Origin of the sequence: Specibacter sp. NPDC078709 (genome assembly GCF_040686795.1) — a bacterium.
Classification (GTDB): domain Bacteria; phylum Actinomycetota; class Actinomycetes; order Actinomycetales; family Micrococcaceae; genus Specibacter.
Map to the genome: position 1 here is coordinate 1 of NZ_JBFBLU010000014.1, position 50,485 is coordinate 50,485.

Consider the following 50,485-nt stretch of genomic DNA (forward strand, 5'->3'; position numbering starts at 1 on the left):
AGTATTGTGGCCACCAACGCTGATCGTGTTTTGGCCATTACGGGTCAAGTTCGGGCAGAACTCATAAATCGTGGCGTTTTGTTCAAAGGTGACCGGCCGCCGTCGTGCTTAAGGCGATTCGAGAAAGTGACAACGGTTACTGGACCGTCCTGTGACTGGAACGGTATTCCAAACTGCGGATAAGGCGAAAAACATCGCCGAAAAGTCGCCTTACCTGCAGTTTCAAACTGAGAGTACGGACTTGAACTGCGCCATGGCCTCTGCTGAGCCGTAGTTTTCTTCGATGAATTCGGATTCGGTGCCACTGCGCAGCACCCAATCGCCGGATTCCACGGCTGTCAGCTGGGCTACAACGGCTTCACCGTCAACGCGCAGGCGGCGCACCACTGCGGTAGCGGGCAGTCCTTCGGCAGCGCCGGTGAGGTATTCATTGCTCAGGTGGAGGGCCAAATCGAGCATGGCTGCGCCGGATTCAATGGGCTGGATCTCGTGAACGCCGTAGGGGCTGATGCTCAGCAAGACGGCTCCCACGTTGGAGCCAACGGCGAAGAGTACGTGGCTGCTGGTGGGGGTGGTCAGCTTGATTTCCAACCATTCCTGGGCCTGGGAAAGCACGGTGCCCACCACGGCGCACCTGTCCACGGGAACAATCTTTTCACCTTGGGGGGAGGCCAGTCCGCGCACCATGAGCGTGGTCAGGCCGGCGTTGTGCAGCAGTTCATTGTCGCCGTGTTGGTCGAGGCGAAGCAGCCCTAAAGTGACGGCAGCAGATTCCGTCGGAGTCATCGACAGCAGTACTAGGAGCTCATGGTCGGTCATGCGAAGTTCAGTGTCAGTCATGTCCCCAGCCTACGTTGTGGGACGCAACCGGGGCTAAGTGGTGGCAGACAGAGCGGCCAAGCGGGCTATCGAAGCTAGAGCGGGCCGAACGGCCTGTCGGCATGCGGATCCCGCCAATTCAGGGACATGGCCTCCAGTTCGTGGCGAAGAGCAGGGGTGTTTTCAATGTAGCGTCTGAAATCGCGGCGGGCGTTTTGAGCAAAATATGGGGGCACAACAAAGGTGCTGACCATACCGAGCACAAACAGGGCCATGACGGCAAAGAAGGCAAAGGCCGGGCCGGGCCCTTGAGAGAGCCACCCGGATAGGGCCAAAACCAGGGGCGCGCCTGTTGCCACGCCAAGAAATATGGCCAGTCCCAACCCGGAGGAAACCCGTTCGGGGCCCCTGGATATCCCCGGCGGTGGAACGTGCGCAATTTGGGGAAGTTTTAGCCGACGGACCAGAACACCCACAGCAGCCAGGGCCAGTCCGCCTGCCAACAGCGTGATCCATAGGGCGGGGACGCCGGTCATCAGCGTCGCCGCCAGGATGCCCCCGCCCAACAAACAAGCGGCAACGCCGGTGCAGGCACCAGCCAATCCGCGGTACTGTCCGTAAGTCCACGCCATGTCGCGTAACGCCGAAGGTGTGGTGGGCGGTGCCATGCGTGCCATGTCCGAACTCAGCCAATAGTCCAGGGGCTGGCCCGGGGTGGCTGGATACGGGGTGTAGTAGTTCATGTGCCGGGCTCCTCAAGGCGCTTTGCGGATTGCGGTGGCCTGGAAAAAAATGTCAGAAACGGGTAGATGGTCAGGGGAACCGCCAACAGGATGGGGTCAACGCTCCACCGGGCGTCGACGCCGGCAACGGTCAAATACCAGAACAGGGCCGCCATGGCCCACAGGACCGCGGCCACCAGGGCCAAGGCTGCTGGCCGGCGTCGATTGCCCTCGGCGCCCTCTCGCCCCGCAGGAATTCGGCGGATGGCGAGCCAAAGAAACACGAACGGAACAGCAAAAAGAACCGCGCCCAACACCGCTATGCCGCCGCGGGACTTCCCTCCCCAGACCGGATCAGCCAGGGCCAATACTGCGAAACAAGCCACCACGGTCCCCGTGAAGAGCAACAGCGTCACGGCACGTCCACGGGAGGTAGCGCTGAGCGGCGAAGAGAAAGAAGGGCCCTGCCGACCGGAAGGCTCAGTGGGAGGGATCGGCATTAACTTGACAGGGCCGCGTGCAGGTCTTGGAAGGCGGACTCAGCCGTCACTTTCTTCTTCTGCTCGGCATCACCACTACCAGTCAACAACGTCCACCCCTCGGCCTCCCGTTTCAGGTTCGCGGTGCGTGAACTGCCAACGGCAGGGTGGTGGGTGAGCATTGCTGCAGCGGGAAGACCATCCGTGGCGTCTTCTAGATATGCTCGCGCCAGCAAGGTGCCCAATTGGGGCAGGCCTGCTGAGGCATCCACCGGGCGCACTTGATGAGCCCCCAGCCGGTCGAGGGAAAACAAGAGGGCGCCGTGTTCGGAGACGGCCACAAACATGACATGGTCTGCTCCAGGGGTCACAAAGGCTACCTCTAACCATTCGGTGGCCGTGGTCAACACGGCAGCCACCATGGCGCCACGCTCCACGGGAACGATGTCCTCGCCGCTGGGTTCCGCCATGCCGCGGGCCAGCAGAGTGGTGACGCCAACGCGCTCCAGAACGTCGCGGTGGGCAACATTGCTAAGCCGAAAAACGTCACGAGTTGCTGCTGCAGCCTCGGTGGGGTTCATGGCCAAAAGGGCTAGGAGCTCGTGGTCAGTGAGCAGCAGTTCTGATTCGTCAGTCATGTTTTCCTCTGCGATGGACTGTGGGTGCAATGCGGGACAGGGCTTGCAATAGACTCTATCCGCCGGTTAGCCAGCCCCAGGCCTTCTTGGCAACGTTGGCGGTTTCCTTGCCTATCCACTGGGCACCCTCGACGATTTTTGTCCCGGTCCACTGCACACCGGCGCCAACCATTTCGCTGGTTGAGTCATAGCCCAGGGATGATGAGAGTATGCCTAAACCTGCCCAGGCAACACCGGCAATCGCAAATGCCGGCCCCACTACGGGAATGAACGAGCCTACGCCTAGAACTGCTGAGATTCCGCCATCCAGCATCTGGTTGCCGTCGCCATTGATGAATCCTTCGGCGAACTGCATGCCGCCACCAATGACACTGAGTGCACCGGAAGCACGCCCCAGCATGGAAAGCCCGTTGAGTAGCTGGGTGCCCTTGAAATACTGGCCCAACTGTCCCGCCCTGGCACCAAACACGGTCCACGGCAATTTTTGCAGTAGCCCGCCCTTGACCATTTTGCCCAGGAGGTTATCGGCGAAGACGCCGGCTGTGCTGGCCAGCATGTTGACGCCTTGGTAAATGGGGTTACCGTTGGCGTCAACCACCTCACCCAGCCACTCATGGTCGCCGCCACCGCCTCCGCCACCGCCTCCGTCGCCGCCACCTGCGTTGCCGCCGCCGCCAGCAGCGGATGGGGCAGCGCCGCCGCCGGATGCACTGGCGGTGGTTTGCTCATCCGCCTGTGACTTCAGGAGCGTGGCATTTGTAGAGAGCAGGGTTGCCGTGTTGTTCAGTTTGGCCCTCATACCGTTGTTCCACTGGACACGGAACCGATCGCTGTCCGGGCCGGTCCAGCGGGCATGGGCCACGGCGCCGCCGAGGGTCATGGCGGCCTGTTTCAGGGCACTGCCCGAGCTCTCCATGGTCTTGGCGAGGGCAAGTAGTTGTTCTGGGTCTGCCCCGATCATGCCATCTGCCATGCTCGCCGCCTGCCTTTCATATTATTCGAGTCCGTGGCTTGGATACCGCGATTCTTCCACTCACCGTAGTTGAACTTTTGATTCTGCACGATGGGGAGTTCTCACTATGTGAGCCCCTGCTCCCGATAGAATCAACGCATGCTTTCCTCCTATGACCACACCACCGAATATTCGCATTGGGATTCTGGGCTCTGGACCCGCGTCCTTGCTGCATCCGGAGTGAGCAACCCTCTCACCGGCGCCGCGTTTACCGAAGCCATGCTGTCCGGGCTGGCGGGCGGCATCGGCTTCATGATCTTCACGTTTGAATACAAGAACATCACCACGGCGTCGGCTGTCACCCGCTTCCACCCCGGCCCGTACACGGAAAATCTGCTGCGCCGCAGCGGTGCCGCCGTCAACATCCAGCAAACCGGCAGCGCCTCCTTGGCCCAGAGCCGCTTGAATGCTGCGCTGGACACGGGAGTGCCCGCCGTGGTGCGTGTTGTCCGCGGCAAGCTGCCGTGGGTGGCCGAAGACCCGTTGGCCGACATGGAATCCGTGGACGTGGCCGTGGTGGGCCGAGACGGCGAGGATTACCTGATGGACGACGGCGGCGGGAGACTGGAGCGAATCAGTCCTCTCGCGCTGGCGCAGGCGCGTAATTCCCGTAAGGCGGACAAGCATTGGCAGGCCCATGTGGTCACGGGCGCCCGCTCCGCGATGGAGGAACTGGAAGGTGAAGCCCTGACCACCGATGTGGTGCGGCAGGCGATGGCGGACACGGCGCAGGAGCTGCTCTCAGAGCAGGCGCCACCGGGCGTGCCGCCGGGTTACGCCAGGAACTTTGGCATTTTGGGGATGATGACGTGGGCGCAGCGGCTGAGCGATTCCACCTCCAAGCACGGCTGGATGCGGATCTTTGCAGACCCGAAACGCTCGGTGACAGGCCTGGGCATGCTCCACGCACTGCTCACGGGCCGGCGATTCAGTGGCCCCGGAGCCTTGCGCCCGTTGTATGGGCAATTCCTCCGCGAGGTGGCGGCCGACGGGGCGGCGGTGTCCGGCGTCGAACGTGGAAGTTTGTTGGAGGCGGCGGCGCAATATGAATCGCTGGGCGCGCACTGGGACGCGCTGACGGAGCTGGTGGGTGCGCCGGGGGAGCCGGACTTCGCCGCGATGGCTGCGCAGGTTGAGGCGATTGCCGTGCTGGAAAACGCGGCAGCGCAGGAGCTACAAGCGGCGGCGGGCGTCATTTAATGCCTCTGGCCCCGCCTGAGATAGGCTAGGGGCGTGACTTATGAGATTGAGATTGGCCGTGGAAAGCGCGGACGCCGCGCATATTCGTTGGATGAGATTTCGATTGTGCCTGCTCGGCGCACCCGCGATCCCCAAGATGTTTCGGTGAAATGGCAGATCGATGCCTACCAGTTCGAGGTGCCCGTCATTGGCGCGCCCATGGACTCCGTCATGTCCCCAGAGACCGCCATTGCCCTGGGCAAGCTGGGTGGACTCGGTGTGCTGGACCTGGAAGGGCTGTGGACTCGCTACGAGGATCCGCAGAAGGTGCTGGATGAGATTGCCACGCTGGAGGGCTCGGTCATTGAACCCGCCACCACCCGCCGTCTGCAGGAAATCTACAGCGCTCCCATTCAGGCCGAACTCATCACGGCCCGCTTGGCGGAGATCCGTGCAGCTGGTGTGACGGTGGCCGGGTCCTTGACCCCGCAGCGCACCCAAGAGTTCTACAAGACCGTGGTGGCCGCCGGCGTGGACATCTTTGTTATCCGTGGCACCACCGTGTCGGCCGAACACGTCTCCAAGACCACCGAGCCGTTGAACCTCAAACAGTTCATTTACGAGCTGGATGTCCCCGTTATTGTGGGCGGTGCAGCCGGCTACACCTCCGCACTGCACCTCATGCGGACTGGCGCAGCAGGCGTCCTGGTCGGCTTCGGCGGCGGCGCCTCCACCACCACCAGCCGCGCATTGGGCATCCGTTCGCCCATGGCCAGCGCCATCTCCGACGTCGCAGCAGCACGCCGCGATTACATGGATGAGTCCGGCGGCCGGTACGTGCATGTCATTGCCGACGGCGGTATGGGTTCCAGTGGCGACATCGTCAAAGCCATCGCCATGGGCGCCGACGCCGTCATGCTCGGCGCAGCGCTATCCCGCGCATCAGAGGCTCCCGGACAGGGCTGGCACTGGGGTGCCGAGGCACACCACCAGGAACTGCCGCGCGGGCACCGCGTGAAGATGGACACCGTAGGGACTCTGACGGAAGTGCTGTACGGCCCGGCTCACCGTTCCGATGGATCCTCCAACTTGATCGGTGCGCTGCGCCGCTCAATGGCCACCACCGGTTATTCCGATTTGAAGGAATTCCAGCGGATTGACGTGATCGTCAACCCCCGGTAATCCTCAAACGATCACCAATTTGCAGGTTTTATATGGAAGTGCCCTGATCCACTGGACCGGGGCACTTCTTTTTTCTTCAGGGTGGTGCCACAGGCGGCTCCCGTGGTTTGTCTCCCTCTCGACTCTCGCTCTGAGCTGAGCGCACCCCTGCAACAAGCCTCAGCGCATAGACTGGTGCGAAGGTTCACCCTCACCACCAGCCATTGAAAGGTACTGATGACTCCGGGCTCGCTGGAACGCTATGAAACAGAACTGACCAACTCCGGGCTGGTCATTTTGGAAATGGTGGCAGAGACCAAAGAAGATGCCGCGGCGCAATTGGCGGCAAAACTCTTTGAACAGGAACGGATTTCGGATCTTTCCGGATTCCTCAAGGACGTCAATGCCCGCGAACACCAGATGGCCACGGGCCTTCCGGGCGGGATCGGCCTGCCGCACGCCAGAAGTGAATTCGTCCAGCAAATATCTATCGCCGTGGGGATCACCAAATTTGGACACAGTCTAGATTTCGGGGCTGTTGACGGTCCGGCCACCGTGATTTTGCTGATTGCCACTCCGGACAGCTCGTTCTCCGCACACCTTGAAGTGTTGGCCACCCTGGCCAGATCCCTGTTCAAGGAAAACTTCCGCGAATCACTGCGCCGGGCGCACGACGCTGAGGTTATTGCCGAACTCATCAACTCCACCCTGGTGTTCTTCGACCACTGATCCCTCGGCCACTGATCACTCGACCACTGTCCCCGAGTTCCGCTAAGGGCGTTGGTGCCTGCATTCGTTGTTCTACACAGATACGAAGTACCGTTGTAGTGTGTTAAAAACTGCCCTCAAACCCAAATGGATTGCCGCACTGGTGTTTGCGCTGGCCGTCGCCGCTGTTCTTGTCCTGTTGAGCCAATGGCAACTTGCCAGTTCGCTCGAGAAGGATGTGGCTCCGCCGTCGGTCACCGAAAAAGTGCAACCGCTCTTAGATACCGTCGTCCCTGGAAAGGCTATGACGGGGAACTTTGAGGGCCAGCTGGTGACCGCCACCGGCCACTTCGACGCCGGCAAACAAGTCTTGGTGTCTTCCCGCCTCGAGGGAGAAAAAGCTGGTTACTGGGTTGTCACGGCTTTCGTCGTCGATGGCGCACCCACAGTGGTGGGCGTCGCCGCCACAAAGGAAGTAGTCATTCCTGTGGCCCGCGGCTGGATTGCCGAGCCCGGCGACGCCACAACTGCGCCCGAAGGCGCCGTGCAGCTCGAGGGTCGGTTGCTAAATGCCGAAGGCCCTGAAGTTTCCCCCAACGTGCCAGATGGGCAGATTACAGCACTGGCCACCGCCGAGCTGACAAACCTTTGGGATGTCACCACCTATTCGGCCTTCATCGTTTCGCACCATGAAGTGGTGGACGGAAAAGACGTGGGCGCTTCGGCCATGACCGGGAAGATGATTCCCATTACTGTCACCGCCACCGATCAGAACAACAAGGTCCACTGGCTCAACATCTTCTACGCCATTGAGTGGGTGGTTTTTGCCGGATTCGCGCTCTTCCTTTGGTGGCGGCTCGTGGCAGATGACTACCGCCGTGATCAAGATGAACTCTTTGATATTGACTCAGATATGTACTTGGGGAACGACGACGACGGCGACCACGTTGAACCTGATGCCGGCCCCGGACGGGGTAGCGGCAGTGGAAACCAGCTTCCAGCGCCCTAACCAGCGCCCTAAACCACAGAGCTGGCGCACCAGCCCATGCATGAACCATGATTTTTTGGCTTTAGAACAGAATGAGGAGCACCGGCAGTGACCGAGCCCAGGAACACCGAATCAGCCCCAGCTGCACAGACTGCACAGCCCGCGCAGGATGCCGCATCCCGGCCCGCAGCGAAGGCGGCGCCCAAGCGACGATTTGGCGGTACGCCGGCCCAGATCCTGACGGCGTTGAAGTTCTACAAGTACCTGGCCTACGCCACCGGTGCCATGCTGCTGCTGCTGACCGTGGAGCTGATTCTCCGGTACGCATTCACCAGTGTTCTGGTTGCTGGTGGCACTGACACCACAGGGGCACCCCACGGTTTCGGATTGGTTAGCATCGACGGTGGAGTCATGCCCATCACCGGTGGCGTGAACCTGTCCACCATGGTGTTGATCGTGCACGGCTGGATGTACGTGGTCTACCTCATCGCAGACTTCCGCCTCTGGACCCTCATGCGTTGGCCGTTCAGTAAATTGATACTGATCGCCTTGGGCGGTGTGATTCCGTTCCTGTCCTTCTTCGTTGAAACGAAAGTTCACAAGGAAGTGTTGGCTGAGCTTGCCGCCAATCCCCAAGCAGGCAAACGCTACTAAAGCGCTTGCGAGTTACACCAAAAGGCCCGTCCACGACGGGCCTTTTGGTGTAACTGGTCACTGAAATGAGCGCACTGGGGCCAGTGCACTGTGCCGTGGGTTAAGATCATAGGGTGACTAATCCCGCTACGGCCCAGACTTCCCAGAAGCCCGTCCTGGTTGTGGACTACGGTGCCCAGTACGCCCAGTTGATTGCGCGCCGCGTGCGTGAGGCCAATGTGTACTCGGAAATCGTGCCGCATACCTATACAACTGAGCAGCTGCTGGCTAAAAACCCAGCTGCCATCATCCTCTCCGGTGGACCTTCAAGCGTCTACGCGGAAGGTGCCCCAAGCGTTGGTGCTGACCTGTTTGAAGCAGGCATCCCCGTTTTGGGCATCTGCTATGGCTTCCAGGCCATGGCCGCCGCCCTCGGCGGAACCGTCGCCCAGACCGGTCTGCGTGAATACGGTTCCACCCAGGTTCAGATCCTGGGCGAAAGCCGCTCCATCCTCAGTTCCACCAATGCTGACCAGACCACGTGGATGAGCCACGGTGACAGCGTTCAGGAAGCCCCTGAGGGCTTCGATGTGCTCGCTTCCTCCGCTGGTGCCCCCGTTGCCGCCTTCGCTAACGAAGAAAAGTGCCTCTTCGGTGTCCAGTGGCACCCCGAGGTCAAGCACTCCGAGTTCGGCCAGAAGGTGCTGGAGAACTTCTTGTTCAACGGCGCCAAGTTGGAAAAGAACTGGACTGCCACCAGTATTTTGGATGAGCAAGTTGAACTCATCCGCAACCAGATCGGCACTGCCAGGGTCCTGTGTGGCCTCTCTGGCGGCGTTGACTCGGCTGTCGCCGCTGCCTTGGTGCAGCGTGCCGTGGGCGATCAGCTCACCTGCGTGTTCGTCAACCACGGGCTGCTGCGTCAAGGCGAAGCAGAGCAGGTGGAGCTGGACTTTGTGGCTTCCACCGGTGCCAAGCTGTATGTCGCCAACGAGCAGGACCGCTTCCTGAACGCACTGGCCGGGGTTTCTGACCCCGAAACCAAGCGCAAGATCATTGGTCGCGAATTCATTCGTGCCTTCGAAGAAGCTGAGCGTGCCATCATGGCCGAGGCAGCTTTGGAAGGCGAAGAGATCAAGTTCCTGGTCCAAGGCACGCTGTACCCCGATGTGGTTGAATCTGGTGGCGGCGAAGGTGCTGCCAACATCAAGAGCCACCACAATGTCGGTGGCCTGCCTGAAGATCTGCGCTTTGAGCTCGTTGAGCCCTTGCGTGCACTGTTCAAGGATGAGGTACGTGCAGTTGGCGCCGAGCTGGGATTGCCGCCAGAGATCGTCGGCCGCCAGCCGTTCCCCGGCCCAGGTCTGGGCATCCGCATCGTGGGCGAAATCACCGGCGAACGCCTGGAACTGCTGCGCAACGCAGACGCGATTGCCCGCGCCGAGCTCACCGCAGCGGGTCTGGACAACGAAGTGTGGCAGATGCCGGTTGTCCTGCTGGCAGATGTCCGCAGCGTCGGTGTCATGGGCGACGGCCGCACCTACGGTCACCCGATCGTGCTGCGCCCCGTGTCCTCCGAGGACGCAATGACAGCTGACTGGTCGCGCTTGCCGTACGATCTGCTGGCGAAGATCTCCAACCGAATCACCAATGAGGTGGAAGGTGTCAACCGAGTTGTTTTGGACGTCACGTCCAAGCCGCCGGGAACCATTGAGTGGGAGTAATCCCCTAGGTATCGCTGGAGAGCATCAATAGGGCCTATATTTCGGGTCTAATTTGCTGCTCTCCAGTGTGCCGAGCAGGCAATGGAGGGCTAGGAGCGATAGCCTGAATTACATGTCAGTATGGTCAAGACCGTTCCGCTCAAGTGCAGAGAAGAAGGCACCCGTGTCCGAAGTTGCAGGGCCCAAGGAGAGCTCGTTGGAGCTCCAAGCCTGGCTTGCGGGATTGGACTCATATTCTGGTTCCGACACCTCGCTTGCCTTCGCAATCACCGAGCACGGCAGCATCTCCCTCACGCACGCCCACCCATCGGGCCTAGCCCAGCTGCTGGCCGGCCGTAAAACCCGGCTGTCAACGCTGATCCGCGAACCGGAACACTACGGTGCCGCCAAGAAAGCCGCAGCCGCGCTGCGCGCTAAAATCTTTGAGCTGAGTACCGATCGCGGGATCGATGTCGGGTATCTCGGCGCCGGGATGGCCCGCTGGCCTGCCGATGACCACAGCGGCACCGATGTGTGCGCGCCTGTGCTGCTGGCCGCCGTCGCACTTACCGTACGTCCCGGGCAGGACGACTACGAACTCCAGCTCATGGAGCAGGCACAAATCAACCCTGCTCTGGTCAAGCACCTTGCGCACAACACCAGCATTCGTTTGGACGCTCCGGCACTGGGACGGTTGGCCTACAGCACCGCACGCTTTGATCCGGCCCCCGTGCTGGACCGGATCCGCTCCCTTTTGTCGCCCATTCCAGGATCCAGCGTCGATCATGAACTAGTGGTCTCCACCTTCGCTTTCTTGGCCGATAACCTCAACGACCCCGCACTGCTTGAGGGCACCGAACTGGTCGAAACACTGCAGCAACACAGCGGTGACGATGTCCTCCCGGTGGAGCTAGAACCAGATTTCTCGCGCTTCACCTCACTGGATGAGCGCAATCCCGACGATGAACTGCTGGTGCTCGACGCCGATCCGCAGCAGCAATACGTGCTGGATATGATCCGCGCGGGAGAGTCTGTGCTGGTTTCCACTCCTCCCGGAACCGGCCAAACCCAGACCGCCATCAATGCGATCGCGCAGTTGGTCCATGACGGCAAGAGCGTCCTTGTTGTGGGCGAAAGGCGTGGCACGCTCAATGAGCTGGCCCAGATCCTGAGCGAACATGATCTTGACTCCCTGTTGCTGCAGCTCAGTGCCCAAAGCGGTCCGCAGCAAATCAAATCACAGCTGATCCGTGCCATTACACGCAACGAAAAAGCCGTAGAACCGAAGCTAGGCAGCTTGCATGAAACCCTGGTGGATCACCGTCACCAGCTGATGGACCATGTGGCAAGCCTGCACAATGTTCGTGAACGCTGGGGCTGCTCGCCCTATCAGGCCATGCAGTCGCTGGCTGAACTGACCTCAATCCATCCGGCGCCTTCCACCACTGTGCGCCTGAAGCGCAGCGTACTGGACAGCATCCGCGACCGCAAGGATCTTAGCGCCAGACTACGTCGGGCCGCGGAACTGGGCGCCTTCAGTCAGGTTGCTGTCAGCAGCGCTTGGCACGGTGCCCGCATGGTCACCCGCAAGGAAACTGAAGCCGCTTATTCGCTGGCGGAGCAACTGCACAGTCAGGTTCCTGAATTCTCCAAGAAGATGCAGGAAGTGGCTGAATTTGGCCAGATCCGCCAAGGGAATTCCTTTGCAGAATGGGGCCGCCAGCTGAACATGCTGGTGGCTATCCGGGAAAGCTTGGACAAGTTCAGTGCAGACATTTTTGACTGGTCCACGGATGACATGATTGCCGCCACGGCAACAGCTGCATGGCGTCGTGAACGCGGCATTGAGATGCCGGCTCTGCAACGGGCCAGGTTCCGCCGCAACGCCAGGGATCTGGTGCGCCCCGGTGTGCACATTGCCGATCTGCACGCGTCACTAGTTCTGGTCAACGAACAAAGCGCGCTGTGGGCGGAAGCCGCTACCAGCAAACGCCATCCCACGGTGCCATCCGGGCTGGCGGAGTTGAGTCGCACTTTTGTCGCGCTGCGCGAGAAGCTGCTCAAGCTCGGAGCCGTCCTGGAACGCACCGTCGACGGCGGAGACCTGCTGAACTTCAACGCCGGGGAGTTGATTGGTCGCCTCGAGGCGCTCGTTGAATCGCAGGACACTCTGGAGACGTTGCCAGAACGCACCCTGTTGCTAGAAGGCATGCGCGAACAAGGTCTGGGTGAATTGCTGGACGATCTGGCCCGGCGTGAGGTGCCGGCTGTGCAAACCGGTTCGGAACTCGAACTGGCGTGGTGGCAGTCAGCCCTGGAAGCCATGATCAGCGGTGATGAGTATCTTGCCATGTCCGACGGCGAGAACCTCCGCCGCTTGGAAGCCGAGTTCCGCCTCGCGGACCAAGCCCATGTTGCATCGGGTCCCGGGCGCATCCGCTGGGGCTTGGCACAAGACTGGGCACAAGTGTTAGCTGGCCGCAACCGCCAAGGTGAAATGCTCCGAAACGTCCTCAAGGACGGCCGTGTTTCTTTGGCTGCGCTGAGCGCTCAGGCGCCGGATTTGCTGCGCAACCTAGCGCCCGTGTTCGTCTTGAGTCCATTGGTGGTGCCATCAGCGCTTCCCGCCGGGTACCGCTTCGACACGGTTGTCATTCTCGATGCCGAATCCACGTCGCTGCAATCTGCGTTGCCCTCGTTGGCACGTGCCGATCAAGTGGTGGCCTTTGGTGATGAGCAAACAGCTTGCCCCAAGAGTTTCACGGTTGCCGTCAGTGCCCCCGAGAAACGCCAGCAGGAACAACACCCGCTGGAAAGCATTTTTGGTGCGTTGTCGCGCATTCTGCCGCGTCACCGGCTCACTGTTTCCTACCGCGCCGTGGACGAAGAGCTGGTCCGTCAGCTCAGCACCGGCTTCTATGACTCTCAGCTGGAACGGCTGCCTGACGGACGCGCTGTCACAGGGCTTGAACGCGCCCTGACCGTTGACTACTTGCCCGATGGTAAGGGCCTGCCCGGAACTGACAGCGGTGGGGTCGAGTCGGTGGTGGCCGAGGTCAACCGCGTCGTAGACCTCGTCTTCGAACACGCCAGGGTGCGCCCTCGCGAGTCATTGGCCATCATTACCGCCAGTGATAGGCACGCCGTCCGGGTGGCCCAGGCCATCCGTCTGCAAATGGCTAACCACCCCCTCTTGGCTGATTTCTTTGCTTCAGGTCCCGAGTCCTTCCGCGTGGTTACCGTGGACAGGGCTGCCGGTTTGGTGAGGGACAGGGTCATCTTCTCCTTGGGCTACGGCCGCACCCCGCACGGCCGGGCACTGCACGGCTTCGGGCCGCTGTCAGAACCCGACGGACGCGCCAAATTCGCTTTGGCCATGACAAGGGCGCGCTCCCACATTCACATCGTCACGTGCTTCCGGCCCGAAGACCTGGATGCAGGCCGCCTGAGTTTTGGTGCAGTCGATTTTTTTGAGCTCCTTGACCGTGAGATGGCAGGCAACTCCCTTCTGGGAAGCCCTGCTAGCCGCGCCTTGGACAGCGAAAAAGAAACTGGCGAAGACCCGCTCGTTGCCGATCTTGCCGACAGACTCCGCGCCCGCGGGGCTCGCGTATGGCACCACTATGACGGCGCTCTGGACATGGCGGCAGCGCCGGATCCCATCCAATTGCTGGGCCGTGCCGATCACGAAGTCCCTGTGCCCGTTGCCGTCGAATCGGATGGTACCGCCAAGTACCAGAAGATGAGTGTGCGTGAACGCAGCAGGCTCCGCCCGCAGATGCTGGAGCGGCTTGGCTGGCGGTACGTTCCGCTGTGGACGATCGAGGTCTTCACCGACCCGTCAAGCTGCGCGGACCAGATTGCCCGGTACCTGGGTATGGGTTCAACCGCAGGCGATGCTGATCTTTCCTCCCTCATGGGGACTTCATTGGACACGTCCATGACGGCTGTCATTGATTCGCCGCGTTCACGCCGCCGTCAAGGGGCTGATTCTGAACAAGGTGCTCAGTCTGAACAGGGTGGGGACGCAGAAACGCTTCCGGCCCAGTCCAGTAGTCAGGACGCCCCGAAAGAAAATAAATCTGAAGAAGGAGCGCCGCTGATGGGCGAGCAAGCGGAGAGTCTCAAGGGCGAAAAGGACGTTGCTACTGCTGCTGCAGCAGAGTCAATGTCAGAGGCCGCCGCGGAGGAAGATAGTAAGACTGCGCCAGCAGAGTCCGATTCCGCACTGTTGCCCAAAATTGCCCCGCACGATGCAGACCACACATGGGGCGATTCCGCCTCGGACCGTGGACACGATGCATGGTTGCGCGAAAATAAACCCCCGCATTGGGGATAAAGAACGTAAGGACCGCCATGGCCACTGCGCCAAAAATCCCGGGGCTGAGTGCCTTCGCAGACCATAAATCCGGAGCTCCCAGACCAGCAACCCCCCGGTTCGTGACTGCGGCGGCATGGTTTCTGTGCCTTGCCGCCGTCATGCAGTTGATTGCATCGGTCTTCGCCATCATCCATTCAGTCTCGCCCGAGAGGCGGGCTGTTCTGGAAGCCCAGCATGCCGCGATGACCGGTAATACGCCTAGCTTGGAGGCACTCCAAAACATTGACGTCATCACTGTGGTCTTGTCGGCATTGGTCACTGCTGGTGCTTACGCGCTGTTCAGTATCTTCTTGCTCAAGGGCAGGTCCTGGGCGCGGCTGGGTGCCGGAATCTTGGTAGCGTTGACGTTTATCCAGCTGGTGGGAGTCAGCTACCCAGAAGGGTTCACCACCTTGGCTCAAATCGTTTGCGGCGTTCTGGCGATAGCCCTGTGTTATCTGCCTGAATCTAGCAAGTTCTTTGCAACTGTGAAGTCCTCCCGCTCCTAACCAGGGCTCCCGGCAACCGAAGAGTTGCTGTCCTGCGGAACGAGAATCAAAAACACCTTACCGTGAGTGCTCGCACCAGCAAGCTGCAATGCCTGCTCGCCCGACGCCGCCACGACAACCATCCCCTCAACGTTCTGGGCAGGTAGTAAACCGCTGCTTGACTGCGCCAGTTCCGGTGTCCACAGGACAGGAACAGCGATGGCAAGGATCTCGTTCTGTACGGGCCCGGCCATAGTTTCGGAGCGGCTGAGTACCACCGTCACCAATTGGCCTTGACTTAGTAGGGAAAGAGTTGCCGGATCACTGACACGCACGGGGACTGCCTGAGTCCCCGGAGGGGATCCGATCAAGAGCTCGTTCCCCAACATCGAGGCGTCAGTGAGGACTTCGCCCCGACGCACGGGACCGGATAGTTGGCGTCCCAGCCACACCGGCTGGCCGTTTATTGCAGGGGAGATTATTGCAGGGGAGAGCGGCGCCGAGGCAAAAGCTCCGTCAGGAACTATGACAGGAGCGACGGCGGTCATGGTCACATCATGATGAGCCAGGGTATGCCCGGCAGGCAGGTCACGGACTGTCACCAGGACTTCGACGGTGGCCGGAGCTGAAGGGGTGAGCTGCTGCACGGCGATGGCAGCAGCTAGACAGAGAAGCAGCGCCGCCAGCAGCCGTCTGCGTCGCAGAGCTATTCGGCGCAACCTCTGAAAAATGTTTGGTCGCTTTGACCGATTCGACCAGTTACTCCACTGCCACGAAGGGCCCGGGTAGCCCTGAGAGCGTTGGGTGGTTCGGGCCGTCTTCATGAATCCACGTTAGGGATTGCGGCGGGCGGGTAAAAGGCTTATGCACCCGATTGTGGAGAACCTGGACGGTACAGATCCTGTGACGGAAGCAGTTCCCAAGAAGTAGTGACAAATGTGGTTGTTAGCTGCCTGCGCTTACCTTCGCTGGAGTCTTGGCGGCGTTGGAGGAGCTGGATGAGCCAGTGCCGGTCGTTCCAGCGTTGGAGGACCCGGCGTCTGCTGTGCTAGCCCCGGACTCTGAACTGGATGGACCAGATGTGGCAGCGGCAGGTACAGAGCTGGAGGTGCTGCGGGAATCGGTGCGGTAGAAACCTGAGCCCTTGAAAACAACTCCCACCGAGTTGAACTTCTTGCGAAGTGTGCCGCGGCATTCGGGGCAGACCGTCAAGGAGTCCTCGGAAAAGCTCTGCTGGATGTCAAAGGCATGGCCGCAATCTTTGCAGGCGTAGGCGTATGTGGGCACTGAAGTTCCTCCTGTGAACATGCTTTAGGGACCCTGTTATTGACAACTACACGGTTGGCAATCCATGGTCCCTAGAATGAATTCTATCACCGGGGATAAAACGTCAGAGCGGTGCGTGGCATTCCCGGGAGTGCAGGGTGGCACTATTCGCCTGCCAGCCAAGCAGTCCACCATCGCCTGTCAGCCGTTCGCTCCGCCTATCGGATCCTTTGAGTGGTCCACTGTTGAATGGTGCGCTGCCCCTAGCGGAATCCACGCTGACGGGGTCAAGGCATAGTGCACAGGCATGTCCAAACTGTCGTAGGGAAGTGCACCGGCAGGCAGATATTCATCGTCGTAAATAACGGCAGCAAGTGGAACCCCGGAGACGCCAGCCAAGAATCTGTCGTAGTAGCCTCCACCTTGGCCAAGCCGGGTCCCTTCTGCGTCGACCGCCAAAGCAGGAACAATGATCGCCCGCAGCTGATTGTGACTGGACGCGGCACCGGTTCCTGCTACCAAGGCTTCGAATGGGATGCGTGCACCGAGCGGCTCCATGACGGGAGCCCAAGCACTTCTTACAAGCTCCACAGCTGAGTGCCACCGAACCCAGCTGAGCTGGAAATCGGGTTCGCAGACAGGGACATGGACGATGTACCCGGCCGCGGTACAGGCACGCAGTAGTTCCTGAGTCGGCGGTTCGTAACCGGTTGAAATATAGGCGCAAACCACCATTCCCGGGTGGTTTCCGGAAAGTGTCGCAAGCCAGTCCAGTGTGTTCTTCGTCAAGCTGACACCGACTGTGTTTGCGCTCAGAGTGTCTGCGGAGTCGCCGGACGCAACAGCTGCGGGACAGGCTGCCGCCCGCCGTCGTGCACGAATACGGGAGCGCAGGGCAACTTTGTCCATGGTGATCCGGCCGATCCAATCATTGCGTGAGGATTAGTGTCTAAGTCACTGTATCGGGGGATTTTGGCCGAGTTCGGTTACCCTTGGGGCATGACTTCTGCACAGCATGTACGCAAAGCGGTAATTCCTGCAGCCGGCTTGGGCACTCGATTCCTGCCCGCCACCAAGGCTATGCCTAAGGAAATGCTGCCTGTTGTTGATAAACCTGCGATCCAGTATGTGGTCCAGGAGGCCGTAAGCGCTGGCCTGACCGATGTCCTGATGATCACGGGGCGCAACAAGCGGGCGCTCGAGGACCACTTTGATCGTGTTCCGGTCACCGAGCAGCTGCTCGAGGAGAAGGGCGATACCGAACGTCTCGCCGCCGTCCAGCACGCCACTGATCTGGGCGAGATTCACTATGTTCGTCAGGGAGACCCCAAGGGCCTGGGCCACGCAGTGTTGCGTGCCAAGACTCATGTGGGCGATGAGCCGTTCGCTGTCCTGCTCGGCGATGACTTGATCGATGAGCGCGATGAACTGTTGACCACCATGATCGAGGTCCAGGAACGCACCGGTGGATCTGTCGTGGCCCTGATCGAAGTTCCTCGGGACAAGATTTCTGCTTACGGCTGCGCCGACATGACGGTTATTGACGGTGAAGATTATGTCCGGGTCAACCACTTGGTGGAGAAGCCCGCGGTGGAGGATGCGCCGTCGAACTTGGCCGTTATTGGCCGCTACGTGCTGCACCCGGCAGTCTTCGAGGTACTCGAGAACACCCCTCCGGGACGTGGCGATGAAATTCAGCTGACGGATGCGCTGCAGACCTTGGCCACGATGGAAGGAGAAGGTGGCGGTGTCTATGGAGTTGTCTTCTCGGGCCGTCGTTACGACACTGGCGACAAGCTCAGCTACCTCAAGGCCGTGGTGACCTTGGGTTGCGAAAACGAAGAGCTCGGTGCAGATCTGCGTGAATGGCTGGGCGAGTTCACAGCTGATTTGAAGGTCTAGCTGGGTGTGGGCGCAGGCCATCTGGCCGGTTAAGTTGGAATGCGGCGATTTGATCCTGCGCCCCATCAAGCTTCGCGATCAGGGTGAGTGGACGCGGGTTCGCGCACGAAACGCTGCTTGGCTTGAGCCGTGGGAGGCCAGTAGCCCTGCAGGCCCGGGTCAACTTCCCACCTACGCCGGGATGGTGCGCGCCCTAAACCGGCAGGCCAGAGAAGCTGCTGCTCTACCCTTCATCATCACGGAGCGGATTCCGGGCGTATCCAGGCCTGCCATTGTGGGTCAACTGACGGTTTCCTCGATTGTGTGGGGTTCTGCGATGTCGGCGACTCTGGGCTACTGGGTGGATCAAGGCCGGGCGGGCCGGGGAATTGTGCCGACGGCAGTTGCCATGGCCACCGACCACTGCTTTCAAACGTTGGGCTTGCACCGGATGGAAATCAACATCCGCCCGGAAAACACCGCTAGTCTGCGCGTTGTTGAGAAACTAGGGTTCCGTGACGAGGGCTTGCGCCCGCGGTACTTGCACATCAATGGGCGGTGGGCGGATCACAGGAGTTTTGCTTTGACGTCGGAGGAAGTCCCTGAGGGGATCCTGGCCAGGTGGCTGGCGCGGTGACCTTGGCGAGCGCTGTGACCCGGGCCGATAGCTGAGCCTGCCGGCCCAGGGAACGCAAGTCGCGGAGTCAATGACGTCCTCTGACGTAAGAAATGACAGTTTTCGTGCCTTGGATGGCGACACACCGGCAGTAATGCTGGGAGGGGCATGTTTCCCCTTTAGGGTTGAAATGTGGCCGGACACGCGCAGTCGGTCCACCCAATCCAGCAGTTGCAGGAGACGTCAATGGAAAGCACTACTTCCGACGCCCACACCCACGTGGAGCCGGGACCTTCAACCGCCGTGCCCTCGGCAGCTCTGAAACCACTACAGATCCGTTGGGGCAGGACACTTTTTGCCTGCGTCGGCCTGCTTGCTCTATTGACTGCAGGGATCTCCGGAGCGTTGAACGTGTTTTCGCTGGGTTCGCCAGCCGTGGCATGGGCCGCATTGGCGGTTTTTGCCGGAGTCATCGTTGCCCTTCGGCTCTTGGCGGTGCGGGATCAGAACGCCCGGCGTTACGCCCGCAACGGAGCCTTGGCAGCAGCGCAGAGCGCCGTGGAAGAATCCACTGCTGAGGCCCCTGAACCGCGTGAAACCACACTTTTTGACGGTGCTGAGGGAGCGCCGCCGGCGCCCGTGCAGAAGCCGCTCACCGCAGAAGAGCTGCGTGCCGCAGCAATGCGGGTGGCGGCCAAGGGCAGTGCCGATGCCAAGTTGGCGCATACCCAAACGTTGGCCGAAGGCGAACTTGAAACTGAGACCTGGGAACCCGTAGAGGTACCTGTCCCCGGTTACGTCACCGCCGCCCGGTCCTTGAGTCTGGAGAAGCCGCTGAATCTGCCGGAGGCGCCAAAGTCGGCCGGAACCTCCATCAAGGCCGATCAGGCCGGTGTGGGCAAAGCCTCCGGACAGGAAGGCGTCGCAGTTGTGCCGGATGTTCCGCTCGAGGCAGGTGAAGTTTCCGCCAAGACAGCACCTGCTGCGGCCGAACGCAGCCAGTATGCCTTGAACAATCTCGACGATGTCTTGCAGCGGCGCCGCGCCTAATATCACTTCTGCCAACAGCCGGGTCCTTTGGGCCCGGCTGTTTTGTTCTGTGTTCAGGCGTACTGTGAGCTTCATGGTGTTGATAGCTGTGGTGGGAGGAACCGGGCTTGCTGGCCGAGCCGTGGTCCACCATACGGTTTCTGCCGGTCATCAGGTGCGCTCCCTGAGTCGTCATTTGCCCGCAATGGAGCAGCAGATTGGGGGAGCGGAGTATGTTCAGGCCGACCTCCGCGCTGGAACGGGCGTGACTACGGCATTCGCGGGGGTGGAGGTTCTCATTGACACCCTAAACGCCAGCTCCGGCGCTTCGTTGCGTGCCCTGCCGGTTACCTCGGGTGCCGTGCTCAATGCCGCTGCGCAGGCCGAAGTTCGCCGCTGCGTGCTGCTGACCATCGTCAATGCGGGGGAGTGCGCCATGGGGTATTACCAGGCGCAGGCTGCGCGAGCCCGTAGCTACGAAAAATCGAAGCTGACCACCACTGTGGTGGCGGCTACTCAGTTCCACAATCTGGTGGCCGGAATCTTCGCAGGTGGCGCAAAAATTGGTGTTATTCCAGCCTTCATGGGTGTTTCCGTCCAGCCAATTTCGACGGCGGATGTGGCAGCTGTGCTGGTGGCTGAGGCCCTGCGGGGTGGCCGCGAAAGTGAATATGTTCTTGCAGGTGGGCCCGCCGTTCATTCGATGCAGGAGCTGGCTCTGATGTGGAAGCAAGCTACTGGCAGCAAAGCTCTGATCTCGCCCATGCCGCTGCCGGGGTCCTTTGATGCCTTTTTGAGGGCGGGGAAAAACTAGATTCCGGACCATGCCGTGGGTGAAGAATCTTTCGAAGCGTGGTTGGCTAAGCGACCCTAGGCCAAGCTGGCGCTCAGTCCTCAATTATTATTCACGGTTAAATCCGAATAAATGGAGTAGGGTGAAAATGTTGGTTTCGACACAACTTTTGGAGGAGAAATGGAACTCATTCCCGGCGGCACGTTGATCACGGCAACCCCAGAGGAGGGGCGTTTGCTGGCCATGACCATGGCACGCAAAAGTATTGGTGCCATCCAGCCCGATGGCGAAGTGCGCAAGGCCTTGCGTCCGGACTACGCCAATAACCCTGAATCGCTGACCCTGGCGGCGCAGGTGGTGGCCATTGAGTTTGGCACCGTGGCGGCCGCGAATAACTACTGGCGTAAGTAGCAGACAGCTGTCGATTCTCCTGCCTGGCTGCTGATTCCATGAACCAGAGGTTGTTTTTGGAATCAACAGCCTTGTGGGTTTATTCTGGAAAAATGGTGGCGAAGCTGGATTTTATGTCAGCGAGGCTGCTGTTTTGGGGCTATGGCGCAGTTGGTAGCGCGCTTCGTTCGCATCGAAGAGGTCAGGAGTTCGAATCTCCTTAGCTCCACTTTAAGAAAAGCCCCTCTGACTAGGCTAAGCACCGTTCAGAGGGGCTTTTTGATCCCTCAAATTCACGGTTAAAATCGGTTTAGCGGCCAAAATGTGTGTACAGCCCGGGCGTGTCAGTGGCTTCCGCGATCGCCATCTTCGAGTCCCATATCTGGCCCCGATAAGGCGATTAAACGGGCCATATCTGGGGACTCGAGTGAGGGGATTCACGGTTAAAAGCGGCAACGGGCAGCAATCGTGCACCAACTCGCTTCGCAAAGGCCCTCAACTACCCAGTTCAGAGCCTCTATCAGTGTCTGTCGGAGTCAGACCGTCACGCTATGGTTACCCCATGATCATCACAGCACTATTGGAAGTCATCGAGACTGGCGCGGTGGAGTCCACATCCGTGGAATGCCAGGACTACACCGCCGGATTCGAGGAGCTCAAGAGGACCTTGCCCGAAGGTGTGAATCTGCTCAGTGTGCGGCCCGAGCGGTAACCCCAACTCAAACACCACAAGCGCCCGATCTGTCCGCGAGGAACAGGTACGGCGCTTTTGGTAGGGTCAGGCTCGGTGGCTTGGCCGCTAACCTGACTTGGGGACGTCTTCGTGGCTGTGGCTGTCATGTCAGGCCTTGACCCAGATTTGCAACCTCTGCGCGTCGGCGATGCTGACGGCTTGGACATTGCGTTTAGGTTTAGCGTTGACACCACTACACGGGTACATGGGCTCGCTGCTGAGACTGCCAGCTGCTCCCCGGCGTATGTAGAGTTGGCGCTTAGCTCCCGTAGATTTCTCGACGGACAAGCCCAAGCCCTTGTTCTCAGTATCAAACCCTTGACGGAGAATCCATTGTCTTTCCAAAATGCCAGGTATATCGTTAGGTATCGGTAAGTATCGTTCGCGATTGATTGAGGAGAGCACAATGCACAATAATTCATTCCCTGCAGGCGGATTCATGGGCAACAACTTTGACGGCATGTGGCAAGCCGTGGAGGAGTTTCGTTCGCGATTTGAAAAGCGATCCGGAACCCGCGCAGGCCGGGGTGAGCTCCGTTCGGCGGTGTTGGCCCTGCTTGCCGAACGTCCTATGCACGGCTACCAGATCATCCGCGAAATAGAGGAACGCAGCGGGGGCAATTGGAAGCCTAGTGCTGGTTCCGTTTATCCGACACTCCAGTTGCTGGCTGATGAAGGCTTGGTCAGTGCAGAAGAGTCCAACGGTCGCAAAATCTACTCGTTGACTGAATCCGGCCGGGCCGACGTCGCCAGTTCCGAGACGAAAACACCGTGGGACTCCGCCAGTCCGGTATCCGGTGGTGGCTTCGCAGCGCTCCCCAAGGCCGGAGTGGAGCTCGCTCAGGCTGCGGCACAAGTGGGACGTACCGGCTCACCGGAGCAGATTGAGGAAGCAGTTCAAGTACTCAAAGAAGCACGACGCCGGCTCTATTCGATCCTCGCCCAAGACTGACAAGACTCGCAAAGGTGACATCGGTCCGCCAGGAGAAAGCGAAATTCCGCACCGGCGCGCGTCTACACCGCGCCCGCTACCGACGAATTCTGCGGTTTGCTGCATGGCATTTGGTCGTGACGTGGTGGTTTGAACTCTTCCTCCCTCGTATCTGGCTGGGCAAGATTGCCGAACGCAATCGGGCGCAGCGGATGCGGCGTTTTGCGCGGCGTTTCCATAATCTGGCAGTGGATCTCGGTGGCTTGATGATCAAGGTGGGGCAGTTCATGTCCTCCAGACTTGATGTGCTCCCGCCGGAGATCACAGCCGAACTTGAGGGCCTGCAGGATGAGGTCCCGCCTGTCCCGTTTGCCGCCATCCGGGCATTGGCGGAGACCGAGCTGGGCGCCCCGCTGGAAACGCTGTTCGCTTCGGTGGACCCGACACCCATCGCGGCGGCCTCCCTCGGCCAGGCGCACCGGGCGCAACTGCGTCCAGACGATGCTGATGACACTGGACTGGACGCTGTGGTGTTGAAGGTACAGCGTCCCGGTATTGATGAAATCGTCGCGATTGATCTGGCTGCACTGCGGAAAGTAGGCCGTTGGCTCAGTCATGTGCGTCTCGTGTCGGATCGGGCAAACGCCCCGGCCCTGGTTGAGGAGTTCGCCACGACCAGTCGACAAGAGATCGACTACCTGAACGAAGCGGCGAATCTGGAACGCTTTGCCGAGGACTTCGCTACCGATCCGCGTGTAAGAACTCCACAGGTGGTCTGGGAGCGAACGACGCGCCAGGTACTCACGCTTGAAGACGTCACGGCCATCAAAATTACTGACTCCCAACGACTTTTGGCTGCGGGCATAGATCCGGCCAAGGTTGCCCCAGTCTTCGCGGAAATCATGTTTGAGCAGTTGTTTACGAACGGCTTTTTCCATGCTGATCCGCACCCCGGCAACATCTTTGTCACGCCAAATCCAGAGCCGTCTACGGAACACCCTTGGACCGTGACGTTCATAGATTTCGGCATGATGGGTGAGGTTTCGGCCCAGACGCGTAGTGGCCTGAGGAAGTTGTTGATTGCGGCTGCTGGCCGTGATGGGAAAGGCTTGGTCTCGGCGATCAGCGACGTGGGTGTGCTGGTGCCATCGGCCGATTCGGCGGCCCTTGAGCGTGCCATGACCGAACTCTTTGCCCGTTTTGGTGGGATGGGATTTGCCGAGTTGAAGGAGGTGGACCCGCATGAATTCAGCGATTTCGCGGCGGAATTTGGCGATGTGGTCCGCTCGCTGCCGTTTCAACTACCGGAGAACTTCTTGCTCATCATCCGGGCAATGTCCCTGACCTCTGGGGTATGCAGCTCGTTGGATCCCCGGTTTAATCTGTGGGATTCGGTAGAGCCCTTTGCGGCTCAGCTCTTGCATGATGAGCGCGGCAATCTGGTGCGCGACGTCGCTAAAGAAGCGTTCGACGTCGCATCTCTCACCTTGCGCCTGCCCAAACGCGTAGACGCGTTGCTGAGTCAGCTCGAGGAGGGTTCCCAGACGGTGGCCAACCCACGCCTGGAGCGACATCTGGTGCGGCTGATCCGAATCACGCAAGGTGGGGTAGCCGCCGTCGTATTTGCTGCATTGCTCATATCGGGAGCAGTGATTAGAGCCGAAGACTTGGTGCTGGGGAACGTGCTCATGATGGTCTCGGCGGTGCCGCTCCTTCATAGTCTGTGGAGTGCCCGAAGCTTACGCTGACGAGGCCAAAGCAAAGCTCTAGCGGCCATGATGATCGCCACTGCGGCTGCCGCCGTTGATGCCGCGACAACGCTCTCGGTCCACCGTGTCGTATCGTGCGAGCCTCCGCTAGTAACGATGGGCGCAATCAAGTACATGGACAAAAAGTAGCCCATCAAGGTTGAGCCGGTCGGGAACAGACACGCGACTGACGCGGTTCGTAGCTTCCGCCACCATAGCCAAGCCAGGGCAAGCAGACCGAGCAACCCGATATGGCCAAGGGCCCACATGTTCTGTAGAGGAGACGGTGTGCCGTCGATCCCTGAGTTGAAGGCGTGCGTTCCCAAAACCGCGAAGGTGGCTGCAACAACGATTGCAATCCCGAACTCCCCGATGGCGACTATGGAATATCGGCCCTTGGCGATCTTAGGCGCGAGTAGGATGCCGATGGCCATGACCACAACGGCGAAAGCCTGGATCAGGATCCCCACACCGAAAAACTGAGCTGTGGTCCCAATGCTTATCCACGGTTCAACGGGGAAATAGTAATCGTAGAGATGATCTTCACCGAAACTTTCACTGGCGGGCCGTGAGCCGGCGAACACCACCCAGCGCTGGACTGATGCGTGATGCTGGAGCGCAGCTGAGAGCAGAAGCAGCACGGCCGCTGCGAGTAGGAAAATCGTTGCAGGCTTAGATGAGCGACTGGGGCGCTTATCTGGACCAGCTAGATCGACGGCCGACATGCTCAAACCATAACAACCCGGGGTTTTCTGTCAAGGAAGGCGGTCTGTCATCCATTGGCAGGGACTAGGGCATCGACGACGCCAAACAACCGTTCTTCCGACCGGGTAGGGGTGAGTATCTGGAAAACAAGCGTGCCCAAGAGCGCGTCAGCCACGGCAATACAATCGCTTCGGTGTGGCAACTCTCCGGCGGTCTTCCCCATTTCCAGTCGGGCTACCAAAGCCTGGTGCGCCGGCCCCGTCAGGTGCTCGTAAAGCAACTCTGCATCGTGGCTGTCGCCGGAAGCCGCGGCCGCCAAGCCCCTGATGACCTGAACCGCGCGAGCCCCATCCTCGCTGCTGGACCCGGAGGCCCCGGGGGCGATGGCAATCCACTCCTTCAAATCATGGCGCAGCGAGCCAGTGGTGGGAATGGTGACGAGGGGCAGCTGAACGAAACCTTCGACGACGGCCTCGGTCACCACCGAGGCCTTGGACTTCCACCAACGGTAAATTGTTTGCCGACTGGCCCCTGCCCTGGCCGCGATGGCTTCGAAGGTCATGGCGTCATAGCCTACGTCTGCGATGAGTTCCCGGACCGCCTCAAGGATGGCCCGCCTCGATGACTCACTTCTCGGGCGACCCCTTTGTACTTCTGTCATTTTCCCAGCATAGGCTCTATGCTTTATTTACGAGACATAATGTCTCGAAACTTCCGAGGGAGCATCATGGTTGATCAGGTTGTTGTTGTCATTGGCGTCGGCGGAATGGGTCAGGTTATCGCACGCCGTCAGGGGCCGGGCAAGAAATTGCTGCTTGCTGACTTCAATGCTGACGGGCTAGAAAAGACCGCAGAGGCTCTCCGTGGTGATGGATATATGGTGGATACTCACGTTGTGGATGTGTCCTCGAGGGAGTCCGTCTACGCTTTGGCTGCAGCCGCCGCAGCTGCTGGCAAGGTGATCCAAGTTGCCCATACCGCAGGACTTTCGCCCACCCAAGCCCCGGCGGAGGCCATCCTCAAGGTCGATCTTCTTGGTGTTGCTTACGTTCTTGACGCATTCGGTGAGGTTATCGCCGAAGGAGGGGCCGGCGTCGTGATTGCCAGCATGGCAGGTAGCTTTGCTGCGGGTCGATTCCCTGCCGAGGTGGAATCCGCGCTGGCTCTGACGCCCACTGATCAATTGCTTAGTCTGCCCTTCTGGGCTGACCCCTCTTTTGCTGATGCGGGCACAGCATACAGCGTGGCCAAGCGCGCTAATCAGCTCCGAGTGCAGGCGGCCAGCCTCGTTTGGGGCGCCCGTGGTGCGCGCGTCAACAGCATTAGCCCCGGTGTCATCTCCACTCCCATGGGCCAGCAGGAGCTCTCCGGCGAAAGCGGTCAGAGTATGCGCGCCATGGTGGAGGCCTCCGGAACGGGTCGCTACGGCACCCCCGAGGACATTGCCCAGGCCGCCTCGTTCTTGCTGGGCTCCCAAGCCTCCTTCATCACCGGCGCTGATCTGCTGGTCGACGGCGGAGTGGTTGCCGCTGTGAAAACGGGCGCACTCTCGCTCGGCTAACTTGCTGGGCGGCCGGGCCGGGTATCAGCTCCCTTGACTAGCGTTTGCCTAGCGCTCCACCCTCGAAAACCTTGGGGGTGGGGCGCTTTTTCTTGCCTCGATGCAAACTGGCGGGGGAGGGTGCGGACTCCGTGACACTCGGTCTGGACCTCAGTGCAAGTGCGATCCACCCCACAGTTGTTTTGATTCATTCAAAACAACTGCTATGGTTGAGGCATGGCAACGGATACGCAGCAAGAAGTTTTGGCAGGGCGGCTCAGGTCGGCTCAGCTGAAAGTGACGGCACCCCGGATTGCGGTCCTTGATGTTTTATCTGGCCGCGGCCATCTTGATGCGGACACAGTATTTTCTACAGTTATCGAGCACCTGCCCAAGACATCCCTGCAAGCTGTCTACGGCGTGCTGGCAGCACTGGTAGCGGCCGGACTGGTTCGCAAAATTGAACCAGCAGGCTCGCCAGCGCTCTACGAAGCACGCGTGGGCGACAACCACCACCACCTCGTCTGCCTGAACTGCAAACAAGTTCAGGACGTTGACTGCGTCATCGGCGAAAGCCCCTGCCTGACGCCGTCGGACATGAATGGCTTCGCCGTCCAAGTCGCAGAAATTACCTTCTGGGGCGTTTGCTCCAGCTGCCAAGCGGCCCCGGCCGCCACGTAGATAGCCCGTGGCTAACTAGTCCCGAACAGTCAGCCACTGTTGGACTAGACACCACACAAGCTGCTCCGTGAGCAGCGCACCGGCACGAGGCTCTTTCAGCCCTGCCATCATAACCACTCACATAACCATCCATACGGTGCGATGTTGCGCGCCCTCTTACCCGAGCCCTAGGAGTTTCACATGCACAACTTTTCCAGTAACCAGCCCCACGTCAGTTTTCTTCTCGACAGCGATTCAGCTGGTCACGGCGTAGCGTCGGGACTCCATTCTCGCGGCGGATCCTACGTAACGACCAGCGTTCCCAAGACCCGCCAGGCTGGCTCCTACGTGACCACCAGAGCTCCCAAGGAAAGCCGCCCTGGCAGTTACGTGACCACGAATGCCAAGGCATCCGCACCGGCGGGCCGGTACACGGCCAGTGAACTGCACGTCTAGACGTTCGGCAGCGGATAACCTCGCCAAACACTGTCGCGCCGGGGTCCATGAGCGTAGCGTTTGCCCATGGACTGGAAACTGGAACTTGTGTTTGTGCCTGTCTCGGATGTGGACAGGGCTAAGGATTTCTACGTGAATCAGGTGGGCTTCAACGCCGACTTCGATGAGCGGCCCAGCGAGGGAATTCGCTTTGTACAGCTAACCCCACCCGGCTCCGCCTGCTCCATCTGCATCGGCGAGGGCCTGACCGAGGCGGCGCCCGGCACTGCCCCTAACCTGCAAATAGTCGTTGCCGACATCCACGCCGCCCATGCGCAGCTCAAGGCAAACGGCGTGGACGTCAGTGACGTTGACGTTCAAGACTGGGGCCACTTTGTCCATTTTGCCGATCCTGACGGCAACAAATGGTCACTGCAATACTTGCCCAACCGTCCCAACGGCTGACGTTTCCTCTGCCGTGGGCCCACATCTGCTGAACTTACGACGGCGGATCCCGGCCTAGTGCCTTCCTCACCTTGCCCCGGAGTACAGTGCGCTGCCCTTAGAGTGCAGCGATGACCCAGCTGGCCTCGTGACGTTCTCCTGCGCCCAAAGCGATCAGATCTGTTCCGGAGTTGAACGCATCCGGTGGGCATGTCATAGGTTCCACAGCCAACCCAATCCTGTTCGTTTCCGGCGAGGCAGTATCGGCCGTGTGGATTTGTACCCAGGGGAGCGTCCTCGGGTTCCAGCGCATGAGCACGCCCGAACCACCCGCAGCCACCAATCGCACCGCAACCTCAGGTCCCGCCTCGGCACTTGCGGCAGTGACACCGGCCGCATCAGCCGGGGACAACGCGGTGTACGCGTGATCAATCTCCGCGGCACCCAAGGTGCGGGGGTGCTGGAAGTCGAAGTAGCCGCCGTCGTGCGTGGCAACATCTGCAAGCTCGGTGGGCAAGAGCCTGTCCGCAGTGACCTGCAGGACCTTGGCGGCGGGCAACTGCAGTGTCCACGTGTCCACAGTGCCGGAACCGGCCACAAGATAGGGGTGCGGCGCAACGCCGTAAGGGGCCGGCCCAACGCCGGCGCCAATGTTTGTAGCGGTGATGCGCCAGTCCAGGCCTGCGGCGCTCAGTTCAAAGCGGACCTGAAGGTCTAAGCGATGCGGGTAACCAGTCTGAGGCTCAATGATGGCACCAAGTGTGACACTGTCAGGGGCCTGAGATCGCGGCTCCCATTCGTTCCACAGGACCAGACCGTGGAGAGCCGTCATGCGCAGAACCTCGTTGATGGGCAGTTGCTGCTGCTCCCCGTCAAAGCTGTAGGCCCCGTCGGCTAGCCGGTTCGGCCAAGGCGCAAGATTGGCGCCACGATACGCTGGGCGGATGTTCTCGGAGTCGAAGGGGACCACCAGATTGCGCCCGGCATGGGTTAGCGAACGCAGTGTGGCCCCCACCGATGCCACAACAGCCCGGTAGTCTCCGGAGGTAAGCGTGAATTGGGTTCCAGAACGCGGCCGACGCGGAATGCCTGACATGTGGTCTCCTCTGCAAGAATGACAGTGATTGTTTTACGGTTGAAGTAAGCGAACTATGGGGACGTTAATGGTTGGGCGGACGTTTCGGGATGGTTCCGGGCCGCAGCCAAACCGGAACTGCCGGAGAAAAGGTTGACAATGACGCAGAAAGATTCCGCACGGCGCCGCCCGCCGGTCATGGAGGACGTGGCTGCGAAAGCCGGTGTCTCGCACCAGACTGTCTCCCGCGTGATCAATAACCATCCTAATGTCAGCACCAAAACCCGGACCGTGGTGGAAGCGGCCATCGCCGAACTTGGTTACCGCCGCAACACCGCCGCCCGCCAATTGGTTACCCGGCGCTCTGAAACCTTTGGCGTGGTTGCGCATAATCTGGAGCATTTTGGTCCCGCCCATATTCTGTTGGGTATTCAGGAAGCAGCCCATTTGGCAGGGTATGCGGTCAACGCCGTCGGTTTGCCTGAAGTCAGCGAAAAAGCCATCAATGAAACCGTTGAATATCTGCTGGCTCACCAAGTAGACGCCCTTGTGGTCATCGCACCCCAAGAGGAGATTGTCCGCTCCATTGAACGGCTGCATCCAGGTATCCCCATGGTGGCCATTGGCGATATTGGCGCCGCGGGTGTGCAAAGCGTAGGCGTTGACCAGCAACGCGGCGGCTATCTGGCAACTCAGCACCTCATTGAACAAGGCCACCGGAACATTGCTCACATCATGGGCCCGACCAACTGGCTTGATGCCCAAGCCCGACGCCGAGGGTGGGAGGCCGCACTGGCGAATGCTGGTCTGGAATCGGGGCCGCTGCTGGTGGGGGATTGGAGCGCTGAATCCGGTTATCTGGCCGGGCAGCAGCTGATCGACAACGGTGAATGCACAGCCATTTTTGCCGGCAATGACCAGATGTCCCTTGGCGTGATGCGTGCAGCCTACGAACGTAATCTTCGCCTGCCCCGTGACTTGTCCGTGGTGGGGTTCGACGACAGCCCCGAATCCGGCTTCTATTTCCCTCCGCTGACAACCATCCGTCAAGACTTTGCTGAGCTGGGACGCCGCTGTGTTGCCATGATCCTGGAAGGGATATCCGGCAACGATCCGCTGTTTTCGGTGCGTATTCAGCCGCACCTGACGCTGCGGGCGAGCACCGGGCCCAGACCGGTAGTGCTCACCCGCAGCTGACTTTGTGGGGTGCTTACTCAGGTCTTTCTCCGCGTGAAAATGCGTTGGAGAATGATGAAGACCAGGAGCAGGGAGCCTATGACGATCTTGGTCCACCACGAGCTCAGCGTGCCATCGTAAGAGATAAATGTCTGGACAATGCCCAGCACCAGCACACCCACCACAGAGCCGAGGACGTAACCCGCTCCGCCTGTCAGCAACGTTCCACCAATAACGACGGCGGCAATTGCGTCTAGCTCCATACCCTGGGCTGCAAGGCTGTAGCCGGAGAGGCTGTAGAAAGAAAACAGGATCCCTGCGATAGCCGAGCACAGGCCGCTGATGGCATACACCAAAACCTTGGTGCGTGGCACGGAGAGCCCCATGAGAAGCGCTGATTGTTCGCTGCCACCAATGGAATAGACGGTGCGGCCAAAGCGTGTGTGGTGCAGCACCACCACGGCGATGGCGACCACAATCAGGGCGATGACGACGCTGGGGGAGATGAACAGTCCGCCGGGGAACTTGATGCGTGTCTGGGCCATGGTCGTGAAGAAGCTGTCGGTGATGGTGATGGAGCTAAGGCTGATGACGTAGCACAGGCCACGGGCCAGAAACATGCCAGCGAGGGTGATGATGAACGGCTGAATATCGAAGAACTGGATGGCTAGTCCCATCAACAGCCCAAACACAGAACCCACCACCAGCACAATGATGATGGTGATCAGCGGTGACCAGCCAGCTTGCAACAAACTTGCTGCAATCATCATTGACAGGGCCACTACGGCACCTACTGAAAGGTCGATGCCGCCGGTCAGAATGACAAAGGTCATCCCGACGGCCAGTACCAACAGAAAAGCGTTGTCAACAAACAAGTTCAAGATGACCTGGCCCGAGAAGAAGCCGGGAAAAATCAGGGACCCAACGGCAAACATGAGTATAAACAGGGCCAAAGTGACCATGACGGGCAGGAACTTGTTCGTGGTGAGCTGCCGTTTGGCCTTGGTGCCCGTTGCGACAGGGGTGGGTGTGAGGACACTCATCAGTTGGACACCATCTCTTTCGGGGCCAGTGAAGTTTTCTTGACGGGCTTTTTCAGCAGGGACCGTAGTTTCGGTGACTGCAGCAGGCAAACAATAATGACCACCAAAGCCTTGAAGACCAAGGTAATCTCAGGAGCGATTCCCACGGTGTAAACAGTGGTGGTGAGCGTTTGAATGATGAAGGCGCCAATCACTGTGCCGGTGAGGCTGAACCTGCCACCCATTAGTGAAGTGCCGCCGATGACGACAGCCAGAATCGCATCCATTTCAATGTAAAGGCCAGCATTGTTGGCGTCGGCCGCCGTGACGTTGGAGCTAATCATCAGCCCGGCTAAGGCGGCACATAGGGCGCAGAAGATATACACGACCCAGGTCAGCGTTCGGGCATTAATTCCCGCGAGCCGGCTTGCTTCAGGGTTGATACCCACCGATTCAATGAGCGTGCCCAGCGCCGTCCTGCGCGTCAAAATGGCTGTGAGAGCAAAGACCACCACGGTGATGAGGATGGAGATGGGCAGCATCAGGAAGTAGCCCGCACCAATAGCTTTGAAGTGCGTGTTGGATACGGAGATGATCTGTCCGCCGGTTACTAGCTGGGCCAGCCCGCGACCAGCCGTCATCAGCACCAACGTGGCGATGATGGGCTGGATGCCAATAACGGAGACCAGAAAACCGTTCCAGACACCCATCAGTAGGCCAACAAGCACCGCAAGCACGACGGCGATCATCGCCGTGGTGAACGATCCCGGGTCTGGCGAGTTATAGATATACGTACAAGAAACAGCACCGGCTATGGCAACGATGGCGCCCACTGACAAATCAATTCCGCGTGAGGCAATGACCAGTGTCATGCCCAGTGCAATCAAGACTGTCGGTGCGCCGTTGCGTAGGATGTCCACCAAACTGCCGTAGAGGTGACCGTCCTGAACTCGGAGGGAGAAGAAGTCTGGGGCCATGATCTGGTTAAACACCAGCAAGGCAACAAGGGCCACCACTGGCCAGAGCAGATGCCCTCGAAGAAAAGATTTCATGATGGGGAACCGCCTGCGATGGTTTCCATGAGGTCATTGACGCTCACGTTGTCGTTGATGAGTTCGGCAATTTTCTTGCGGTCGCGAAGCACCGCAATTCTGTTGGAAAGGCGTACCACTTCCTCGAGTTCGGCGGAGATGAAAAGGATGGACATGCCGTCTTTAGCCAGCGAGAGAACCAGCTTTTGAATCTGTGTCTTGGCGCCGATATCGATTCCGCGGGTGGGTTCGTCGAGGATCAACAGCTTCGGGGAGGTGATCAGCCACCGGGCCAAGAGGACCTTTTGTTGATTCCCACCACTGAGGTTGCGAATGAGCGAGTTCGGGTTGGCCGGACGAATATCCAAGGCCTTGATGTATTTTTCCGTCAGCTCATCTTGTTGACGGCGCGGTATTCGACGCAGCCACCCCCGGCTGGCCTGCATAGCGAGGACGAGGTTATCGCGCACCGAAAGATCGCCGATCAGACCCTCAGCTTTCCTATCCTCGGAACTAAACGCAATACCGGCGTTGATAGCGTTGCGTGGCGTGCGGATCTTTCCCGGCACGCCACCCACGGTGAGGGATCCGACGTCGTACTTCTCTGCCCCGAACAACAGGCGAGCCAGCTCAGTGCGCCCTGACCCCAACAGCCCGGCCAAGCCGATGACTTCGCCGGGAAAAATCGAGAGATCAAACGGATCGATTCGCCCCTTCCGGCCAAGTCCCTCGGCGGTAATCACAGCCACAGCATCTGCGGCAGTGGCCTCCTTGGCCGCCGACGGCTCCTCGTCGAGCGCATCGAGAGTGGCCAGATCCTTGCCAATCATTTTGGCAATCAATTCCAGACGCGGTAGTGACCGGGTCATGTATTCGCCCACTAAAGCGCCGTTGCGCAGAACAGTGAGGCGGTCGGAAATCTCGTAGACCTGCTCCAAGAAATGTGAAACGAAGAGAATGGCCACACCGGAATCACGCAATTCGCGAATGACCTGGAAGAGCTGGTTGACTTCGCCCGTGTCCAGCGATGACGTGGGCTCGTCCAAGATCAAGACTTTGGCATCGACTTCGACCGAGCGGGCGATCGCAACCAGCTGCTGTACAGCGATGGAGTGGCTGGACAGTTCGGAACCCGGATCAATGTCCAGATGCATCCGGGACAGAATTTCAGTAGCCCTGGCCCGGACAGCTTTCCAATGAATCAGACCGCCACGGCGCGGCTCACGCCCCAGCAAGATGTTCTCTTCGACGCTGAGATTCGGGCAGAGGTTGACCTCTTGGTACACAGTGGCGATGCGAGCCTCTTGTGCCTGAGCGGGACTAGTGAAATTCTCCTGCCGTCCCAGCACGACGATTTTGCCCGAATCGATGCCATACACGCCAGTGAGGGCCTTGATCAGGGTTGATTTGCCAGCACCGTTTTCACCCATCAGAGCATGGACTTCGCCTTGAAAGAGGCGGAAATCAACGGCGTCCAAGGCTTTCACGCCTGGGAATTCGATGGAGATACCTTCCATCGTCACCACTGGTATGTCTTCATTCATGCTGCTTTACCTTTGCTGAGGTGGGTGGATGGGGAGTCCCCATCCACCCACGATCTGCTGTTGTGTGAAGTGCGCCGGTGCAGCCGCCGCTGTGTGTGCGGCTGCACCGGGTTAGTGCTTGAGCTGATTAGTACTTGCGATCCGGCAGGGCAGCCTTGGCCTGTTCGGAATCAAAAGTGGTCTCCACAGTGACCACGCGCTCAGGAACCGTCTCACCGGCCAAAACCTTCTTGGTTAGATCCATCAGCTGGTCTCCCAACAACGGGTTGCACTCGACGATGAAGTTGATCTTGCCGTCCGCAGCTGCGGTCATGCCATCCTTGGTGGCGTCAACGGAAATGATGGTGATGTCCTTGCCAGGAACCTTGCCAGCGGCCTCGATGGCTTCAATAGCTCCGAGCGCCATATCGTCATTGTGCGCGTACACAACATCGATCTTGGGGTTCGACTTCAGGAACGCCTCCATGACCTGCTTGCCACCTGAACGGGTGAAGTCACCGGTCTGCGATGCGATGATCTTGAACTTGGACTCGGCCTTGATGAGATCGGCAAAGCCGGACATGCGGTCGTTGGCCGGTGCAGCGCCCGTGGTGCCCTGCAGTTCCACAATATTCACATCACCTGTTGCTGCTTCCTTGTCCTTGATCAGCCACTTTGCTGCTTCCTGACCCTCGAGGACAAAGTCAGAACCCAAGAATGTCTTGTAGAGGGTTTTGTCGGGTGAGTCGATGGCGCGGTCGGTCAGGATGACGGGGATGTTGGCGTCCTTGGCTTCCTTCAGGACGGTGTCCCAGCCGGATTCAACAACAGGGGAGAACGCAATGAGGTCCACTTTTTGCTGGATGTAGGACCGGATGGCTTTGATCTGGTTTTCCTGCTTCTGCTGGGCATCAGAGAATTTCAGATTGATGCCTGCAGTTTTTGCAGATTCCTGGATTGATTTTGTGTTGGCTGTGCGCCAGCCACTTTCGGCACCAACTTGGGCGAAGCCCAACGTGATTTCATCGCTGCCACCGCCGGCGGCATCTGTGCTGCCGCCGCAAGCCGTCAGCGTCAATAGTGCGGCGAGTCCCACGGCCACCAAAGATTTCTTGAACAACTTAGCCTCCTGGTATGTCAGTCTCGAAGCGCAGGGAAGTCACCGGGACTGTACCGTCATCGCCACAAGAGCAAGTCATAGTGACCTGCATCTCAATTGTTAGCGCTCACACGTTGGTGTGTCAAGAGGTTCGAGAAGGAGAGGCCTGTTGCCCTTCGCGTTCCGAGATGAGTGCCGCGGAGTTCCCCGGGTTTCCGGGAAATTTTCAACAAATAATTTCCCGGGCCTCATTGAAAACGTTACTCATTCGAGGCGGATAGCCCTCTTGACGAGACATTGGGACTGTGCAACTGTTAGCGTTCACAAGTGTTTTTTTGGGCCGACATTGATGACAGCCCCGGCGCAGCATCTGAGAGGAAATTATGGGGACCCAGGATTCCTACGTAATTGGCATTGACTTTGGCACCCTGTCAGGTCGTGCCGTGGTGGTGCGCGTGAGCGACGGGGCTGAACTGGCATCAGCAGTAGTTGAGTACCCCCACGGAGTTGTGGAGCACTCACTTCCAGGAACTAGGGAACTTCTGCCGCCGGATTGGGCCCTCCAGGTTCCCGAGGACTACCGCCAGGTTCTCAAACAGGCCGTTCCCGCTGCAGTGGCACAAGCCGGAATCGACCCCGCGCACGTCGTGGGCATTGGCACGGACTTCACCGCCTGCACCATGGTGCCCACCACTAGCGACGGCACACCTCTGTGCGAACTGCCGGAATGGGCCAACGAACCACACTCCTTCATCAAGTTGTGGCGCCACCACGCCGCGCAGTCTCAAGCTGAACGCATCAACGAGCTGGCGCGTGAGCGTAAGGAGAGCTGGCTGCCGCGTTACGGTGGGCTGGTCTCCTCGGAGTGGGAATTTGCCAAGGGACTCCAGCTTCTAGAAGAAGCTCCGGCCGTGTATGCCGCCATGGACCACTGGGTGGAAGCCGCAGACTGGATTGTTTGGCAGCTGACCGGGAGCTATGTACGCAATGCTTGCACCGCGGGATACAAGGGCATCCGACAGGACGGCCAGTATCCTTCCCAAGACTTCCTTGCTGCTTTGAACCCCGGCTTTGCGGGCTTCGTTGTGGATAAGTTGGATCATCCAATCGGCAATCTGGGGGATGCGGCTGGTTACCTCAGCGCTGAAGCCGCACGCTGGACTTCCCTGCCAGCAGGTATCCCTGTCGCCGTCGGAAACGTGGATGCACATGTCACAGCCCCCGCAGCCAAAGCTGTGGAGCCCGGTCAGATGGTCGCCATCATGGGCACCTCAACCTGCCACGTTATGAGCTCCGAGGAACTGCGGGAAGTCCCGGGTATGTGTGGTGTGGTTGATGGCGGCATCATTCCGGGTCTCTATGGCTATGAGGCTGGTCAGAGTGGAGTGGGCGATATCTTTGGCTGGTTCATCAAGAATTCAGTTCCAGAGAGCTACGTTGCCAAAGCCGCCAAACGGGGAATAGGCATCCATGAATACCTCACGTCGTTGGCTGAGCGCCAGAATATTGGGCAGCATGGCCTGATCGCCTTGGATTGGCACAGTGGCAACCGTTCGGTACTCGTGGACCATGAACTGTCGGGTGTCGTGGTGGGTCAGACATTGGCCACACGTCCCGAAGACGGCTACCGCGCGTTACTGGAAGCCACAGCCTACGGTGCGCGGGTCATTGTCGAGACGTTCAATGTGGCTGGCGTTCCCGTCAAGGAGTTCATCGTGGCAGGCGGTCTTATGAAAAACCGGTTGTTGATGCAGATTTACGCCGACGTACTGAACTTGCCGCTGTCCACGATCGGCTCCAGCCAGGGCCCTGCTCTCGGCTCCGCTATCCATGCTGCGGTGGCCGCGGGCTTGTACCCGGACATCAGGGTTGCATCGGCCGCGATGGGTAGCATCAACCGTGCCGTGGTTACCCCGATTCCGGAAAATGTGGCCGCCTACGATGCCTTGTTCGCCGAATACCGGCTGCTCCACGACTACTTCGGTCAGGGTGCCAATGACGTGATGCACAGGCTTAAGGCCATTGCCCGCGACGCGCACAAGGTTGCGGCGGAGGTCTCGGCATGACGACGACACCGGATAACTCAAAGGCCTCCAGCACTGCAGCGGCCACCTCAGCTGTGCCCCCCGAACCATTCCCTGCCACGGCAGCACCGGAGCTTTTGGCAACCATCGCCGCCGTTCGTGAGGAACTCTGTGCTTTGCATGCGGAGCTGGTCCGGTACGAGCTGGTTGTATGGACGGCAGGCAATGTTTCGGCCAGGGTGCCAGATTATGACCTCATGATCATCAAGCCTTCGGGGGTTGAATACGATTCGCTGACGCCTGAATCCATGGTGGTCACGGACCTCTTTGGTACCCCAGTAGATGGAGGATGGGGCAATCCTGAGCTGGCGCCGTCGTCCGATACGGCGGCGCACGCCTACGTCTACCGGCACAAGCCGGAGGTGGGCGGGGTGGTGCACACGCACTCCAGCTATGCCACCGCATGGGCTGCGCGGGGGGAAGCGATCCCGTGCGTGCTGACCATGATGGGTGACGAATTTGGTGGCGAGATCCCGATCGGCCCGTTCGCGCTGATTGGTGATGATTCCATTGGCCGCGGGATCGTTGAGACGCTCAGCGGTTCGCGCTCGCCGGCCGTGCTCATGAAAAACCACGGTCCGTTCACCATTGGGGCCACCGCCAGATCGGCCGTCAAGACTGCCGTGATGTGTGAAGAGGTAGCTCGTACGGTGCATCTAGCGCGAGAACTGGGTCCTCTGGTCCCCATTGATAGCGCACACATTGAGAAGTTGAACCAGCGTTACCAGAACGTCTACGGACAGTAATACCACCTCCAACGCGTGCCCGAAGGAATGAAGATGTCTTTGAAGTTGAACAACTCTGCGCAGCTGAACAATTCACTGTCCGGATACGAGGTTTGGTTTCTGACCGGAAGCCAGAACCTCTATGGCGAGGAAACTCTGCGCCAAGTTGCGCAGCAGTCGGCGGAGGTTGTCAAAGCTCTGCAGGATTCCACCGAGATTCCCGTGCGTGTGGTGTTCAAGGATGTGCTCAAAGATTCGGAGTCGATCCGCCGCGCGGCTATTGATGCCAACGCTGATGACAAGGTCATTGGGTTGATCGCTTGGATGCACACCTTCTCGCCGGCGAAAATGTGGATCCGTGGCCTCACAGAGTTGAACAAGCCGCTGCTGCACCTGCACACGCAAGCCAATGAGGCTTTGCCGTGGGCCGAGATTGACTTTGACTTCATGAACTTGAATCAAGCAGCTCATGGCGACCGGGAATTCGGGTACATGCAGTCTCGCATGGGGATCAGCCGCAAGACCGTGGTGGGGCACGTTTCCAACCCGCTGGTCCGCGAAAAGATTGGTACGTGGACGCGCGCAGCGGCAGCCGTGGCCCAGGTCCGCTGCCTGAAGCTGGCCCGTTTTGGCGACAACATGCGCAATGTTGCCGTGACGGAGGGCGATAAGACTGAAGCTGAGATTCGCTTTGGTGTCTCGGTCAACAGCTGGTCCGTCAACGAGCTGGTGGAGGCCGTGGATGCCGCGTCCGAAGCGGATGTTGACGAGCTTGTCGCCGAGTACCTGCGCCTGTACAAGGTGGCGCCGGAGCTGCATCCCGGCGCCGAACGCCACGATTCGCTGCGCTACGGCGCCAAGATTGAGCTGGGTCTGCGGAGCTTCCTCGAGGAGGGTGGCTTCGGAGCGTTCACCACCAACTTTGAGGATCTTGGTGGCCTGCGCCAGCTGCCGGGACTTGCCGTGCAGCGCCTGATGGCTGACGGTTACGGCTTCGGCGCCGAGGGTGACTGGAAGACTGCGGTGCTGATCCGTGCCGCGAAGGTCATGGGCGAAGGCCTGCCCGGTGGCGCCTCGCTCATGGAGGACTACACCTACCATTTGGTCCCGGGCGAGGAGAAGATCTTGGGCGCCCACATGCTCGAGGTGTGCCCGTCACTGACTGTCACCAAGCCGTCGTTGGAAGTTCACCCCTTGGGGATTGGCGGGCGCGAGGATCCCGTTCGCCTCGTGTTCGACGCCGATCCTGGAGCCGGTGTGGTGGTAGCACTTTCAGACATGCGCGAGCGCTTCCGGCTCACGGCCAACAAGGTTGAGGTGGTGCCGCTGGACGAGCCTTTGCCTAACCTGCCTGTTGCGCGTGCGGTGTGGAAGCCGTTGCCGGACTTCGCCACCTCCGCTGCGGCTTGGCTCGAAGCGGGCGCCGCCCACCACACGGTCATGAGCACCGCCGTGGGTATTGAGGCCTTCCAAGACTTCGCCGACATGTTTGAGGCCGAGCTCTTGGTCATTGACGAGGACACTACCCAGCGTGGCTTTGCCCGCGAGATCCGCTGGAACCAGGCCTACTACCGTCTGGCCCAGGGGTTCTAGCCGCTGCTGCTTCTTGGGTTTAGGGGTGTGTCTTGCGGCGACAGTACTCCTTGCGGCGACGAGACGTTGGCTGTGGCCAAGAATCCGTGGAGTGCCCAAGCTCACCACCCAGGGGCCTGACGCGGAGTCATGCCCGTCAGGCTGATTAGTAGACTGGTGCCATTATGGTGGCCCCGATCTTTGCTCGCGGCGGGAGCAGGTCTTGGACCGGCTCCCGCCTTGTGCTGTGCGGATTGCTGGCACTGGCGGTAATTTTCGGCATAGTGGCTATGCACGGTCCGCATCTGGGTGAGTCTCACGCTTCCGATAGCGGCTCGGCAGCCCAAGGCTCCCACGCAACTCAAGGCCTTTCTGCGCTCCAAAGTCCTGAATCAAATCAGGGCACGACGGCGGATACTCTCACCATGCAGGGGCCCATTCCGCCGGCGGTTGCCACCGCGGTGCACACCGGCTATGCCATTGATGGTGGATTGTCGTGCGCTCACTGTTCATCAGGGGAGCTGTCGATGACGCTGAACTGTTTGCTCGCCGTCGTACTTGGTCTTTGGCTGTTACTCCCAAGAAAAGTCCGCACGAACAGCGTGCTGCCTCGGCTGCGCGCTGGCCCCCGGTCTGTGGCGACGGGGCTCATCATGCGCCGAGCACCGTCTCTGAACGTTCTTTGTATCAATCGATGCTGAGGGGCACTGCGCTTTAGCACACCAACCCCATCGACTGATCAAGGAAGCACCATCATGACTTTGAAAATCACCCGCCGTCTTTCACTCACCGGCGCCATCGCAGCAGCCGCAGCAACTGTCCTGCTCGTCGCAGGATGTGCGGCCCCTGCCCCCGCGCCTACTCCTGCAGAAGTAGCGCCTGCCGCAGGCCAGGACCTCATCGACGACCTGGGATTCAGCGGCAAAAACGCCAAGGACATCATCACTGAGCTGGACATGCTGCCCGTGGCGGAGCGCTCTACCGAGTTGATGGCATCCATCCGGCCCGGTGAATTGGTCCTGAAAGATGCGGCACACCGTGAAGCGACGCTGCCCATGCCGGCCGATGAGTTCTACGTTTCCGTGGCTCCGTATGTCAGCCAGACACACACCTGCCACTTTCACAGTCTCACCACCTGCCTGGGCGAACTGCAAAACAAGGACGTCGATGTCACCGTCAAGGACAGAACAACTGGCGCCGTGGTGATGCAGGAGTCCGTCAAAACCTATGACAACGGATTTGTGGGATTGTGGCTGCCGCGCGGCATGGAGGCCACTCTTACTGTGGGCTATGAGGATCAAACCGCGTCGCAGACCATCTCCACCATCGGCGGACAAGACCCCACCTGCCTGACCACGCTTCAGCTGAGTTAGCTCGTAGTCCTCCCGTCCTCGACAAAGCTGCAGGCCCACAAGAAGTCCTCCCCGGAGCCGTTTCGGGGAGGACTTTTTTGTTGACCAGTCCTCATTGATCTTGTGGGCGGCACATTTGTTGGAGCGACTACGTCCTAATGGGCCGTGTCCGAAACAATTGCCGTGTCGGGAGCAGTCACCTTCTCCGGGACTATGGTGGGGGCGGAAGTGGTGCGCCGTTCCCGGTAACGGACAAGCCTGACGGCGTTGAGGATGACCACCAGCACGCTAATCTCATGGACCAACATGCCCGTGGCCATGAACACCTTCTGCGCCAGCACGCCCGTCAGAAGCAGCACAACTGTTCCTAGTGCAATCCAAGTGTTTTGCAACATGTTCCGCACCGTTGCCTTGGCCAGCGAGTATGCGTGCACCAACTGGTCAAAGCGGTTGCCCATCAAGATCACGTCCGCCGTCTGAATCGACACATCTGTGCCAGCACCCATAGCCAGCCCAACGTCTGCTGTGGCAATGGCAGGGGCGTCGTTGATGCCGTCGCCCACCATGGCCACGCGGTGCCCGGCATCCTTGAGCTCTTGAACAATGCGGACCTTGTCGGCCGGCAATAGCTCGGAACGCACTTCATCAATGCCAAGCTCGGCAGCTACAAGGGCGGCAGTGTGTTGGTTGTCGCCCGTGAGCATGTAAAATCTCCGGACTCCGCTTTGGCGCATGGCAGCTATAGCGTCGCGTGCTTCAGGCCGGATTTGGTCAGCGATGGAAATAATGCCAGCCAGTTCCCCGTCAAGCACGGCAAATACAGCAGTGTTTCCGCCACGCTCCCGCAGGAGGGCGTGCGCCTGTGCGGAGGCGGACAGCTCGACGCCCATCTCGGCCAGCACCCTGCGGGAACCAACAGCCACGGTGACACCGTCCACATGGCCGCGGATGCCACCGCCCTTGATGACCTCCACCTCGGTAGGTGCAATGCTCACCTCGTGGCCTCGCAGCCGGGCCTCTTCCACAATGGTCCGGCCCAGCGGATGTTCGGAAGCCAGCTCAAGGCGGGCCGACAGCGCAAGGACCTGGCCGGCGTCGTACATTCCTAGAGGGAAGACCTCGGTGACTTCGGGGCGGCCCACCGTGAGGGTTCCGGTCTTGTCGAAGACCATGGTGTCGATTTTGGAGAAGCGTTCCAGGGCGTCGCCGCCCTTGACCAGGACCCCGTGGCGGGCGCCGTTGCCCAGCCCCGCGACCATGGAGACCGGGGTGGAAATGACCAGAGCGCCGGGGCAGGCGATGACCAAAAACGTCAGTGCGAACTCGATGTTGCGGCTGACGATCAGTACCAGCACCGCCAGCACCACGATGGCCGGGGTGTAGATTTGCGCGAACCGGTCCAGGAACCGCTGGGCCTTGGTCTTGGAGTCCTGGGCTTCCTCGACGAGCTCAATGATTTGCGCGAAGGTGGTGTCGTCGCCGACTTGTTCGGCCCTCATGCTGAAAAATCCGTTGTCCACGATGGTCCCGGAGTAAACCTTGTCGCCCACATTCTTGGCGGCAGGGACCGGTTCGCCGGTGATGGTGGCTTCGTTGACCTGGGCTCGGCCGGCAATGACGGTGCCATCCACCGGGATCTTGCCGCCGGACTGGACCACAACAGTCTCACCCTCGAGGACGTCGTCCACGCTGATGGTGAGCGTCACGCCGTCGCGAATCACCTGCGCTTCCTGCGGTGCCATATCCACCAGATCCCGCAACGAACGCCGCGTCTTCTCTAGTGTGCGGGCCTCCAACCATGCGCCGAAAATGAACAGGAAGGAGACCACGGCGGCCTCGACATATTCGCCGATGATCAGGGCGCCGACTACGGCGATGGTCACTAACAGATCGATGCTGAACGCCTTGTGGCTCAGCGCCTGGAACGCGCGGATGGCCGTGGGGACCCCGGCGGTGATGGCCGAGACGAACAGCAAGCCGTCGCGCCATGCAGAGAAGTCTGCGAGGTGAAACGCCAGTGCGGCGATCAGCATGATGCCGGTCGCGGCGGCGATCCGGGCTTTGGTCCTGCCAGTCATGATGCTCCTTGGCTTGTGCCTGCAGGGGTTTCCTGCCGATACTTCAAGGATTGCCCGGAAGGACGAAAGCTGCCTTGACCGGGGTCAATTCCGGGCGGGAGGTGTTGTGATTCGCGACGGGTGACGTGATGCGTGGCCCGACGCGCGGCCTACAGCTTGTGCAGCGCCGGGACGTTCAGCAATTCCACCGTGCGGCGCGGATGTAGGCGGAGCCAGCCCGACGCCTCAAACTGCGCCAGCTTGCGGCTGAGTGTTTCCGGGGTCAGGCCCAGAAAAGAGGCGACGTCCTTTTTGGCAATTGGCAGCACAAACTTCGCCGAGGCTGCCTTGTCCGCCAACTCCAGCAGGTAGGCGGCGATGCGGTGTTCGGCATCCTCTCCGGCGAAGATGCTCACCTGGCGTTCGGTGCTTTCGAGCCGGCTGCTGAGGGTTTCCAGCATCTTGTACGTCACGGTGGGGAAGCGGAGCAGGTAGTCGCGCAGGTCGTCGTGGTGCAGGGCGCAAATCTCGGCCGCGTCCAAGGTGGTGGCGAAATGGTCGGTGGGGGCGCCGCTGATGAAGCTCATGTCGCCGAGGAAGTCGCCCTCGCCCAGCACCCGGATGAGCTGCTCATGCCCGGACTCGGTGATCCGGTAAACCTTGACGTGCCCGCTGTGGATGATCATCAGGTGCGGATTGTTCTCCCCGGCACCGTACAGCTGCTCATTGCGCGGGTGGCGGCGGAGTTTCACCCGCCCGGCAATGTCCTTGAGTTCCTCCGGCGCGAGCTGGCTGAAAATGGGGACACGCCCCACGAGAACTTCCAGTGGAGCGTGTCCTTGGACTGCAGAATGATGTGCCATGTCCACAGTCAACCAGCTATTTTCGACGGCTGCGGCCACGGGGGCTATGCCGCGACCTTGTGCTTGAGGACCGGGTAGCCCAGATCCGTGATGGCCTTGGCGATTGCCTCAGCGGTGACCAGTCCGTCATCGAAGGTCACCTTGACCTTGCCGGAGTTGAACATGACCTTGGTTTCTTCAACGCCGTCCATCTTGCCGACAACGCCCTCGATCTTGGTGATGCAGGAGGGGCAGGTGAACGGTTCGGTCTCAAATTTTGCGGTGCGCATGGTGTGCCTTTCTGTCGGTGGTGCTTGTGTATCCACTACATCAAGTTCCGTTCGGCGCCGCCTTGACGTGGGTCAAGAACGGAAACTTCCATTGTGAAGCACGACGGCGGCGCGCATCTTGGGTCCTGTGAGTCGACCTGTCAGTGCCTGCTTTTGTTCTGTGATGCGGCCAGTACTCTGGATAGATGACTGAGATGACGCAATCAACGGCCCGCATCACCAAGAAGCAGCTGGGGTTCCCACTGGCCGCGGGCATTGCCAGCGGGCTCCTGACGCTCATTGATCCGGCCAAGTTGCGGCCCGGCGCTCGTAGAGCAACCGTTGCTGCCTCCGGCATCGTGACCGGAGCAGTTGTTTGGCTCAGTAGCTCGAGCAACGACGAGTACGTTCCGGCGAAGGAATTACGGGGCTCCCTCGCACTAGGGATGGGCGCACTGGGCGCTGTCGGCACACACTATGGCTTTGTGCTTGACCGGAAAATCCATCAGACACTGCTCAGCCGGGGCATCCGGAATCCACGGCCACTGATGGCGCTGGTATCCGGCATTCTCAGCACAGGCGTGATCCTGCTCGAACCTCCCGCCGCGACCAAAACTACCGGCCATGACAACGACATCTGCGGGGCGACACCGCTGGAACGGGAAATTCCCCAGCCGCTGCGCGAATTGCTCGCCGCCATGCTCACTGTAACCGAGGACTTCGGCGCGCCCTTGCTGCGCGAGCAACTCGCTGGTGCGCGGGAACAGCACTGGGGCGAGCCAATGGAGTTCACCACCGAACTGGCCTTCGTTGCGCCGGAGGGTGCCAGCCTTGCAGTCCCGCGCAATTACACCTTTCCGGTCCATGCGGACTTCACCACCAGTCCGGGCCAGCAGATGCGGATGAGCTTGCAGATCCAAGACGGCGTTCTGGCCTCCCTCTTCATTGATGCGCTTCCGGAACAACTAGCAGCCGCCCAAGGCGATGATGCGGATCCCTTCGAGGCACTCACCCGCTGGCCGCTGGTTTCCGAGGTCACCTTCACTCTCGAGGACTAAGGCATTGCTGTACCACGTTGATGGTGGCAACTGGTCTGCAGCTTAGAAGCTGCTAATTCCGTTGCCGATCAGGACAATGCCGAACACCACAAGCAGCAGGCCCGTCATGATCGAATGGTTGGCCTGCAGCCACTCCATGACGGTTTTCAGCGGAGCTGCCAACGTTCGGGGTGCAATGAGGTACGCCACGACAGGAGCCAGCACCGTCAAGGAAGCCAATAGGAAGTAGACCGCCATGGCCCAAACTTCGGCTGGAAGGGCCAGCTCCGCGGCCCCGATGGTGACGCCGGCTGCGGCAGCAATCGCAAAGTTCTTGGGATTTGCGGCCGACAGCGCAGCCCCATAATGGTGCTGCGCCCTGGCGAGTAGCCACCCGCGGAGGCCATCCAACGGGGGAGGGGCCCGGCGTCGGACGCGGCAAAACGCATGATCAACTTGCGCGCCGCCATGACCAGAAGAGCGGCGCCGAGGATGATCCGCAGGCCCCCGGCAATGGGGCCTGGGTCGTTGCCTGAGCTGTCCAGGGCGTCCAAAGTGAAAGCGAGGACTGTGACGATGGCCGCCAAACCCGCCACCCAACCGGCAAGAAACGCCAGACCGTTTGCCTTCGGACGCGCCGATCCCAGCAGCAGCACAATCATGATGATGGGGAACGGGCTCAGCGCCACGCCCATGCTCAGCGGCAGGATGCTGCTCAGCACTTCATTCACGGGGAAACTCTCTGCCAGGAAGTTCCTGCCCAGGTTATGTAGCGGAAGGGGCTAGAGCAGTTCCGCCCGCAGATCGGCTGCGGACTTGGGGGAGAGCAGACCGGGCGCAACGTCGAAAACTGTCTTGGCGCCGAACTGGCCTGCCGCGTTCATACGGTGCACGGCGCGGGCGTAGGACACCAGGACGCTGGAGGTGAATTCCGGGTTGCTTTCCAAAGCCAGCGAGTACTCAATAACCTGAGCGTGGCCGTCCGTGGTGTTGCCGCTGCGAATGACAAAACCACCGTGCGGCATGGCGGCATGATCCCGGGCCAGCTCTTCGGCGGTAATGAAATTCACCGTAGTGTCGTACTGGTCGAAGTAGTGCGGCATGCCCACAATCTCGGCGCGGACAGCGTCCTCAGAGGCGCCGTCCTCGAGCACCACGAAGCATTCGCGGGTGTGCTTCTGACGAGTGGTCAGCTCCGGGCGCGAGCCGCTCCGGACCTCTTCAATGGCAGCTTCCGAAGGCAAGGTGTACTGCACGCCGCCGGCAACCCCAGCCACGCGACGGATAGCATCCGAATGTCCCTGGCTCAGTCCGCGGCCCCAGAAGGTGTAGGTGTCGCCGTCGGGCAGCAGCGCCTCGCCGTAAACACGGTTGATGGAGAACATGCCAGGATCCCAGCCCGCGGAAATCAGAGCTGTCTTGTTGCTGGCCTGGGCCGGTGCATCCACGGCGGCGAAGTACTCCGGGATGCGTGCGTGAGTGTCGAAACTGTCCACCGTATTAAACAGTGCAGCCAACGCCGGGCCCTGCTCGGGAAGATCGGACTTTGAACCGCCGCACAAGATCAACACATCAACCTCGCCCGCGTGGCCGGCCAGATCGTCCATGGAGAATACCGGCGCACCGGCGTTGAGCGGGACCAGATCGGCCGGATTTCGGCGGGTGTAAATGCCCACAAGCGCCATGTCGGCGTTCTTGGCAATGGCGGCTTCGACCCCGCGGCCCAGGTTTCCGTAGCCAGCAATTCCAATGCGAATCGGCGCGCTCATGTGTTCTCCATCCAATCATTGGGCCGCTTCTCGTTGGCGGCCGCATTCATTACCCACCACGGTACAGTCTGGCGCCGCGGCGGCGCACGGCGGAACCGGGGGCCGGACACCCGGGCGGGTGCCGCCGTCGTACTTCTAAAGAGAAAGTACGACGGCGGCACCCGCCACCGCTGCCACCTCGCGTGCCGGTAAACTGGGCTTGGGTGTTTCTCGTACCCCATCTTCCGCAATTCCCGGCCATAAAGGACCACACCCATGAGCTTGATCCGCCTCAATGACGTTTCCGTGCGCTTCGACAAAGTCCAGGTGCTGCGTGAGGCGTTCTTCAAACTCGAGGCGGGGGACCGGGTGGGTCTGATTGGGCGTAACGGCTCCGGAAAGTCCACGCTACTCAAGCTCGTCATGGACCAGGTTGAGCCGGATACCGGCACTGTGAGCGTTGAACTTGGCACCAAAATTGGCTACTTCTCGCAGTTCTCCGAGCTGAACGGCGCGCAAACCATTCTCGAAGTGCTCGAAGAAGTCTTTGCGCACGTGAAGGAGATTGAGGCCGAGCTCGCCGAGATCGATGCGGCGCTCGGGGCGGATCCCGCCGAGGCCGAGATGGACCGGCTCATCCACCGCCAGTCCGAGCTGTTTGCCGACATGGACAGGCTGGACGGCTGGGATTACCAGCGCTCCATTGACAAGGTTCTGACCACGCTGGGATTCAACGAGGCCCACCGGGTCTGCGCGATTGACGAGCTGTCCGGCGGCTGGCGCAACCGTGCCGCGCTCGCCAAGATCCTGCTCGAGGCACCCGACGTGCTGCTGCTCGATGAGCCCACCAACTACCTCGATGTGGCGGGCGTGGAATGGCTCGAAGGCTGGTTCAAGAACTTCCAGGGTGCGGCGATCATCGTCTCGCACGATAGGAAGTTCCTGGACGCCGTGGTCACGCGCATCATCGAGGTGGAGAACTTCCACCTGCACGAATACCCCGGCAGCTTCAGCGAATACGTGGTGGCCAAACAGTTCCGGCTCAAGACCCTCGAGAGCCAGTTCGTGCACGAATCCGAGCTGCTCGCCTTTGAAGCCGAGGGGATTTCCGACCGGCGCGAGGCCACCAAGGCTGCCTCGAAGGGACTCGATTCCAAGCTGTCCAAGATCAAAAAGTCGCGCGCACCGCGTCCCGTGGACAAGATCATCACGGAGATCTACGGCGGCCTGCACGTCAAAGATGTGCTGTGCCGGGTCGAATCGCTGACCAAATCGTACGGCGACCGGACCCTGTTCAATGACCTCAGCTTTGAGATTCGCCGCGGGAACCGCATCGTGGTTCTGGGCTCCAACGGCTCGGGAAAGTCCACGCTGCTGCGCGCCCTCACCGGAGAAGAGCCTGCCGATTCCGGCTACGTCACCTGGGCCAAGGGTGGTGGGCTCATCTCCTACAACCAGATCTTGGACGAACTGGACCCCGAAGACACCGTCACACACGCCGTCAACGCCATGCCCGACAGTCTGGCCCTGACCGCCACGAAAAAGTCCGTCAACCGTTTTCTCGCCATGTTCCAGTTCTCCGAGGCAGATCTCAAGCAGCGCATCGGCAACCTCTCCGGTGGTCAGCGCGCCCGAGTCGCCATGGCCCAGTGCTTGCTCTCCGGCGCCTCAGTTCTGGTGCTCGATGAGCCCACCAACCACCTCGATATGTCCAGCACCCAGGTCATGGAACGCGCACTGCTGCACTTCCCGGGCGCCGTACTAGTGGTCAGCCACGACCGCTTCTTCACCGACAAAATCGCCAATCGCCGCCTCGTCTTCAACCCAGAGGTCCCCGGCGAAGTTGTGGTCCGCGGAGGGCACTAAATAGGGGCGGGCTGTCCTGATTCCCTGACTTATCCCTTTTTCTTGAGCCGTTGTACCTCTTGAGCCGCTGTTGTTCTGTGATGGACGACGGCGGTTCTTGCGTTAGGGCGGGTTGGCGCCCGTTCAGCTTGCCTCAGCCCTATTCACGGTTCTACTCGGGACGGGCTCTTGTCGGCGTCCCAGAACATTATTAGAAGTTACTTTCGGGTATGTATTGCGGTTGTGTTGCGGTGGGTTTAGTGTTGTGTTATGAGTATTCGGGAGGTGTTCCCCGGGGACCGGGGTGGTGACGCTACACAGGATGTAGCGGCACTGCTGGCTGGGATTACTCTTCCTTCTATTGAACCTTTTGGGTCTGACAGTGCTGAGTTGGTGGGGTTGCCTACTCGGTTGTTGTATTCGGATTCTTTGGCGGGTTTGGATGTTGATCGGCCTACGGTGCTTTCTGTGGCGTTGGGTGTGCGCGCTGCTGGGATGGAGACGTTGGCGGCGGTGAAGCGTCACGAGGATAAGTTGGCGGCTTTTAAGGCTAGGGAATTGGACAGGATTGCTGGGGCGGCTGCTGTTGAGCGGTCTGTGTATGCGTTGGATGGTTTTCAAAGCAGGGTTGCTGAGGCTGGGTTGGCTACTGAGGTGGCGTTTGCGTTGGGGATTCCGGAGCCTACTGCGGCGTCGTTGATGGAGCACAGTGTGGTGTTGGTTCGTGAGCGTCCGGTGGTGTTAGAGGGGTTGGCGGCGGGGCGGTTGTCGTGGCGTCATGCTGTGGCTATTAATGAGGAGATCGTGACGCTGGGGTCTATGGGTGGTGCCACGGTGGAGGATGAATCGGTGTTGGAGGAGCGGTTGTTGTTTCTGGCTCCGGGGACTACGGCGTGTTCGTTTGTGGGGAAGGCTCGTCGGGCGCGGGAGAAGATGTTTCCTGAGAGTATTCCGGTGCGGGTTAAGGAGGCTTTCGCGAAGCGGAAGCTCAGCTGTGATGTGGGTGCTGATGGGATGGCGTGGTTGGGGTTGTATATGCCGGCGGTGAGTGCTTCGGGGATTTATACCCGGTGTACTAGGTTGGCGCGGGCGATCAAGGCTGATGGTGTGCGGGCTCAGCGTGAGGCGGATGCTGCTGGTACGGGTCAGGATGTGCGTGAGCATAGGACTCTGGCGCAGTTGCGGGTTGATATTGCTGCGATTCTGCTTCTAGGGCAGAAACTTCCTGCCACGGCCACCGAATTGCTCCACGACGCCGAAGCAACCCTCAACACCACAGGCACGGGCACAGGCACCGGCACAGGCGCCCGGGCAACAGATCCCGCCACCGCGACCAACGCGGGCTCAAGCTCAAGCTCAAGCGCTGGCGCGCGTTCTAGTGCTGGTTCTAGCGTTGATTGTGGCGGTTCTGGAGGGGTCGGTAACCCAGCCAGACCCGATAGCTCAAGCTCTACCGCCAGCGTTGGTTCCGGTTCTGGTAATGATTCTGGTCTTTCGGCTGCGGAGCTCTATTTCGCTGCCGACCCCGCGGACCTTCCCGAGTCAGGGGACGATAGTGACCCGGCTGGTCCTTCTGACCACGCTGGTCCTCCTGACCACGCTGATCCTCCTGGCTCAGCGGATGCGTCTGATGCGTCAGTGGTGGTGGGGGATGGTTCTGGGTTGGTTGATTTTCTGGTTGATGGGATTGATGAGGATCCGAATGCTGAGTATTTGCAGCAGCTTACTAAGTTGGCGGGCAATGGTGTGTTGGTGGATCCGCCGATGCCTGAGGCGTTGGTGTTGGTGAAGGTCCCGTTCTTGGGGTTGTTGGGGATCACGGATGAACCGGCGGAATTGGTGGGTCCTCAGGGTGGTCCGGTGCCGGAGGAGTGCGCCCGTCAAGTTTTTGAGACAGCTTGATTGGTTTTTCTTCTTAAGCTGCTGCTTGATTGGTTTGATTCTGGTACTCGGCCAGGGCCCGTGCC

47 protein-coding genes, 1 tRNA gene and 1 pseudogene are annotated in these 50,485 nt (G+C 60.0%); 29 read left to right on the forward strand and 20 right to left on the reverse strand.

Annotation, left to right across the window (positions count from 1 at the left end):
- Positions 1–222 precede the first annotated feature (222 nt).
- The 5 genes from AB0P14_RS17080 to AB0P14_RS17100 all read right to left on the reverse strand — a co-directional run bounded on the left by AB0P14_RS17080 (position 223) and on the right by AB0P14_RS17100 (position 3,631).
- Positions 223–840: a hypothetical protein gene (locus tag AB0P14_RS17080; protein WP_363845075.1), complete on the reverse strand. Its 618-nt coding sequence runs from the start codon at positions 838–840 to the stop codon at positions 223–225.
- 74 nt (positions 841–914) lie between these two features.
- On the reverse strand, positions 915–1,562 hold the full coding sequence (locus AB0P14_RS17085; protein ID WP_363845078.1) for a hypothetical protein: 648 nt from the start codon (positions 1,560–1,562) through the stop codon (positions 915–917).
- The gene (locus AB0P14_RS17090) at positions 1,559–1,957 is read right to left on the reverse strand and encodes a hypothetical protein (protein ID WP_363845082.1); all 399 of its coding nucleotides are present in this window, start codon (positions 1,955–1,957) and stop codon (positions 1,559–1,561) included. The genes AB0P14_RS17085 and AB0P14_RS17090 overlap by 4 nt, the downstream gene beginning before the upstream one ends.
- Positions 1,958–2,040: 83 nt before the next feature.
- Complete coding sequence (locus AB0P14_RS17095) at positions 2,041–2,658, reverse strand: hypothetical protein (protein WP_363845085.1); 618 nt, start codon at positions 2,656–2,658, stop codon at positions 2,041–2,043.
- A 55-nt stretch (positions 2,659–2,713) separates the two neighbouring features.
- The gene (locus tag AB0P14_RS17100; protein ID WP_363845088.1) at positions 2,714–3,631 is read right to left on the reverse strand and encodes a hypothetical protein; all 918 of its coding nucleotides are present in this window, start codon (positions 3,629–3,631) and stop codon (positions 2,714–2,716) included.
- A 138-nt stretch (positions 3,632–3,769) separates the two neighbouring features.
- On the opposite strand from AB0P14_RS17100, the gene AB0P14_RS17105 reads away from it, so the two are divergent.
- The 8 genes from AB0P14_RS17105 to AB0P14_RS17140 all read left to right on the forward strand — a co-directional run bounded on the left by AB0P14_RS17105 (position 3,770) and on the right by AB0P14_RS17140 (position 14,911).
- Complete coding sequence (locus tag AB0P14_RS17105; RefSeq protein ID WP_363845091.1) at positions 3,770–4,870, forward strand: BtrH N-terminal domain-containing protein; 1,101 nt, start codon at positions 3,770–3,772, stop codon at positions 4,868–4,870.
- Between the two features lie 33 nt (positions 4,871–4,903).
- Positions 4,904–6,031: a GuaB3 family IMP dehydrogenase-related protein gene (locus AB0P14_RS17110; RefSeq protein WP_363845094.1), complete on the forward strand. Its 1,128-nt coding sequence runs from the start codon at positions 4,904–4,906 to the stop codon at positions 6,029–6,031.
- A 216-nt stretch (positions 6,032–6,247) separates the two neighbouring features.
- Positions 6,248–6,739 (forward strand): PTS sugar transporter subunit IIA, encoded by a 492-nt coding sequence (locus tag AB0P14_RS17115; RefSeq protein ID WP_363845097.1) that lies wholly within the window; start codon positions 6,248–6,250, stop codon positions 6,737–6,739.
- 100 nt (positions 6,740–6,839) lie between these two features.
- Positions 6,840–7,727, forward strand: coding sequence for an SURF1 family protein (locus tag AB0P14_RS17120; protein WP_363845100.1), 888 nt, complete (start codon positions 6,840–6,842; stop codon positions 7,725–7,727).
- 213 nt (positions 7,728–7,940) lie between these two features.
- Positions 7,941–8,360, forward strand: a complete 420-nt coding sequence (locus AB0P14_RS17125) for a DUF3817 domain-containing protein (RefSeq protein WP_363845205.1) — start codon at positions 7,941–7,943, stop codon at positions 8,358–8,360.
- A 113-nt stretch (positions 8,361–8,473) separates the two neighbouring features.
- A complete protein-coding gene (guaA, locus tag AB0P14_RS17130; RefSeq protein ID WP_363845103.1) occupies positions 8,474–10,063 on the forward strand; it encodes a glutamine-hydrolyzing GMP synthase in 1,590 nt (529 codons plus the stop codon).
- A 112-nt stretch (positions 10,064–10,175) separates the two neighbouring features.
- Positions 10,176–14,381, forward strand: a complete 4,206-nt coding sequence (locus AB0P14_RS17135; protein ID WP_363845106.1) for a DUF4011 domain-containing protein — start codon at positions 10,176–10,178, stop codon at positions 14,379–14,381.
- A 17-nt stretch (positions 14,382–14,398) separates the two neighbouring features.
- Entirely contained in the window at positions 14,399–14,911 is a 513-nt protein-coding gene (locus tag AB0P14_RS17140; protein WP_363845109.1) for a hypothetical protein, read from the forward strand.
- Here the strand turns inward: AB0P14_RS17140 and AB0P14_RS17145 are convergent.
- The 3 genes from AB0P14_RS17145 to AB0P14_RS17155 all read right to left on the reverse strand — a co-directional run bounded on the left by AB0P14_RS17145 (position 14,908) and on the right by AB0P14_RS17155 (position 17,065).
- Entirely contained in the window at positions 14,908–15,714 is an 807-nt protein-coding gene (locus AB0P14_RS17145) for an RcpC/CpaB family pilus assembly protein (RefSeq protein ID WP_363845112.1), read from the reverse strand. The genes AB0P14_RS17140 and AB0P14_RS17145 overlap by 4 nt on opposite strands.
- Positions 15,715–15,835: 121 nt before the next feature.
- Positions 15,836–16,177 (reverse strand): FmdB family zinc ribbon protein, encoded by a 342-nt coding sequence (locus tag AB0P14_RS17150; RefSeq protein ID WP_363845115.1) that lies wholly within the window; start codon positions 16,175–16,177, stop codon positions 15,836–15,838.
- Positions 16,178–16,357: 180 nt separating this feature from the next.
- The gene (locus AB0P14_RS17155) at positions 16,358–17,065 is read right to left on the reverse strand and encodes a 5-formyltetrahydrofolate cyclo-ligase (protein ID WP_363845118.1); all 708 of its coding nucleotides are present in this window, start codon (positions 17,063–17,065) and stop codon (positions 16,358–16,360) included.
- Between the two features lie 90 nt (positions 17,066–17,155).
- Between AB0P14_RS17155 and galU the strand changes: the two genes are divergently transcribed.
- The 9 genes from galU (at position 17,156) to AB0P14_RS17200 (ending at position 24,277) form a co-directional block, all read left to right on the forward strand.
- Positions 17,156–18,058, forward strand: a complete 903-nt coding sequence (galU, locus tag AB0P14_RS17160) for a UTP--glucose-1-phosphate uridylyltransferase GalU (RefSeq protein WP_363845121.1) — start codon at positions 17,156–17,158, stop codon at positions 18,056–18,058.
- A 4-nt stretch (positions 18,059–18,062) separates the two neighbouring features.
- Positions 18,063–18,674 (forward strand): GNAT family protein, encoded by a 612-nt coding sequence (locus AB0P14_RS17165; protein ID WP_363845124.1) that lies wholly within the window; start codon positions 18,063–18,065, stop codon positions 18,672–18,674.
- Positions 18,675–18,899: 225 nt separating this feature from the next.
- The gene (locus AB0P14_RS17170; protein ID WP_363845127.1) at positions 18,900–19,703 is read left to right on the forward strand and encodes a hypothetical protein; all 804 of its coding nucleotides are present in this window, start codon (positions 18,900–18,902) and stop codon (positions 19,701–19,703) included.
- Positions 19,704–19,776: 73 nt separating this feature from the next.
- The gene (locus AB0P14_RS17175) at positions 19,777–20,496 is read left to right on the forward strand and encodes an NAD(P)H-binding protein (protein WP_363845130.1); all 720 of its coding nucleotides are present in this window, start codon (positions 19,777–19,779) and stop codon (positions 20,494–20,496) included.
- A 159-nt stretch (positions 20,497–20,655) separates the two neighbouring features.
- Positions 20,656–20,886: a hexameric tyrosine-coordinated heme protein gene (locus AB0P14_RS17180; RefSeq protein WP_363845133.1), complete on the forward strand. Its 231-nt coding sequence runs from the start codon at positions 20,656–20,658 to the stop codon at positions 20,884–20,886.
- A 135-nt stretch (positions 20,887–21,021) separates the two neighbouring features.
- Positions 21,022–21,094, forward strand: a tRNA-Ala gene (locus AB0P14_RS17185).
- Positions 21,095–21,427: 333 nt separating this feature from the next.
- On the forward strand, positions 21,428–21,577 hold the full coding sequence (locus AB0P14_RS17190; protein WP_363845135.1) for a hypothetical protein: 150 nt from the start codon (positions 21,428–21,430) through the stop codon (positions 21,575–21,577).
- Between the two features lie 427 nt (positions 21,578–22,004).
- A complete protein-coding gene (locus tag AB0P14_RS17195; RefSeq protein WP_363845137.1) occupies positions 22,005–22,550 on the forward strand; it encodes a PadR family transcriptional regulator in 546 nt (181 codons plus the stop codon).
- A 14-nt stretch (positions 22,551–22,564) separates the two neighbouring features.
- On the forward strand, positions 22,565–24,277 hold the full coding sequence (locus tag AB0P14_RS17200) for an AarF/ABC1/UbiB kinase family protein (RefSeq protein WP_363845140.1): 1,713 nt from the start codon (positions 22,565–22,567) through the stop codon (positions 24,275–24,277).
- Here AB0P14_RS17200 and AB0P14_RS17205 read toward each other — a convergent pair.
- Together AB0P14_RS17205 and AB0P14_RS17210 are read right to left on the reverse strand one after the other, a co-directional pair.
- Positions 24,244–25,002 (reverse strand): hypothetical protein, encoded by a 759-nt coding sequence (locus AB0P14_RS17205; RefSeq protein ID WP_363845143.1) that lies wholly within the window; start codon positions 25,000–25,002, stop codon positions 24,244–24,246. The genes AB0P14_RS17200 and AB0P14_RS17205 overlap by 34 nt on opposite strands.
- 47 nt (positions 25,003–25,049) lie before the next feature.
- The gene (locus AB0P14_RS17210; protein WP_363845146.1) at positions 25,050–25,643 is read right to left on the reverse strand and encodes a TetR/AcrR family transcriptional regulator; all 594 of its coding nucleotides are present in this window, start codon (positions 25,641–25,643) and stop codon (positions 25,050–25,052) included.
- A gap of 66 nt (positions 25,644–25,709) precedes the next feature.
- Between AB0P14_RS17210 and AB0P14_RS17215 the strand changes: the two genes are divergently transcribed.
- From AB0P14_RS17215 to AB0P14_RS17230, 4 genes are all read left to right on the forward strand, one after another.
- The gene (locus AB0P14_RS17215; protein WP_363845149.1) at positions 25,710–26,543 is read left to right on the forward strand and encodes an SDR family oxidoreductase; all 834 of its coding nucleotides are present in this window, start codon (positions 25,710–25,712) and stop codon (positions 26,541–26,543) included.
- Positions 26,544–26,759: 216 nt separating this feature from the next.
- Complete coding sequence (locus AB0P14_RS17220) at positions 26,760–27,203, forward strand: Fur family transcriptional regulator (RefSeq protein WP_363845152.1); 444 nt, start codon at positions 26,760–26,762, stop codon at positions 27,201–27,203.
- A gap of 180 nt (positions 27,204–27,383) precedes the next feature.
- Complete coding sequence (locus AB0P14_RS17225; protein WP_363845155.1) at positions 27,384–27,638, forward strand: hypothetical protein; 255 nt, start codon at positions 27,384–27,386, stop codon at positions 27,636–27,638.
- Positions 27,639–27,704: 66 nt separating this feature from the next.
- Positions 27,705–28,082, forward strand: a complete 378-nt coding sequence (locus AB0P14_RS17230; RefSeq protein ID WP_363845158.1) for a glyoxalase superfamily protein — start codon at positions 27,705–27,707, stop codon at positions 28,080–28,082.
- A 97-nt stretch (positions 28,083–28,179) separates the two neighbouring features.
- Here AB0P14_RS17230 and AB0P14_RS17235 read toward each other — a convergent pair whose 3' ends face one another.
- Positions 28,180–29,157, reverse strand: coding sequence for an aldose 1-epimerase family protein (locus tag AB0P14_RS17235; protein WP_363845161.1), 978 nt, complete (start codon positions 29,155–29,157; stop codon positions 28,180–28,182).
- 138 nt (positions 29,158–29,295) lie between these two features.
- On the opposite strand from AB0P14_RS17235, the gene AB0P14_RS17240 reads away from it, so the two are divergent.
- Complete coding sequence (locus AB0P14_RS17240; protein ID WP_363845164.1) at positions 29,296–30,333, forward strand: LacI family DNA-binding transcriptional regulator; 1,038 nt, start codon at positions 29,296–29,298, stop codon at positions 30,331–30,333.
- A 17-nt stretch (positions 30,334–30,350) separates the two neighbouring features.
- Here AB0P14_RS17240 and yjfF read toward each other — a convergent pair whose 3' ends face one another.
- The 4 genes from yjfF to AB0P14_RS17260 form a co-directional block, all read right to left on the reverse strand.
- Positions 30,351–31,355, reverse strand: a complete 1,005-nt coding sequence (gene yjfF, locus AB0P14_RS17245) for a galactofuranose ABC transporter, permease protein YjfF (protein WP_363845167.1) — start codon at positions 31,353–31,355, stop codon at positions 30,351–30,353.
- The gene (locus AB0P14_RS17250) at positions 31,355–32,386 is read right to left on the reverse strand and encodes an ABC transporter permease (protein ID WP_363845170.1); all 1,032 of its coding nucleotides are present in this window, start codon (positions 32,384–32,386) and stop codon (positions 31,355–31,357) included. The genes yjfF and AB0P14_RS17250 overlap by 1 nt, the downstream gene beginning before the upstream one ends.
- Positions 32,383–33,909 (reverse strand): sugar ABC transporter ATP-binding protein, encoded by a 1,527-nt coding sequence (locus AB0P14_RS17255; RefSeq protein ID WP_363845173.1) that lies wholly within the window; start codon positions 33,907–33,909, stop codon positions 32,383–32,385. Before AB0P14_RS17255 ends, AB0P14_RS17250 begins: the two co-directional genes overlap by 4 nt.
- A gap of 127 nt (positions 33,910–34,036) precedes the next feature.
- A complete protein-coding gene (locus AB0P14_RS17260; protein ID WP_363845176.1) occupies positions 34,037–35,008 on the reverse strand; it encodes an ABC transporter substrate-binding protein in 972 nt (323 codons plus the stop codon).
- 362 nt (positions 35,009–35,370) lie between these two features.
- Between AB0P14_RS17260 and araB the strand changes: the two genes are divergently transcribed.
- The 4 genes from araB to AB0P14_RS17280 all read left to right on the forward strand — a co-directional run bounded on the left by araB (position 35,371) and on the right by AB0P14_RS17280 (position 40,741).
- Positions 35,371–37,053 (forward strand): ribulokinase, encoded by a 1,683-nt coding sequence (araB, locus tag AB0P14_RS17265; protein ID WP_363845179.1) that lies wholly within the window; start codon positions 35,371–35,373, stop codon positions 37,051–37,053.
- Entirely contained in the window at positions 37,050–37,817 is a 768-nt protein-coding gene (locus AB0P14_RS17270; RefSeq protein WP_363845182.1) for an L-ribulose-5-phosphate 4-epimerase, read from the forward strand. The genes araB and AB0P14_RS17270 overlap by 4 nt, the downstream gene beginning before the upstream one ends.
- A gap of 33 nt (positions 37,818–37,850) precedes the next feature.
- Positions 37,851–39,389: an L-arabinose isomerase gene (gene araA, locus AB0P14_RS17275; RefSeq protein WP_363845185.1), complete on the forward strand. Its 1,539-nt coding sequence runs from the start codon at positions 37,851–37,853 to the stop codon at positions 39,387–39,389.
- Positions 39,390–40,123: 734 nt separating this feature from the next.
- Complete coding sequence (locus AB0P14_RS17280) at positions 40,124–40,741, forward strand: CueP family metal-binding protein (protein WP_363845187.1); 618 nt, start codon at positions 40,124–40,126, stop codon at positions 40,739–40,741.
- Between the two features lie 134 nt (positions 40,742–40,875).
- Here AB0P14_RS17280 and AB0P14_RS17285 read toward each other — a convergent pair whose 3' ends face one another.
- From AB0P14_RS17285 to AB0P14_RS17295, 3 genes are all read right to left on the reverse strand, one after another.
- Positions 40,876–42,798, reverse strand: coding sequence for a cation-translocating P-type ATPase (locus AB0P14_RS17285; protein WP_363845189.1), 1,923 nt, complete (start codon positions 42,796–42,798; stop codon positions 40,876–40,878).
- A gap of 149 nt (positions 42,799–42,947) precedes the next feature.
- Entirely contained in the window at positions 42,948–43,640 is a 693-nt protein-coding gene (locus AB0P14_RS17290; RefSeq protein ID WP_363845192.1) for a Crp/Fnr family transcriptional regulator, read from the reverse strand.
- A 44-nt stretch (positions 43,641–43,684) separates the two neighbouring features.
- Positions 43,685–43,909, reverse strand: a complete 225-nt coding sequence (locus AB0P14_RS17295) for a heavy-metal-associated domain-containing protein (RefSeq protein ID WP_363845195.1) — start codon at positions 43,907–43,909, stop codon at positions 43,685–43,687.
- A 185-nt stretch (positions 43,910–44,094) separates the two neighbouring features.
- Here AB0P14_RS17295 and AB0P14_RS17300 point away from each other — a divergent pair, with 185 nt between their 5' ends.
- Positions 44,095–44,946, forward strand: coding sequence for a hypothetical protein (locus AB0P14_RS17300; RefSeq protein ID WP_363845197.1), 852 nt, complete (start codon positions 44,095–44,097; stop codon positions 44,944–44,946).
- Between the two features lie 42 nt (positions 44,947–44,988).
- Here AB0P14_RS17300 and AB0P14_RS17305 read toward each other — a convergent pair.
- Together AB0P14_RS17305 and AB0P14_RS17310 are read right to left on the reverse strand one after the other, a co-directional pair.
- Positions 44,989–45,620 (reverse strand): annotated as a pseudogene (locus AB0P14_RS17305) (GAP family protein).
- 87 nt (positions 45,621–45,707) lie between these two features.
- The gene (locus AB0P14_RS17310; protein WP_363845199.1) at positions 45,708–46,694 is read right to left on the reverse strand and encodes a diaminopimelate dehydrogenase; all 987 of its coding nucleotides are present in this window, start codon (positions 46,692–46,694) and stop codon (positions 45,708–45,710) included.
- Between the two features lie 255 nt (positions 46,695–46,949).
- Here AB0P14_RS17310 and AB0P14_RS17315 point away from each other — a divergent pair, with 255 nt between their 5' ends.
- Positions 46,950–48,539: an ABC-F family ATP-binding cassette domain-containing protein gene (locus AB0P14_RS17315; protein ID WP_363845201.1), complete on the forward strand. Its 1,590-nt coding sequence runs from the start codon at positions 46,950–46,952 to the stop codon at positions 48,537–48,539.
- Between the two features lie 249 nt (positions 48,540–48,788).
- Complete coding sequence (locus AB0P14_RS17320; protein WP_363845203.1) at positions 48,789–50,420, forward strand: DUF222 domain-containing protein; 1,632 nt, start codon at positions 48,789–48,791, stop codon at positions 50,418–50,420.
- Positions 50,421–50,485: the final 65 nt, after the last annotated feature.

What these genes read in the sequence shown, in the direction of transcription:
- AB0P14_RS17315 (WP_363845201.1), top strand. Translation starts at nt 46,950, where the DNA reads ATGAGCTTGATCCGCCTCAATGACGTTTCCGTGCGCTTCGACAAAGTC.
- AB0P14_RS17145 (WP_363845112.1), bottom strand. Translation starts at nt 15,714, where the DNA reads ATGAAGACGGCCCGAACCACCCAACGCTCTCAGGGCTACCCGGGCCCT.
- AB0P14_RS17170 (WP_363845127.1), top strand. Translation starts at nt 18,900, where the DNA reads ATGGAAAGCACTACTTCCGACGCCCACACCCACGTGGAGCCGGGACCT.
- araA (WP_363845185.1), top strand. Translation starts at nt 37,851, where the DNA reads ATGTCTTTGAAGTTGAACAACTCTGCGCAGCTGAACAATTCACTGTCC.
- AB0P14_RS17195 (WP_363845137.1), top strand. Translation starts at nt 22,005, where the DNA reads ATGCACAATAATTCATTCCCTGCAGGCGGATTCATGGGCAACAACTTT.
- AB0P14_RS17290 (WP_363845192.1), bottom strand. Translation starts at nt 43,640, where the DNA reads ATGGCACATCATTCTGCAGTCCAAGGACACGCTCCACTGGAAGTTCTC.
- AB0P14_RS17295 (WP_363845195.1), bottom strand. Translation starts at nt 43,909, where the DNA reads ATGCGCACCGCAAAATTTGAGACCGAACCGTTCACCTGCCCCTCCTGC.
- AB0P14_RS17085 (WP_363845078.1), bottom strand. Translation starts at nt 1,562, where the DNA reads ATGAACTACTACACCCCGTATCCAGCCACCCCGGGCCAGCCCCTGGAC.
- AB0P14_RS17280 (WP_363845187.1), top strand. Translation starts at nt 40,124, where the DNA reads ATGACTTTGAAAATCACCCGCCGTCTTTCACTCACCGGCGCCATCGCA.
- AB0P14_RS17235 (WP_363845161.1), bottom strand. Translation starts at nt 29,157, where the DNA reads ATGTCAGGCATTCCGCGTCGGCCGCGTTCTGGAACCCAATTCACGCTT.
- AB0P14_RS17140 (WP_363845109.1), top strand. Translation starts at nt 14,399, where the DNA reads ATGGCCACTGCGCCAAAAATCCCGGGGCTGAGTGCCTTCGCAGACCAT.
- AB0P14_RS17190 (WP_363845135.1), top strand. Translation starts at nt 21,428, where the DNA reads ATGATCATCACAGCACTATTGGAAGTCATCGAGACTGGCGCGGTGGAG.
- AB0P14_RS17270 (WP_363845182.1), top strand. Translation starts at nt 37,050, where the DNA reads ATGACGACGACACCGGATAACTCAAAGGCCTCCAGCACTGCAGCGGCC.
- AB0P14_RS17205 (WP_363845143.1), bottom strand. Translation starts at nt 25,002, where the DNA reads ATGTCGGCCGTCGATCTAGCTGGTCCAGATAAGCGCCCCAGTCGCTCA.
- AB0P14_RS17095 (WP_363845085.1), bottom strand. Translation starts at nt 2,658, where the DNA reads ATGACTGACGAATCAGAACTGCTGCTCACTGACCACGAGCTCCTAGCC.
- AB0P14_RS17255 (WP_363845173.1), bottom strand. Translation starts at nt 33,909, where the DNA reads ATGAATGAAGACATACCAGTGGTGACGATGGAAGGTATCTCCATCGAA.
- galU (WP_363845121.1), top strand. Translation starts at nt 17,156, where the DNA reads ATGACTTCTGCACAGCATGTACGCAAAGCGGTAATTCCTGCAGCCGGC.
- AB0P14_RS17225 (WP_363845155.1), top strand. Translation starts at nt 27,384, where the DNA reads ATGCACAACTTTTCCAGTAACCAGCCCCACGTCAGTTTTCTTCTCGAC.
- AB0P14_RS17155 (WP_363845118.1), bottom strand. Translation starts at nt 17,065, where the DNA reads ATGGACAAAGTTGCCCTGCGCTCCCGTATTCGTGCACGACGGCGGGCG.
- AB0P14_RS17175 (WP_363845130.1), top strand. Translation starts at nt 19,777, where the DNA reads ATGGTGTTGATAGCTGTGGTGGGAGGAACCGGGCTTGCTGGCCGAGCC.
- AB0P14_RS17320 (WP_363845203.1), top strand. Translation starts at nt 48,789, where the DNA reads ATGAGTATTCGGGAGGTGTTCCCCGGGGACCGGGGTGGTGACGCTACA.
- AB0P14_RS17215 (WP_363845149.1), top strand. Translation starts at nt 25,710, where the DNA reads ATGGTTGATCAGGTTGTTGTTGTCATTGGCGTCGGCGGAATGGGTCAG.
- AB0P14_RS17180 (WP_363845133.1), top strand. Translation starts at nt 20,656, where the DNA reads ATGGAACTCATTCCCGGCGGCACGTTGATCACGGCAACCCCAGAGGAG.
- araB (WP_363845179.1), top strand. Translation starts at nt 35,371, where the DNA reads ATGGGGACCCAGGATTCCTACGTAATTGGCATTGACTTTGGCACCCTG.
- AB0P14_RS17105 (WP_363845091.1), top strand. Translation starts at nt 3,770, where the DNA reads ATGCTTTCCTCCTATGACCACACCACCGAATATTCGCATTGGGATTCT.
- AB0P14_RS17230 (WP_363845158.1), top strand. Translation starts at nt 27,705, where the DNA reads ATGGACTGGAAACTGGAACTTGTGTTTGTGCCTGTCTCGGATGTGGAC.
- AB0P14_RS17100 (WP_363845088.1), bottom strand. Translation starts at nt 3,631, where the DNA reads ATGGCAGATGGCATGATCGGGGCAGACCCAGAACAACTACTTGCCCTC.
- AB0P14_RS17250 (WP_363845170.1), bottom strand. Translation starts at nt 32,386, where the DNA reads ATGAAATCTTTTCTTCGAGGGCATCTGCTCTGGCCAGTGGTGGCCCTT.
- AB0P14_RS17080 (WP_363845075.1), bottom strand. Translation starts at nt 840, where the DNA reads ATGACTGACACTGAACTTCGCATGACCGACCATGAGCTCCTAGTACTG.
- AB0P14_RS17115 (WP_363845097.1), top strand. Translation starts at nt 6,248, where the DNA reads ATGACTCCGGGCTCGCTGGAACGCTATGAAACAGAACTGACCAACTCC.
- AB0P14_RS17300 (WP_363845197.1), top strand. Translation starts at nt 44,095, where the DNA reads ATGACTGAGATGACGCAATCAACGGCCCGCATCACCAAGAAGCAGCTG.
- AB0P14_RS17240 (WP_363845164.1), top strand. Translation starts at nt 29,296, where the DNA reads ATGACGCAGAAAGATTCCGCACGGCGCCGCCCGCCGGTCATGGAGGAC.
- AB0P14_RS17285 (WP_363845189.1), bottom strand. Translation starts at nt 42,798, where the DNA reads ATGACTGGCAGGACCAAAGCCCGGATCGCCGCCGCGACCGGCATCATG.
- yjfF (WP_363845167.1), bottom strand. Translation starts at nt 31,355, where the DNA reads ATGAGTGTCCTCACACCCACCCCTGTCGCAACGGGCACCAAGGCCAAA.
- AB0P14_RS17210 (WP_363845146.1), bottom strand. Translation starts at nt 25,643, where the DNA reads ATGACAGAAGTACAAAGGGGTCGCCCGAGAAGTGAGTCATCGAGGCGG.
- AB0P14_RS17135 (WP_363845106.1), top strand. Translation starts at nt 10,176, where the DNA reads ATGTCAGTATGGTCAAGACCGTTCCGCTCAAGTGCAGAGAAGAAGGCA.
- AB0P14_RS17310 (WP_363845199.1), bottom strand. Translation starts at nt 46,694, where the DNA reads ATGAGCGCGCCGATTCGCATTGGAATTGCTGGCTACGGAAACCTGGGC.
- AB0P14_RS17220 (WP_363845152.1), top strand. Translation starts at nt 26,760, where the DNA reads ATGGCAACGGATACGCAGCAAGAAGTTTTGGCAGGGCGGCTCAGGTCG.